Genomic DNA, 55,401 nt, shown 5'->3' with positions numbered 1-55,401 from the left:
GTGGCCGAGGGTCGCAAGAGTCGCGCCCTCGCCGTACCCCCAGACGCCGACGGCGATGAGGAAGTTATCCCACGGGATCGTGTACGCCAGCGCCGCGAGCGTCACGACCGCGACGCCCGTCCAGTAGCGCCTTCCATACCCGGATACTCCTCCGGCGTCCGTGCGGACGGCGCCGGCAGCCTCGACGTGCGAGCGGCTCACGAACCCGGTCGCCGTCAGCGCCAGCACAGCAGGCACTAGGAACGCGAGGTGGAACTGAAGGTACGTGAGCGCGGTCGTCATGTCTGATCGAGTGTCATCGATGGGGGCTTCGGTTAGTGAGCGGTCGTCACCGGGTAGATGCGAGCCATGCGGCGTGGTCGTCGCCGACGGGGGCTCCGTCGGCGGGCGGTGCGATCAGCGGCAGTGGGCGTCGCCGCGATCCGGACCGATCAGTCGGCCGTCGCGGCGTCGGCCGTGCTCGATCCGGCGGCGTCGAGCACCTCGCGGCTCGACAGCAGGATGATCCCGAAGCCGACCTTCGCGACCAGGTCCAGCACCATGAAGCCGGCCGTCTCGATGTTCAGCGAGACGACGCCGAGCCCTTCGGTGCCGACGAGCCACCAGGCCGGGTACACCAGCCAGATGAACACGATCAGGTTCCGCAGCGTGCTGAACGTCGAGGCGGCGTCGCCCGAGAGCTTGCTGGCTTTCTCGGCGAGCGAGCCGTACAGCATGTACAGGAGGACGAGCAGGAAGCCCGTCGAGACGCCCCACCAGACGAGGCGTCGAGCGCCGACCGAGAGCACCCCCGCGCCCGTGCTCAGCGTCGCGACGGCGCCCGTGCCGATCATCAGCATGTCGAGGCCGACCAGCGACGCGATCTCGTTGCGGTTCGCCCCCGCAAGGAGAGCGAGATCGAGCAGCAACAGCGGCGTTGTGAAGAACCAGTCCGTGTACCGCGCCCAGTAGATGGGTACCTCTTCACCACCGAGTTCGACGATCGTGAGGCCAAATCCGAGCGCCATCGCCAGATAGTTCACGAACGCGATGGCGGTGATGAATATCGTGACGATGTAAAACTCCTGTCGCCGTCGGTTCGTCTCGCCCCAGCCCTTGACGATGAAGTACAGCATCCCCAAGAGCATTCCGAGCGTGCCGATCCACAGCCAGATTCCTTCGCTGCCGGGTTGTGGCATGATGCGACCGTTCCTAGGAGGGGGAGACGGGTAAGCAAGTTATGCAACTAGTTGGGTATCTCGGGGTCCGCCAGCGGATCGGACTCCTCCGACCCGACGAAGGCGGCGACGAGCTTCCGCTCGGCCGCGCGGAGGTGCTGGTGAAACGTCGACCGACACACGCCCATCGATCCCGCGAGCTCGTCGCCGTCGACGGCGCGGGGCCACTCGAAGTACCCTGCGGCGACCGCGCGCACGAGCGCTGCGTGCTGTCGATCGGTCAGGTCATCGGTCACCGCGGCGACGAATTCAGCTCTGGTTCGACCACGGTCGGTGTGCCGGCGGTAGCCGAGCAGCTCCGTCCGATCGAACGCCTCGGTGACTGCCTCGACCAGCGACTGCGCGAGCGCCTCCCGCCCTGCTGCGACGGCGATCCGGGCGCGGTCGCTCTCGACCGTCATCGCCTCGAGCTCGGCGCCGTGTTCCTCGAACAGCCGCCGGAGTCGATCGTCGTCCACCGACAGCTCCAGTATCGTCGCGTCGGCAGTCTCGGCGAGCACGGAGTGGACCGTGGCCAACTCGCCCCCGGCCGCCCGGAGCGCGTCGGGGTCGACGCCCGACCCGTCGGCCGACGCCTCGAACAGCATCGAAGGGCGGTCGCGGTCGCCGACAGTGCCACGGTAGTGTAGCGGACAGCCGGCCGCCGCGGCGACGGCCGTGAGCGGGTGGTCACCGATCCCGAACCGGAGCTCCACCCCTTCGCGGTCGTGAAACGTCCGGCGCGTCTCGATGGCGTTGACGCCGGTGGCGAAGGCCCGCCCGACCGCCGTCAACACCGCGCGCTCGTTGGTCGCGAACCCTCCGTCGGTGTGGGTGTACACGCCGACGGCTCCGTACGTCGCGTCCCCGTAGTGGATCGGGATCGCAGCCACCTCGGTCACGCCGCTCCCGCTCGAGTCGTCGATCGACTCCGTCCGAACGAATCGGTCCGTCATCGCCCCCGACACGGCCGCCGCGACCCGACCGTCGGCCTCCTGGTCGTCGCTCCCGCCCGCGTTTCGATTCTCGTTCCCGACCCCACTGCGATCCCCGTTTCCGTCCGCCTCCTCGGTCGGTCCGCAGGCGAGCGGAACTCGACGCCCCGCGTCCTCGCCGCCCGTCGACCCCTCGGCCGCCTCGATCACGATCTCCTCGGCGCGGGGGTCGTAGCGCCCGATCCACGCGCCGGCGTACGTTCGGTCGATGCGGTCGACGACCTCGCGTTCCAGGTCCGTCCGCGATGTCGATCGGGTCACCGCCTCGGTCACGTCGGTCACGACCCCGTGGAGCCGCTGAAGCAGGCGCCGTTGCGCGGCCCGCTCGCGTTCGATGCGGGCGGCCCGCTGTTCTGCGGCGCGCTCGGCCCGCTTGCGACGCGTCACGTCCTGCTGGAAGCCGACGTAGTTGACCACCGCTCCCGACTCGTCGTACAGGGGGGCGATCGTCACCTCGTTCCAGAACAGCTCCCCGTCGCGCCGGTAGTTGCGGATCTCGACGGTCGTCGCGCCGCCCCGTTCGATCGCCGTCCGCATCTGCTCGACCGGCCGCTCGCGCGTCGCCTCCCCCTGCAGGAACCGGCAGTTGCGACCGACCGCGTACGACGGAGGGTAGCCCGTGATCCGCTCGAACGCCGCGTTGGCGTACACGAGCGGCATGTCGGGCTCGGTCGCGTCCGCGATGGTGATGCCGACCGGCGCCTCGTCCATCGTCCGCGTCTTCAACGCCTCGTCGACCGCGTCGGTACTCGCTGCGGTCGGCCCGTCGGACGCCTCCGCTCGCCGAGCGGCGGCGTCGGCGGCCCCGACGGTTCTATCAGTTCCGTGTCGCGCCATGGGGACATAACGGCTCCCAACGACTAAAACGAGCGGGGGCGATTCAGCGGGGCCCGTCTCGTGTGCTGTGCGCTCCGCGTCCGGGGCCGGGGCCGCTCAAGGCCAGTTGCCGCCGTCGGTGAACGCGTCGACGACCCGCTGGATCGCGACGACGTACGCCGCCGTACGGAAGCTCGGTAGGTCCAGCGACTCGTAGCACTCGGTGAGGTCGTCGAACGCCGAGACGATGTGGCGCTCCAACTCCTCGTTGACGCGCTCTTCGGTCCAGTAGAAGCGCTGGCGGTTCTGCACCCACTCGAAGTAGCTGACGGTGACGCCGCCGGCGTTCGCGAGGATGTCCGGGAACACGTGTACGTCGGCCTCGGTGAGCACGTCGTCCGCCTCCGGCGTGAGGGGTCCGTTGGCGGCCTCGACGATCACGTCCGCGTGCACGTCGCGGGCGAGGTCGCCGTCGATGGCGTTCTCCAGCGCCGCGGGGACCAGCAGATCCACGTCCATCGTGAGCAGGTTCTCGTTCGAGAACTCCTCGTCGGCGTCTGCGTATCCCGACACGGAGCCGGTCTCGTTTTTGTGCCGTTTCACGTCGCGGGCGTCGAGGCCGTCCTCTGCGTAGACCGCACCCGAGGAGTCGGAGACGGCGACCACGTTCGCGCCCAGGTCCTCGATGAGGTACGCGGCGATGTGCCCGGCGTTGCCGTACCCCTGGACGGCGACGCTGGCGCCCTCGATCTCTTTGTCGAGGTAGTCGAACGCCTCGCGGGCGGTGAGCATGGTCGACCGACCGGTCGCCTCGACGCGGCCCTCAGAGCCACCCGACTCCAGCGACTTCCCCGTGACGACGCCGGGCTCGGTCGTGTTCTCCAGCGTCTCGTAGGTGTCCTTGATCCAGTTCATTTCCCGCTGGCCCGTGTTCACGTCGGGCGCGGGGATGTCCGTGTCCTCGCCGATGAACGGGCGCAGTTCCTCGGCGAACGACCGCGTGAGTCGCTCGATCTCCGCGGCGGAGTAGTCGGCGGGATCGACGACGATGCCTCCCTTGCCGCCGCCGTAGGGGATGTCCACGACGGCGCACTTGTACACCATCCACCCGGACAGCGCCTTCACCTCGTCGCGCGTGACGCCTGGGTGATACCGGATCCCGCCCTTGTACGGGCCGCGGTCGCCGTTGAACTCCGAGCGAAACGCCCGGAACCGGTCCAGCGATCCGTCGTCCAGCTCGACGGAGAGGTTCAGCCCCAGCACCCGTTCGGGGTGTTTCAGCCGTTCCAGCACGTCGTCGGCGACATCGAGGTGTGCCGCCGCGTCGTCGATCTGCTCCTGGAGGCTCTCGAACGGATTCGCCTGGTCCGTCATTGGACTCTGATTTCATCCATCCCCTGTTAGGTCTATCGACCGAATCGGCGCCTGAGGGCTGCACAGTCTGCCGATCTCGATCCATCGAATATTAGTGACGATCAGCGCCACACTGTATCGTATTATTGTGTATATGTACCTTCCACAAGTGAATATTATCAATACTTTATCGATCTCCAGCAGAGCGGGCTGTAGCGGCGTCGCCGCACCCCCCGGCGACCCACACCACATCATGTCAACCGGAACCGCAGGCACCGGCGAGAAGCGCGTCGCCACCGACGAACAGCAGGAGCCCGAATCGGCGCTGGAGACTGCCCGTCGGCAGTTGGAGCACGCCGCCGCGCACCTCGATGTCGATCCGGGCGTCATCGAGCGGCTCAAGCACCCGACGACGGTCCACCACGTCGCGGTGCCGCTGGAGCGCGACGACGGCTCTGTCGAGGTGTTCACCGGCTACCGCGCACAGCACGACGACGTGCGCGGCCCGTACAAGGGCGGCCTGCGCTTCCACCCCGACGTGAGCGAGGAGGAGTGCGTCGGCCTCTCGATGTGGATGACGTGGAAGTGCGCCGTGATGGACCTCCCGTTCGGCGGCGGGAAGGGCGTCGTCGTCGTCAATCCGAAGGAGCTGTCGACCAACGAGAAGGAACGGCTCACCCGTCGGTTCGCAGAGGAACTGCGGAAGTTCGTCGGGCCGAAGAAGGACATCCCGGCCCCCGACATGGGCACCGACGCGCAGACGATGGCGTGGTTCATGGACGCCTACTCGATGCAGGAGGGCGAGACCATCCCCGGCGTCGTCACGGGGAAGCCGCCCGTCGTCGGCGGGTCGGAGGGCCGCGAGGAGGCGCCCGGTCGCTCGGTCGCGATCATCACGCGGGAGGCCGCGGAGTACTACGACTACGACCCCCACGGGCTCACCGTGGTCGTCCAGGGGTACGGCTCGGTGGGCGCCAACGCCGCCCGGCTGCTCGACGACTGGGGCGCGGACGTGGTGGCCGTCTCCGACTCCGGCGGCGCCGTCCACGACCAGACGGCGCTCGACACCCACGCGATCTCGAGCTTCGCCGAGCAGCCGAACGCCGTCACCGACTACGGCGCCGATACCGACGGCGCCAACGTGCTCGACGAGGGACGCGATATCATCGAACTCGACGTCGACGTGCCGATCCCCGCGGCCGTCGGCAACGTGATCACCGTCGACAACGCGACCGACATCCGCGCCGACATCGTCGTCGAGGGCGCCAACGGCCCGACGACGTTCGCGGCCGACGAGACCCTCGCCGAGCGCGGCGTCCACGTCATCCCGGACATCCTCGCGAACGCCGGCGGCGTCACCGTCAGCTACTTCGAGTGGCTCCAAGACATCAACCGCCGCACGTGGACGCTCGAACAGATCCACAGCGAACTGGAGTCAGAGATGCTCTCGGCGTGGGACGCCGTGCGAACCGAGGTCGAGGCGAAGGAGATCACGTGGCGCGACGCCGCCTACGTCGTCGCGCTCGACCGCATCGCGGAGGCCAAGAGCGTCCGCGGCCTGTGGCCTTGACTCGGTAGCGACTCGCCGGGCGTCTCAGGTCTCGCTCGGCTACTTTTCGGTCGGTTCCCACGCGTCCGCCAGCCGCGCGTACTCGCGGACTCGTTCGGCCTGCGCGACGAGCGGCGCGTCGATCATCTCGCCGTCGACCTCGAACACGCCGCGGTCCTCGGCGGCCGCCTCCTCGCGGGCGGCGAGCACGCGCCGGGCCCAGGCGATCTCCTCGTCGTCGGGGGTGAACGCCTCGTTGATCACCGACACCTGCGAGGGGTGGATCGCCATCTTCCCGTCGTAGCCGAGCGTCGCCGCGAAGCGTGTCTCCTCGGCGAGTCCCGCGTCGTCGCCGAAGTCGGTGTAGACGGTGTCGATGGCGTCGACGCCGGCGGCCGCGGCCGCCGCGACCGTCTTCTCGCGGGCGTACAGCACCTCCGTCCCCTCGTCCGTCCGCGCCGCGCCCAGGTCCGCCGAGAGGTCTTCGGCGCCGAAGGCGAGGGCGTCGGTCGGGCCTGCGTCGGCGATCGCCTCGGCGCGGAGCACGCCCCGAGCGGTCTCGACCAGTGCGATCACGGGCACTCGGCGGCCGTGCTCGCGGAGTTGGTCGCCGAGGTGCTCGACCGCGTCGGCCGACTCCGCCTTCGGGAGCATCACCGCGTCGAAGGCGGCGGCGCCGTCGTCGGCGATGGCCTCCAGATCACGATAGGTCTCGGTGCCGGTGACGCGGACGCACATCTCCGCGTCCGGATCGAAGTCGGGGTCACAGAGCACGTCGCGGACGGCGGCCCGCGCCTCCGCCTTGCGCCCGGGCGCCACCGCGTCCTCCAGGTCGAAGACGATCGTGTCCGCGCCGGTCGCGGGCGCCTTCCGCATCAGCTCCGGGCGGTCGCCCGGCGAGAACATGACGCTGCGTCGTGGCATGGATCGGCGTTCGGCGGACCCGCGTATCAATCCCGTCGACCGGTCGGCGGTCGAGCCAGTGGCTGCCGTCACCAAGGCGCCGACGGTTCCCGCACGGTTTTCACCTGGCCGGCCGTCGCCGCTCCCATGGCCGGCAAGTATTACGAGGAGTTCGAGGTCGGCGAGACCATCACCCACGAGAAGCGCCGCACCGTCTCCGAGCGGGACAACCAGGTCTTCTGCGACGTGACGATGAACCAGCAGCCGCTGCACCTCGATGCGGCGTTCGCCGCCGAGACGCAGTTCGGCGAGCGGCTGGTGAACGGCATCTATACGATGGCGCTGGCGACCGGGCTCTCCATTCCGGACACGACCGACGGCACAATCGTCGCGAACCTCTCGTACGACGACGTGGAGCACCCGAACCCGGTGTTCCACGGCGACACCGTCCACGCGGAGTCGACCGTGCTCGACAAACGCGAGACCAGCGACGGCGAGCGCGGCGTCGTGACGATGCGCGTCGACGCGTACAAGCTCGATGGGGACGCCGACGGTGGCGAGACGCTCGTGTGCACGTTCGAGCGGACGGTGCTGTCGCTGAAGCGCGAACACGCCGAGTAGGTCGTCGAACGACCGGGTCGGCGGTACTCCGAACCGATATTCCCTCGATCGGCCAGTGTAGGATGTTGGTGTTGATTGATCGAAAATTGGTAGTGTCGACGGACGGAGACTTCCGCCGCCGACATGACGAGGGACGAATCCAACCGACGAGGACGCACCGAGACGGACGTGAATCTGAAAACCCAGGACCGGGCCGACGACGGCGCGGAGACGGTTGCGCGCGTCGCCCGTCACATGGCACGCGAACTGTGCGCGGGCTTCCGGTACCACGACCGGGGCGAACGGGAGGCGGCCGTCGAGTCGTTCGCGGCGGTCGACCGCCGGCAGTTCGCACACGTCGATGACGACGCGGCCCGGACCGCGGCCCGCGCGTACGTCGACGCGCTGTGGGCGAAAGACGACCTGGAGACCGAACACATGGACGGCACCCGGATCGATCCGGATTCGATCCGCGACGGCGACTGGACCGGGGTCTACGACGCCCTGGTCGAGCGCGCCGCCGCCGCCGAACTCGACCGCGAGTACGCGACGGCGACCACGCGGGCGTGGCGTAACCACAAGGCGAACCGCGACTACTGGACGCCGACGCTGCGTGCGCAGTTGCTCGAGTACCGTGCCGCCATCGGCGACGACGGCTATCCGACCAAGCCGAGCGACGGTCGAGAGGGCTTCGGCGCGGCGCCGGTCCGGTACCTCCTCGGGATCGAACTCCACGACCGGCACACCAGCGAGCACTGGGAGGAGGCGATCCGCGTGATGGAGCCGTACTACCGGCGGATCCTCAGGGTGCACCGAGCGGACTGACCGGCGGCCCGCCGTCGCGGGTATTTATTCTTCCTGACGCGAGAGTACCGAACATGGCATCTCCCTCCACCGAAGGCACGCTTCCGGACGGCTTCGACTGGCTCTCGCTCGACCCCAAGGAGGCGGTCGTCTGGACGGACAAGCCGCACTCGATGAGTCTCGTCCCCGCACTCGTCGTCGGTGTCCCGCTGTCACTGGTGCTCGTCGGGATTCCGATCATCGCGGCGGCGTACCTCTCGCGCGAGAACACGGAGTACGTCATCACCACCGAGGCGCTGTACGTCAAGCGGGGCGTCGTCTCCCGCGACGTGAAGCGCGTCGGCTTCGAGAAAGTGCAAGACACCTCCTACGCGCAGGACTTCTTCGGCACCCAGTTCGGCTACGGCTCGGTCGACATCTCCACCGCGGGCGGCTCCGGCGTTGAGCTCAGCTTCGACAGCGTCGGCGACCCCAAGCGCATCCAAGAGATCGTGAACGAGCGGATCCGCGCCCGCGACCGCCGGGGCGACGCCGGCGACGGGGAGACGAAAGCTGACGTGCTCGACGACATCCTCGCGGAGCTGCGCGCGATCCGCGGGGCCGTCGAGGGCGACAGCGCCGCCGCTGGCGACGCCACAGATCGGGCCGACGCCGGCGAACTCGACGGAAATGACGGGAACGACGGTGCCGCCGACAGCGCGGGTGAGGAGTTGGATACCGAGACGGCGTCGACACCCAGCGACGACCGATGAGCACCGGAATCGAATCCGACGGCTCCGTTCCGACCTCGATCACCGTCGACGAGGACGAGGCCGTGCTCTGGACCGGTCGCTCGCGGCTCTCGGCGGCGGCTCCGGCCGGCCTCGTCGGGCTGCTCGTCGCCGCCGCCGGGATGGCCGTCGCCGTCGGCCCGGCGGCGACGAGTCGCTTCGGGCTCGTGATCGCAGCGCTCTCGGCCCTCGTCGGCATCGCGATCCCGGGAGTGGCGCTCCTGTCGCTCGTGAACACACGGTACGTCCTCACCAACCGCGCGGCGTCGGTGAGGACCGGAATCGTCGGTCGGCGCGTCGTCCGTGCGCGGCTCTCGATGGTCGAGAACTCCGCGTACGAGCAGTCCGTCACCGGCTCGCTGTTCGGCTACGGCACCGTAACGCTGGAGACGGCGGGGGGAGACCTCGCCTTCCGCCGCGTCGACGACCCGCAGGCTGTTCGTTCGCTCGTCGACGAGCACACTCGCGGCGCCGGCGGCGACGCGGACGGATCGATCCCGGGCTCGATCGACTCCTGGCAGGCCGTCCGCGAGGAGGTCCAGCTGCTCCGCGCGGCCCTCGACCGATGATCCGTGACACTGAGGAGACGGCCCGCGGCGCCACAGTGTGATGAAGTGCCGGGAGAGCGTGGGGCGAACAGGCGGCGCGGCCGCCTCGGACGACGGGGCACCGCGCACCCGCTGACCGTCGTCCGGTCGGTGATCAGGTCACGGGCGGGCTGGTCCCGCCATCGCATATAAACTCGATCAGAGGACCGTGCCGTGCTTCTTGTCCGGCACGGACTTCTCGATGTCCTCGTAGAAGTCGAACCGCTGGACGAGCTCCTCGCGCAGGTCGGAGGGGGGGACGATCTCGTCGATGACGACCTCGCTGGCCATCCGGTGGATGTCGATGTCGCGGCGGTACTCCCCCCGCAGTTCGTCCTCGCGCTCCGCCCGCTCCTCGGGGTCGTCGATCTCGGCGAGCTTGTTCGCGTAGACGGCGTTGATCGCCGCCTCGGGGCCCATGATCCCGATCTCTCCCGACGGGAGCCCGATCACGGACTCGGGCTCGTAGGCGGGGCCGCCCATCGCGTAGATGCCCGCGCCGTACGCCTTGCGGACGACCACGGTCTGTTTGGGCACGGTCGCCGAGGAGGTCGCGTAGATGAACTTCTTCCCCTTCTCGAGGATGGCGTCCTTCTCGACCTGGCTCCCAGCCATGAACCCCGGCGTGTCACAGAAGTAGAGGAGGGGGATCTCGTAGGCGTCGCACGTCCAGATGAACTCCGCGGCCTTCTCGGCAGCGTCCGGGAAGATGGCGCCCGAGCGCTCGGTCGGCTGATTCGCGACAACACCTACCGGTTTGCCGTCGATGCGGGCGAACGCGGTGACGATCTCTTTGCCGTACTCCGATTTCAGCTCGAAGACGGACTCTGCGTCGCACACGCGGTCGAGGAGGTCGTGGACATCGTACGGGCGGTTCGGCGCCTCCGGAATTAGTTCGTCGATGCCGTCGGGCGAGTACGTCGGCGGCTTCGGGTCGCTTCGGGGCGGCTTCTCGCCCGCCTTATCCGGGAGGTAGCTCACGAGATCCGCAACGAGTTGTCGGGCGTGCTGTTCGTCCTCGGCAACGAGGTCGGCGCTGCCGGAGTACTTCGCGTGCACGTCCGGGCCGCCCAACTCGTCCATCTCGATCTCCTCGCCGGTGACCATCTTCACCATCCGCGGCGACGCGATCGCCATCGCGGACATCCCCTCCACCATCACGGTGAAATCGGCGAACACCGGCGTGTACGCCGCGCCGGCGATGCAGGGTCCATAGAGGACGCAGATCTGCGGGACGCGCCCCGAGAGCATCGAGTGGTTGTAGTAGTACTTCCCGATCCCCTCGCGGTTGGCGAAAAAGCCGGTTTGCTGGTCGATCCGGCCGCCAGAGGAGTCCATCAGGTACAGGACCGGCTTCCCGTTCTTGAGGGCGCGCTGTTGCATCCGGAGGAACTTCTCGACGCCGCGGCCGGCCATCGACCCCGCCTTCACGGTGAAGTCGTTGGCCATGAAGTGGAGGTCGCGCCCCTCGAACTCGGCGGCGCCGGTGATGAGGCCGTCGGCGGGGACGCGGTCGCCCTCGTCGTACTCGTCCACGTCGGGGGAGTTCTCGTGGTAGCCGTCGAAGTGTGCGAACTTCCCGTCCTCGAACTTCACGCCGTCGGCGGCGTCCTCGGTACCCGCGTCGCCGACCCCGCCCTCGCCGCCGTCGCCGAACCACAGGTCGAGGCGGTCGCGGACGAACAGCTTCCCCTGATCGGGGAGGCGCCGTTTGTACTTCTCGGGACCGCCCTCGAGGATGTCGTCGATCTCCGCGCGGAGTTCGGCCTCCCGGGCCGTCGGGCCCAGGTCGTCGTCCAGCGGGTACTCGATCTCGGGCGGCTCGGCCGTCGCGATCGGCTCGTCGGCGTCGTCGCCCGCGTACACCTCGATGTCGACGCCGAAGTGCTCGGCCAGCGCCGAGGCGATTGCGCCGGCCTCCTCCTCGGTCGCCGCCGCGCCCACGTGGACTTTCATACGTGGTGGTGCGCAAGAATTGCGGAAAGGGTTTTCCATGGCCGCCGGCCGGGTCCGGTCGCGAACGTGTCAGCCATCGTCACGAACTGCGCTTCTGGAAGCACTGAAGTCCCCTCGGGAGAACTGTCGGCCACGATGGACGAACCTGACGACGTCCTCCGGTCTCTTGCGGAACTGCCGACGATGGCCAACCCCTCCCCGACCCCCGACGGCGACGAGGTGGCCCTCTACTACGACATCGACGGCCGCAACGAACTGTACCTGCTCGACCCGGAGACGGGCGAGTTGGAGCAGTGGTCCGACGGGCAGGTCCCCAAGGACGCCCGCCACGGCTTCTCGTGGAGCGCCGGCGGCGAACGCCTCTTCTTCGACCTGGACGAGGCCGGCAACGAGCAGAACGACATCCACGCGATCGACCGCGACGGCGACGCCGAGGCGGTCGTCGAGCAGGACGGACAGGTGATGCTCCAATCGGTCGGCGACGACGGCGAGACGCTGTTGTACGGATCGAACCACGAAGGCCAGATGAACGTCTACCGTCACGACCTCCCGACTGGGGAGTCGGCGAAGGTGACCGACTTCGACCGCGCGGTCTGGACGGCGGAGCTGTCGCCCGACTGCGGGCGGTTCGCGTTCATGACGAACGAGTCCGACGACTACGACAACGCGGACGTGTTCGTCGCCGACGCCGACGGCTCGGACGCACGGAACCTCGGGATCGGCGAGACCGGGGCCGAGGCCGCCCCGGCCGACTGGCACCCCGACGGCGACGCACTCCTGATCTTCGACAACACCCCCGACAAAGGCCGCTGCGGCGTCTACGACCTAGTGGCCGACGAGGTGACGTGGTACGGTGACGGCGAGTTCCACGAGGAGCCCGCGTTCTTCATGCCCGACGGCGAGCGCTTCTTGATGACCCGGTCGCGGGACGCCGAGGTCGTCCCGGTCGTCTACGACGTCGCGTCAGGCGAGAGTCGGGAACTCGCTCTCCCCGGCGGCGTCGCGTCGCTGGCGGACGACACGCCACTCGACGACGGCCGCGTCCTGATCCAGCACACGACGCCGACGCGGCGTCCGGAACTGTTCGCGTACGACCTCGACGCCGACGAGCACGAGACGGTCCTCGAGGCGGAGTACGGCCCGTTCTCCCCCGACGACTTCGCCGACGCCGAGTACTTCACCGTCGAGTCCGACGGCGTGCCCGAGACGCCACAGCGCGCCGTCGAGCACGACCCGTACGACGAACTGGAGATCGGCGCGATCCTCTACGATTCGGGCGAGCGACCCTCGCCGCTGGTCGTCAACCCACACGGCGGTCCGCGCCACCGCGACACGCTCTCGTTCGGCTACCGGACACAGTTCCTCCTCTCGCGCGGCTTCTCGGTCCTACAGGTGAACTACCGGGGCTCCACCGGCCGCGGCCGCGAGTTCGTCGAGGAACTGCACGACGACTGGGGCGGCGCCGAGCAGGGCGACATCGCGACCGCCGCAGAACGCGTCCTCGCCGAGTACGACTGGCTGGACGACGACCGCGTCGTCGTGTACGGCGGCTCCTACGGCGGCTACTCGGTGAACTGGCAACTGGTGCAGTTCCCGGACCTCTACGCCGCCGGCGTCACCTGGGTCGGCCTCTCGGACCTGCACGACATGGCCGAGAACACCATGCCCCACTACCGCTCGGAGCTCATGGTGAAGTACCTCGGCGAACCCGACGAGAACTCGGAGCTGTACCAGGAACGCTCCCCGGTCACCCACGTCGAGAACGTCGACGCCCCCCTGCTGATCGTCCACGGCGTCAACGACCGCCGGGTTCCGGTGTCGCAGGCGCGTATCCTCCGGGACGCCCTCGACGACGCCGGCTACCAGGAGGGTGACGACTACGAGTACGAAGAGCTCGGCGAGGAGGGCCACGGCTCCTCGGACATCGACGACAAAATCAGGAGCTTAGAACTGCTCGACGACTTCCTCGACCGCCGGATCGGCACCGCCGAGGCCGGGGTCGCCGCCGGCGACGACTGAGAACCGGTTCGCCTCGGCTTACTTCCCGGTCTTTTCGATCACGCGGAACTCCTCGGGCGGGGCGATCCACCGCGCGTCCCTAGTCGAACATCTTGTCGTCGAACTCGGGCACGTCGAAGCCGCCCTCGCCGCCCCAGCCGTCCATCACCCGGCTCTGGTACAACATCATCGCGACCTGCGGCACCGCCTGCGGCGGCACGGGCGAGGAGTCGTCGAACGCCTCGGCCGCCCAGCCGTTGTACTCGTCGACGATGTCCATGGCGTCCTTGAAACTGCGCAACATGAGCGCCTTGTACCGATCTCTCATTACCCGGGTTCGACGCGCCCGACGTGTGGGTCTATCGGTTCGGGACGCGCTATCGGGGGCGAACGTCGTCGAGCGCCGTTTCGAGCCGCTCGATCAGCGGCGCGTTCCCGACGTGGACCGGTACGCGCTGGTGGATCCCGGTCGCCTCGATGTCCAGCAGCGACCGCGCGCCGTCTGAGGAGCGCCCCCCGGCGCCCTCGACGAGGTACGCGACGGGGTTGCCCTCGAACTGGAGGCGGAGCTTTCCGTCCGGCGCCGACTCCAGCGCCGGGTAGGCGAACACGCCGCCGTAGGAGAGCACCTGGCTCACGTCGGCGATCATCGCGCCGCCGTAGCGCAGCTTCAGTTCGTCCTCGATCTCGTCGACGTAGGCGGCGAAGTCGGCGGGCCAGTCGGGGACGCGTCCGCCGAACCCGTAGACGGTCGGGTCGTCCGGAAGCCGGACCCGCTCCAGTTGCTCCCGATCGCCCTCCTCGGTGACGAGGTACTCGTGGACCGTCGCGTCCGCGGGCGCACCGACGCCCGCGACCATGGTGGTGACGGGGCCGTACAGGACGAAGCCGGCGGCGACGAGGTCGCGACCCGAGGCGGGGAGCGGTCCGTCGTACACCGCGACGATGGAGCCCATCGGGTTGTTCGACGCCAGGTTCGAGGAGCCGTCCAGCGGGTCGACCGCGACCGACACCGACCCCTCGCCCGCGTCGACCGCTGACTCCCGCTCCTCGCTGGCGTAGGTGCCGACGCCGTCGAGGTCGCCGAGCGCCGTCTCCAGCAGTTCGTCGGCGTACACGTCGGCGGCGAGCACGTCCTCGCCGGAGGGGTTCTCGTCATCGAGGTAGCGGCGGCGACCCGGCAGGCCCGCGCGTATCTCCGGGGCCGCCGCGGCGACGGCGTCCAGCGCCGCCTCCGCGACGGCGACCGGATCGCGGGCGGCGGGATCTGTCGCGTCGTCATCGCGGGCGGCTTCGTCCCCGGCGTCGGATCCCTCCATCAGTCGTTGGCGACGGCGGAGGCGGAGGTCAGTTTCAGCGCCTCGTCGACGGACGCTTCCTCGAAGATGACCGCCTCCAGCGCGTCGAGGATCTCCTTCGGGTTCTCTCGCTGGAAGACGTTCCGGCCGACGGCCAGTCCCTTCGCGCCGCCGTCGATCGCGCCGGCGACCGTCTCGAGGAACGCGCGGTCGTCGGTCTTCGACCCGCCGGACATCACCACCTTCGTCGGACCGGCCATCCGCGCGGCCTCGCCTATCGCCTCGGGCGAGCCGGGGTACTTCACCTTCGCGATGTCGGCGCCGAGTTCGAGCCCGAGACGCGCCGCGTACGCGATCGTTCCGGGGTCGGTATCGTTCTTCAGCCCCTGTCCGCGCGGGTACGACCACATGACGACGCCCATGTCGTGGTCGCGGGCCGCCTCCTGGGCGTCGCGGAACTCCTCGGCCATCTCCACCTCGTTGTTCGACCCGCCGTACAGGGTGAACCCGATCGCGTCGGCGCCCAGTTCGGCGGCGTACTCGACCGACCAGTTCACGGCCGAGTCGGGCTCGCCCATCCAGAGGTTGGAGGTGCCGTTGAGCTTCGCCAGCAGCGACACGTCGTCAGCGTAGCTCGGGTAGTACGCCTCCGCGACGCCCTTGCCGACCGCCAGCGCTGTGACCGCGTCGTGGGTCGCGAGGTCGAACACCCGCTCGGGGTCGGCCGTCTCCGGGTTCGGCTCGAAGTCCACGGGCCCGTGCTCGATGCCGTGGTCGTACGCGAGAATGAGCGCCTTACCGTCCCGGGTGATGGCCGCGTCCGCGTCGGGGAGCATATCTAAATCCGCCACGGCATCGATGATAAATCAAATGGTGTGCGAGAATTGATATTTACTCGGTCGCGAGTATCGAATTCCGTCGATCAGTCGACGTGTTCGGCGGCCGCGTCCCGGAGTTCGGCCACGTGCGCCGCGTCGCGGTCGAGGGCATCGGCGATCTCTTCGGGGTCGGCGACGGCGAGCGCTCGTGCCGAGGTGATCCCCGCCTCGGCGAGGTCGGCCGCGTCCCCGTCGCTCACCCCCTCGATGTCCGCGACGGGCGTCGGACGTGAGCGTTCACGCCAGGCGGATTCCGCCGCGGCCGGGTCGCCCGACCCGTCGGTTTTCGTCCCGTGCGCGTCGCCGCGGGCGGACGCGGCGACCCAGGCTCGCTCGCCGGCCGCGCCGTCGGACTCGGCTGGTTCTTCGTGTTCTTCTGTTTCCGGGCTTCCGCCGATATCTCCGTCCGCGGGACCGCTCCGGTCGCCGCCGCCGGCGTCGGATTCCCCATCCGCGGTCGGCCGGTCGGCGTCGTCAGCCTGCCAGTCGCCGGACGAAGCGGCGACCCACGCCCGCTCGGCGTCCCCGAGCCCGCGGACCTGGGTCGACCGACGAGCGAGGTCTTCGCCCTCGGATTCGAACGACCAGGCAAGCGAGTGCTCCCGGCGGATGCGCGCGGCGACGCCCGGGTTGACCCCGGCGTCGATCAGCATCCGGTAGGAGACGGCCTTGTCGCGAACGTCGGCCGCGTCGAACGGCGCGTCCGCGAGGACGGCGGCCGTCGCCGGCCCCACGAACTTCAACTCCGTTACATCCTCATCCCCCACACCTGGTCACCTGTCGGATGGGTCGGACCCGGACGGTTTAATCTTTCTGCGCACATTCTCATCCGCGGATAATTCCTGGCGGCGGCCGGCTTCCGATCGGCTCCCGCTTCGGGTCGCTGCCGGGCCCTCCACCACCGTCCTCCAGCCGTTGCCTGCGGTCGTCCGGCCGTTGCCTGCCGTCGCTGCCGGACCGTTCGCCGCTGGCGCTCCGCTACGCTTACGGTGGCCGACGGGGCATCGCTCCCCATGTGCGGACTCTCCGAGATCCAGACGGTAGGGGTCGTCGGCGCGGGCACGATGGGCAACGGCATCGCCCAGGTGGCCGCGACCGCCGGCTACGACGTGGTGATGCGCGACATCGAACAGCGGTTCGTCGACAACGGGCTAGACTCGATCGAATCGTCGCTGTCGCGCCTCGACGCGAAAGACGAACTCGACGAGTCGCCCGAAACGATCCGAGAACGGATCGCGGGGACGACCGCCCTCGGCGACTTCGCGGACGCCGACCTCGTCGTCGAGGCGGCGCTAGAGGACATGGAGGTGAAACAGGACATCTTCGCGGACCTCGAGGACGTGACCGACAGCGACGTGGTGCTCGCGACGAACACCTCTACCCTCTCCATCACGACCATCGCCTCGGCGACCGACCGCGAGGAGCTCGTCGTCGGCCTCCACTTCATGAACCCCGTTCCGATCATGGCGGGCGTCGAGGTCGTCACCGGGGAGAAGACCGACGCCGCGGTGACGAATCTCGCGCACGCATTCGCCGAGGACCTGGGCAAGGAGACGTGGGAGAGCGACGACAAGCCCGGGTTCGTCACCAACCGCGTGCTCATGCCGTGGATCAACGAGGGAATCCGGGCGTACGACGAGGGCGTCGCCTCCAAGGAGGACATGGACAAGGGGATGAAACTCGGCACGAACGTCCCGATGGGACCGCTCGAACTGGCCGACCACATCGGCCTCGATATCTGTCTCGACGCCAGTGAGACGCTCCACGAGGAACTGGGCGATCGGTACAAGCCGGCGTATCTCCTCAAGCGGAAGGTCGCTGCCGGCGATCTGGGCAAGAAGACCGGGAAGGGGTTCTACGAGTACGAGTGACCCTGTCGACCGCCCTCGACGCCGACGCCCCGGATGCGACCATTCGGAACGACTAACCGCCCGCCTGTCCCTTCGGCGGGTATGAAAGCCACCGCGACGGCCCACCCGATCCAGGGCCTCGTGAAGTACCACGGGATGCGCGACGCCGAGCGACGCCTCCCGTACCACGACTCGATCAGTCTCTGTACGGCGCCCTCGCGAACGACGACGACCGTCGAGTGGGAGCCGGACGCGACGCCGGCCGACGACGAGTACCGCATCGACGACGAGGTCGTCGGCGGTCGCGGCGCCGAGCGCATCGAGATGGTCGTCGACCACGTCCGCGACCTCGCGGACCTCGACGCCGCGGTCCGCGTCGAGTCGGAGAACTCCTTCCCGTCGAACGTCGGCTTCGGCTCCTCGTCGTCGGGGTTCGCGGCGCTGGCGATGGCGCTGGTGAAGGCCACCGGCCTCGACATGACGCGCCCGGAGATATCGACGGTCGCGCGCCGCGGCTCCTCGTCGGCCGCCCGCGCGGTCACCGGCGCCTACTCGGTGCTGTACGCTGGGATGAACGACGAGGACTGCCGCGCCGAGCGCCTCGACGTGGGCGTCGGTCCGGACGGCTTCGACCCCGAGGAGGACCTCCGCGTGGTGACCGCGCTGGTCCCAGCGTACAAGGAGACCGAGGAGGCTCACCGCGAGGCCGAGGCGAGCCACATGTTCGACGCACGGATGGCCCACGTCCACGAACAGCTCCAGCGGATGCGCGACCGCCTTCGCACGGGGGAGTTCTCCGGGATCTTCGAGATCGCCGAGCACGACTCGCTGTCGCTGACGGCGACGACGATGACCGGGCCCGCGGGCTGGGTGTACTGGCAGCCGGAGACCATCGCCGTGTTCAACGCCGTCCGCGAACTCCGGGAGGAGGCGGACGTGCCCGTCTACTTCTCGACGGACACCGGTGCGAGCGTCTACGTCAACACCCCCGCCGAACACGCCGAGCGCGTCGAGGAGCGCATCGCCGAGGTCGGCGTCGAGACCGACATCTGGGAGGTCGGTGGTCCGGCGCGCGTGCTGGGCGACTCGAAGGCGCTGTTCTGACCCGGAGGCGCCGCCCGGAGCCTGGAATGCGGGGCGCAGATCGCGGCGACGCGGAGCCGTTGCTGCGCCCTGGGCTGACAGGCGGCGCGGCTGCGTCAGGGGGCCGCGCAGCGGGGCGGTCACGCCGACCCCGTCTGCGTCCCTCCCTGCCCGCGAGCGGTGCGCCGCACACCCGCTCGTCGCCCGCGGGCCGTCGTCACGTCACGGGGACGCTGGCTTCGCTTCGGGATATGAACATTCGGCCGCGTCCGGGTCGAACGCCCGTCACGTCCTTACCCGCGTGTCCCGTACGTCGATCCGCATGCACGTCGTCGTCCTCGGCGCCGGCTACGCCGGCGTCGCCCTGACCCGAAGGCTCGAGTCCCGACTCCCGCCTGAGGCGGACATCACGCTCGTCAACGAGGGCGAGGAACACGTCCTCGTCCACGAGACCCACCGCGCGATCCGTCGCCCTGCGGTCGCCGACGCGATCTCGGTACCGCTCGATGATCTCCTCGACCGCGCGGAGTTGGTCGTCGACCGCGTCGTCGACGTGGACGCGGAGGCGGGCCGCGCAGAGTTGGCCGACGGCGACGCGATCGAGTGGGACTACGGGGCGCTGTGTCTCGGATCGGAGACCGCGTACTACGGGATCGAGGGGCTCCGCGAGCACGCGACGCCGCTGAAGTCGCTCGACGACGCCGCCGCGATCCGGGAGCGGTTCCTGGAGGTCGTCGCCGAGGGTGGGCGCGTCGTCGTCGGCGGCGCGGGCCTGTCGGGGGTACAGGTCGCCGGCGAACTGGCGGCGCTGGCGCGCGAGGAGGGCGTGGAGGTACCCGACGACGTGGAGATCGCGCTGGTCGAACAGCTGGATGGGGTCGCCCCGAACTTCCCTCCGAACTTCAGCGAGGCCGTCCGCGAGGGGCTGGAGGCCCGCGGGGTCGATATCGAGACCGACACCGCCGTCGAGGCGGTGTTCGACGACCGGATCGTCACCGACGCGGGCGACCTCGGCTACGATCAGTTCGTCTGGACCGGCGGCATCGCCGGCGACGACGCTGTCGGCGGCGACCGCCCGGTCGTCCGCGCCGACCTCCGATTGACCGACCGGACGTTCGCGCTGGGCGACGCCGGCCGCGTCGTCGACGCCGACGGCGAGGCGGTTCCCGCCTCCGCGTCCGCGGCCGTTCGCGAGGCGAAGACGGCTGCGGAGAACGTCGGTCGACTCGTCGACCACGATCTGTCCGCCTCCCCGGACGACTTCGCGCCGCGCCTCGCCAGCTATCGCTTCGACGTGCCCGGCTGGCTCGTCTCCGTCGGCGACGGCGCCGTGGCGCAGTTGGGACCGACGGTGCTCACCGGCGTGGCCGCGAAGGCGTCGAAGGCGGGCGTCGGCGCCGGGTACCTCACCTCGGTGGGCGCCGTCCGCAACGCCGTCGAGTTGGCAGAAGAAGAGCTGTTGTAGCGGCGGGAATTCGACGATCGTCCACCGTTTGACCTTTTAAACCTAGAACTATTCTTATCTATCCGTAGGAAACGATTATAATAACTTCCATAGTATGGATTGACATGACGATCAACGATATCGATCCGTACAGCCCGTCGGAGGGCCTGTTCGAGTGCCTCGGCTGCGGCGCGCGAACCCGAACGAACAGCCACCCGGGGACGTGCCCGGAGTGCGACGGAGCCGTCCGGAACATCGCCGTCAGCCGGGAGTGACGCGCGGGGGCGCATCCGGCGGCGCGGTGGGCGACAGCGCGGATGGGGGCGGGACGATCGAGGGCGACGCGAGCGGGGGTCGTCGGAACGGCCGGGAGCGCGACCCTTAACCGGATCGCGACGAAATCCGCGTCGATGAGCGACACGCCGCGAGCGACGGGGATGGACGCCTTCGCGGCGCTGGGCGAGGCGGTGCGGTCGGCGCTGTCCGAGCGCGGCTTCACGACGCCGACGGCGCCCCAACGGCGGGCGATCCCGCCGCTGGCGGACGGAAACGACGCCCTCGTCATCGCGCCGACGGGGACCGGGAAGACGGAGACGGCGATGCTCCCGGTGTTCTCGGCGCTCGCGGAGACTCGTCCGGAGGGACTGGGCGCGCTGTACGTGACGCCGCTGCGGGCGCTCAACCGCGACATGCGCGAGCGCCTGGAGTGGTGGGGCGAGTACCTCGACCTCGACGTGCAGGTCCGCCACGGCGACACCACGGACTACCAGCGGAGCAAGCAGGCGGACGACCCGCCGGACGTGCTGGTGACGACCCCGGAGACGCTGCAGGCGATGCTGACGGGCGAGAAACTCCGGGCGGCCCTCTCGGACGTGGACCACGTCGTCGTCGACGAGGTCCACGAACTCGCCGCCTCCAAGCGCGGCGCGCAGTTGACCGTCGGCCTGGAGCGCGTCCGCCGACTCGCCGGCGACTTTCAGCGGATCGGCCTCTCTGCGACTGTCGGCGACCCCAAGGAGGTCGGGAAGTTCCTCACCGGCGATCGGGGCTGTGAGATCGTCGAGGTCAACGTGGGGAGCAAGGTGGAGTTCGACGTGGTCTCCCCCGAGGTGACCCCCGAAGACGAGCGCCTCGCTGGGAAGCTGGCGACCGATCCCGACATCGCGAGTCACGTCCGGCTGATCCGCGACATCGTCGGCGACAACGAGTCGGTCCTGATCTTCGTCAACACCCGCCAGACGGCGGAGGCGCTGGGATCGCGGTTCAAGACGCTCGGCGAACCGATCGGCGTCCATCACGGCTCGCTCTCCAAGGACGCCCGCATCGAGGTCGAAGACGCGTTCAAGGCCGGCGAGATCGACGGGCTCGTCTGTACCTCCTCGATGGAGTTGGGGATCGACGTGGGCCGCGTCGACCACGTGGTGCAGTACAACTCCCCCCGCGAGGTCGCCCGCCTGCTCCAGCGGGTCGGCCGCGCGGGCCACCGCCGCGACGAGGTGAGCCGCGGCACCATCGTCACCGACTCGGCCGACGACACGATGGAAGCGCTGGCCATCGCCCGGCGAGCGGTCGGCGGCGAAGTCGAGGACTCGGGCATCCACCACGGCAGCCTCGACACGCTCGCGAACCAGATCGTCGGCCTGCTGATGGACATGGGCGAGGTCAACGCACGCGAGGCGTACGAACTGATCACGCGGGCGTACCCCTTCCGCGATCTCCCCGAGGAGACGTTCCGGGAGGTCGCCCGCGAGCTGTCGGGGAACCGCCTGCTGTGGATCGACGAGGAGCGCGACGTGCTGGAGACATCGGGCGGCACCTGGCAGTACTACTACCGGAACCTCTCGATGATCCCCGACGAGGAGACGTACGACGTGTACGACATCTCCTCGCGCCGGCAGATCGGCACCCTCGACGAGCGGTTCGTCGTCAACTTCGCCCAGCCGGGCGAGACGTTCATCCAGCGCGGAGAGCTGTGGCGCATCAACGACATCGACGACGAGGAGTCGGAGGTGAACGTCACGCCCATTGAGGACCCCGCCGGTGAGGTGCCGTCGTGGACCGGCCAGGAGATCCCCGTCCCGCGCGCGGTCGCCGGCGAGGTGGGCGAGATGCGCGGCGTCGCCGAGCCGCAGTTCGCGGGCGGCGCCGACGCCGAGGCGGTCGCCCGCGAGTTCGCCGGTCGGTACCCCGCCGACGCCGAGACGATCCGGGTGGGACTCGACACCGTCGAGAGACACGTCGACGCCGGCCACCCGATACCGACGGACGACCGGATCGTCGTGGAGGGCCGGGGACGATCGATCGCCGTCAACGCGGCCTTCGGACACGAGGTGAACCGCACGCTCGGGCGCCTGCTCTCGGCGCTGATCGGCCAGCGAACCGGCTCGTCGGTCGGGATGGAGGCCGACCCCTACCGCGTGGAGTTGGAGGTGCCGAACGGCGTCACCCCCGGCACCGTCATCGAGGTGCTAGAGGAGACGGACCCCGCCCACGTCGAGGCGCTGCTGGAGCTGGCGCTGAAGAACTCGGACACGCTCAAGTTCACGCTCGCGCACGTCGCCGCGAAGTTCGGCGCGCTCAAGCGCTACCAAGGGAACAAACGCTTCGGCGGCGACCGCCTCCTGGCGGCGCTCGAGGACACGCCCGTCTTCGACGAGGCCGTGCGGGAGGTGTTCCACACGGAACTGGCCGTCGAGGAGACCGCGGAGCTGCTCGCCGCCATCGATGACGGCGAGATCGAGGTCGTTGCCGCCCGCGATCGGACGCCGCTGGGCACCGACGGCCGCTCGTCGGGTCGGGAGTTCCTCGTCCCCGAGAACGCCGACGCCTCGGTGATCGAGACCATTCGCGACCGCATCATGGACGACCACGTGATCCAGCTGTGCGTCCACTGCGGCGAGTGGAACCAGCGGACGAAGGTGCGCCGCGTCCGCGACACGCCGGAGTGCCCCGAGTGCGGGTCGACCCGCATCGCGGCGCTCAATCCGTGGGACGGGGAGACGGTGAAGGCGGTCCGCGCGAGCGAGAAGGACGAGGAGCAGGAGAAACTCACGCGCAAGGCGAACCGCTCGGCGAACCTCGTGCAGGCGCACGGCAAGCAGGCGGTGATCGCGCTAGCCGCCCGCGGCGTGGGACCGCACAACGCCGCGCGGATCATCGGGAAACTGCGGGAGAACAAGGGCGACTTCTACCGGGACATCCTGAAGCAGGAGCGCCAGTACGCGCGGACGAAGAGCTTCTGGGAGTGAGCCGCCGCCGAGCGCGACTCAGATCTCGCCTTCCCACTCCTCCAGCGTCGCGGAGACGGCGCTGGCGAGGTGGTTGAAGTCGCGAAGCTCCATCCCGTCGCTGGTGACGAGCACGCCCTTGTCGCGCCCGTCGATCCGGACGGCATAGCCGTTCTCGAACACGCGCAGCGTGTAGCGGTACTCGCCCAGCTCGGTTCCCGAGTAGCCGTCGCTGGCCATCGCGAAGTCCTGGCGCTCGGTGCCGATGAACGCCATCAGGTCGGCGTCCTGTTCGAGGTCGTCGCGGAGGTACAGCTGCTCGTGGTCGGTGCGCGAGAAGAACGTCACCGAGCGCGCGTTGTCGCCGACGGTGGTCCGGCACGTGGAGACGAGTCGCTCGGCCGCCTCCTCGGGTAGGAGTTCGGTCATACCTGCCACGTGCCCCCCGACTGATTCAACCGAGGGGGTCGGAGTCAATATTGCCGGTAGTTCCTCGCAGACCTCGCGTTCGTGACCACCGACGACGCCGTCGCGGTGCTGGACAACTACGACCCGGAGGCGGGCGCGCGGGAGCTGCTCGGGTGGCGGCCCGACCCAACGCCGGGGGCGGGCTACCGCGTGCTGCACGTCGAGTACGAGGGCGAGGTGGGCGAGACGCTGCTGGTCCGCCCGTTCGCGCCCGACGTGCTCCGGAAAGAGTAGCTCCGGTACCCGGTTCAGTCGGCCGACTCCGGCGGGGCGACGACCGTCATCGCCGCCTCAAAGTCGGCCATCGTCACCGACAGCGCGTCGGCGTGGTCGTTCGCCGCCTCGCCGTACTCGTCGGCGACGCGCTCGACCGCCCGCATCGTCGCCTCGCGGACGACCGCGGTCAGTTCCGCGCCGGAGTAGCCCCCGGCGTGCTCGGCCACGTCGTCGAGGTCCACGTCGTCCGAAAGCGGCGTGCGCCCGGTGTGGACCGCGAGGATCTTCCGGCGGCCCTCCACGTCGGGCAGCGGGACCTCCACGTGGCTCTCAAGGCGGCCGGGCCGGACGAGCGCGTCGTCGAGCGCCTCCCGGCGGTTCGTGGCGGCGATCACCGCGAGGTTGGGGTTGCTGCTCGCCCGGTCCAGTTCCGTGAGGAGTTGGGAGACGACGCGCTCGCCGACGCCCGAGGAGTCGCCCATGCCGTCACGGTCGGCCGCGATGGCGTCGATCTCGTCGAAGAAGACGATGCTGGGGGCCGCCTGGCGGGCGCGCTCGAACACCTCGCGGACGGCCTTCTCGGACTCGCCGACGTAGCGGTCGAGCAGTTCCGGGCCGGCGACCTCGATGAAGTTCACCTCCGACTCGCCCGCGATGGCGCGCGCGAGCAGCGTCTTCCCGGTGCCGGGCGGGCCGTACAGGAGCACGCCGGTCGGGGGGTCGGCGCCGGCGGCCTCGAACAGCGGCGCGTACGTGAGCGGCCACGTCACCGCGCGTTCGAGCGTCGCCTTCGCCTCGTCGAGGCCGCCCACGTCGTCGAAGGTGGTGTCCGACTGTTCGGCGACGTACTCGCGCATGGCGGAGGGTTCGACCGCCGCCAGCGCCGACTCGAAGTCCGCCCGGGTCACCTCCACCGTCGCGAGGTCGACCTCGCTGTCGTCGCGCCGGGCGCGGCGCAGCGCCGTCAGCGCCGCCTCCGTCGTCAACGAGTCGATGTCAGCGCCGACGAAGCCGTACGTCCGCGCGGCGAGGCGGCCGATATCCACGTCGTCGGCGAGGGGCATCCGACGGGTGTGCACCTCCAGTATCTCGCGGCGACCCGCCTCGCCGGGGACGCCGATCTCGATCTCGCGGTCGAAGCGCCCGCCGCGCCGGAGGGCGGGATCGATCGAGTCGACGCGGTTGGTCGCGCCGATGACGATCACGTCCTCGCGGGCGTCGAGCCCGTCCATCAGCGAGAGGAGTTGGCCCACGATCCGATTCTCCATGTCGCCGCCGTCGTCGCGCTGCCCGGCGATGGAGTCGATCTCATCGAAGAAGACGATGCTGGGCGCCGACTCGTTCGCCTCCGCGAAGATCTCTCGGAGTTTCTCCTCGCTCTCGCCTTTGTACTTCGAGGTTATCTCGGGGCCGGACACCGAGATGAACGTCGCGTCCACCTCGTTGGCGACGGCCTTCGCGATCAGCGTCTTCCCGGTCCCCGGCGGGCCGTGCAACAGCACCCCCTTCGGCGGGTCGATGCCGAGGCGGGCGAACACCTCCGGCTCCGACAAGGGGAGTTCGATCGTCTCGCGCACCAGATCGAGCTCCTCGTCGAGGCCGCCGATGTCCTCGTAGGTGACGCCGCCGGCGGGCGGGGGCGACGCCGCGGCGCCGGTGGTCTCGGCGGTATCAGCGGTCGAATCGCCGTCCCCGCCGCCATCGCCGCCGGCCCGTCGGTCCCGAGTGGGCAGGTCGACCGACGCCCCGGTTCCGGACGAGGTGGTGCTCACGCCGCTTCGGCCGTCGCCGCTCGCATCGGCGGGGTCGTCAGTTGCCCGTCGTTCGACCGCGACGCGGGTGCCGTCGTGGATCTTCACCGGCCCCTCGGGTCGGGTCGCCTCGACGACGAACACGTTGCCGCCGAGGTGGGGGATCCGGACCTGCTCGCCGGCGCTGACGGGGCGGCCGTCGAGATCGCGCTTCGCGGCGCGCGCGAGCGTGTCGCCGTCGATGGCGACGCCGTCGAGCGCGGCGGGCGCCGTCAGCGTCACGGCGTCGGCCTCGCCGACCCGCTCCGTGTGGACGCGCACGCGCTCGCCGATCTTGGCGCCGGCGTTGGCACGGGTCTCGCCGTCAACGAGCACCTCGCCGTCCTCGGCGTCGGTCCCCGCGGGCCACACCTTCGCCGCAGTCTCGCGGTCGCCCGCGATGACGACCGTCTCGCCCGACAGCACGCCGAGCCTACTCATCGTCGCGTCGGAGAGCCGCGCGATGCCCCGGCCGGCGTCGCGCTTGGCCGCGCCGCGGGCCGTCAGCGCGAGCCCTTCGTCGTCGCTCATGGCACGGGGTTCGGATGGCGGAGGCTTACCCCTTTCCACGGGCGGCGGCTACTCCAGTTCCAGATCCGACGCCGCCAGCAACTCCCGGATCGTCTCTTCCGCCGGCGTCCCCGGATTCACGCGCCGCGCGTACCACCGCAGCGCCGTCGCCAGCGTGTCCGTCGGATCCCCCGAGGCGACCCGGAGCGTATCGGTCTCGCCGCCGGCGGCGACCGCGAGCGCGAAGCCGTGCGACGCGGAGAGCGCGCCGAGTTCGGCGGCGACCGCCTCCAGCGGATCGCCGTCGCCGGCGGCGTGTTCACTCCCGTCCCGCTCTGGCGCCGTTGCCGAGGGCGACGCCGACGATGCCGCCGGCGTCGTCGCGGGGGCGTCCCCGTCGGAGTCGGCTCCGTCCCGGGCGCCGTCGGCAACGCCGTCCCGGGCGCCGTCGCGCTGCCCGCCGCCGGTCGAGATGACGTAGCGCCCGTCGTCGGTCTCGTCGACGCCGTCGCGGTCGCGGATGTCGAGGTCGTCCGGGTCCATCACGCCGTCGCGACCGACCGGAGACCCCTCGTCGTCGTCGGCCCCGTCCTCGTCGGCCGACTCCGGTCCATCGACGCGGACGACATCGCGGACTGGATCGTCCTCGTCTGGTCCGTCCGAGCCGTCGGCATCGCTCATTGCGCTGCGGTTCCCGTGGTGTCGGTATGAACGCTCCGTCGCGGTTCTCAGGGGTGAAATCGGCGCGTCGACAGACACGGTCACCGGTGTCCGTGGCCGTGTGAACTGGCGCCGGTGGACCACCGACTTGATGTACTCCCACCGGTTCACACCGAGCATGGACGACAGCGACATCTCGGACCAGTACACGCCGGAGGCGGTGGAGTCCGCCGTCTCCGAGCGTTGGGACGAGACGGACGCCTACGAGGTGACGAAGGAGGCGCACGCCGACGACCCCTCGTTCTTTTTTGTCGACGGCCCGCCGTACACGACCGGCCAGATGCACCTGGGGACGGCCTGGAACAAGACGCTCAAGGACACCGTCATCCGCCACACGCGGATGAACGGCCACGACGTGACCGACCGCCCCGGGTACGACATGCACGGGCTCCCCATCGAGACGAAAGTCGAGCAGGAGCTCGGCTTCGACACCAAACGCGACATCGAGGAGTTCGGCATGGAGAACTTCATCGAGGAGTGTCGGGAGTTCGCCGTCCGCAACCGCGAGAACATGGACGAGGACTTCCAGTCCATCGGCGCCTGGATGGACTGGGACGACCCGTACCAGACTATCGAGCCGGAGTACATGGAGTCCGCGTGGTGGGCGCTCTCGCAGGTCCATGACCGCGGGCTCGTCGAGCAGGGGAAGCGCTCCATCTCCCAGTGCCCCCGCTGTGAGACCGCCATCGCCAACAACGAGGTCGAGTACGACGAGATCGAGTCGCCCTCCATCTACGTGAAGTTCCCCCTCTCCGACCGCGAGGGGAGCCTCGTCATCTGGACGACGACGCCGTGGACGATCCCCGCGAACACGTTCATCGCGGTCGGCGCCGACCTCACCTATCAGGAAGTCGAGGCCACGAGGGACGGAGAGACCGAGACGCTGTTCCTCGCGGAGTCCACCGTGGAGGACGCTCTCCGCCGCGGCCGCTACGACGACTACGAGGTCGTCGCCGAGTACGACGGCGAGGAGCTCGTCGGCTGGGCGTACGACCACCCGCTCGCCGAGGAGGTCCCCGAGCACCCGAGCTTCGAGGGCGCCGGGCAGGTGTACACCGCCGGCTACGTCGAGGCCGACCGCACGGGGCTCGTCCACTCCGCGCCCGGCCACGGGCAGGAGGACTTCGAGCGCGGCGAGGCGCTCGGGCTCGACGCCTTCTGCCCCGTCGGCGGCGACGGCGTCTACACCGACACCGCCGGCGACTACGCAGGCGAGTTCGTCCGCGACGCCAACGACGACATCATCGCGGACCTCGACGAGAAGGGGCTGCTGCTGGCCAGCGAGACCCACGAGCACAGCTACGGCCACTGCTGGCGCTGTGACACGCCCATCGTCTTCCTCGCGACCGACCAGTGGTTCATCCGGATCACCGAGATCAAAGACGAGCTCCTCGACAACATCGGGGACGCCGAGTGGCACCCGCAGTCCGCCCGCGAGGGCCGCTTCCGCAACTTCGTCGAGGAGGCGCCCGACTGGAACATCTCCCGGCAGCGCTACTGGGGCATCCCCCTCCCCATCTGGGTCCCCGAGGACGTCGAGACGTACGACGCCGACGACCTGATCGTCGTCGGTACGCGCGAGGAACTCGCCGAACGCGTCGACCAGGAGATCGACCCCGACGCCATCGACCTCCACCGCCCCTCCATCGACGACCTGACGATCACCGCGGACGGAACCACCTACGAACGCGTGCCGGACGTGTTCGACGTGTGGTTCGACTCCTCGGTCGCCAGCCTCGGCACCATCGGCTATCCGAGCGACGAGGAGGACTTCGAGGAGCTGTGGCCCGCCGACCTCATCATCGAGGCGCACGACCAGACACGCGGATGGTTCTGGTCGCAACTGGGCATGGGCACCGCCGCGCTCGGCGAGTCACCCTACAACGAAGTGTTAATGCACGGATTCACGACGATGGGCGACGGCTCGAAGATGTCCAAGTCGAAGGGGAACATCGTCGAACCGGAGGAAGCCATCGACGCCGCCGGGCGCGACCCCCTCCGCTGTTACCTCCTCAGCCACGAGCAGCAGGAGAAGAACCTCGCGTTCGAGTGGGACGGCCTCCACGAGATGCAGTCGACGCTCAACATCCTGTGGAACGTGTTCCGCTTCCCGCTGCCGTACATGGAGCTGGATGGCTACGATCCGGCCGACCCAGAGGTGCACGGCGCCGATCTGGAGGTCGTCGACGAGTGGGTGCTCTCGCGGCTCCAGACCGTCAAAGCCGAGATGGATGCCGCGTGGGACGACTACGAGGTCGACGACGCGCTCAACGCCCTGCTCGAGTTCGTGACGCAGGACGTGTCGCGCTTCTACGTGAAGGCGATCCGCGAGCGCATGTGGGAAGACGAGGACTCCGCGAGCAAGCGCGCCGCCTACGACACGATGGCGACGGTCCTCGGGGAGGTAACCCGTCTGCTCGCCCCGTACGCGCCGTACCTCACCGAGCGGATGTACCAGCACCTCGACGGCGAGGCGACGACGGTCCACCAGCTCGACTACCCCGAGGTCGACGACGCCCTCCGCGACGAGGAGCTGGAGCGCGACATGGCCGTCCTCCGCGACGTGGAGGAGGCGGCCGCGAACGCCCGCCAGCGGGCCGAGCGCAAGCTCCGCTGGCCCGTCACCCGGGTCGTCGTCGAGAGCGACGACCCGAACACCCGCGAGTCAGTGTCGGCCCTCCGCGACCTGCTGGCCGAACGGGTGAACAGCCGGTCGGTCGAGGTGGTCGACTCCTACGGCGAGCTCGTCGAGGTCGCCGAGCCGGAGATGTCGAGGCTCGGCCCCGCCTTCGGCGGCGACGCCCAGGACGTGATGGCCGAGATCAGCGGCTCGACGCGGGCGGAGCTGGAGGCCGGCGGCCGCCTCGCCGTCGAGGTCGACGGCGAGGTGTACGATCTGGACGAGGAGATGGTCACCTTTCACTCACAGGCACCGGAGGGCGTCGTGAGTGCGGAGTTCGAGAGCGGAACCGTCTACGTCGACACCGAGCTCACCGAGGACGTGGAGTCCGAGGGGTACGCCCGCGACGTAGTGCGGCGCATCCAGGAGATGCGCAAGGAGCTGGATCTGGAGGTCGACGAGCGCATTCGCGTCTCGCTGGACGTGGCCGACGACCGCGTCGCCGGCTTCGTCGACGAGCACCGCGAGTACGTCGCCGAGGAAACCCGAACCGACGCGTTCGTCGACGAGGAGGCGGCGGAGGCCGACTTCGACCTCGTCGAGGAGTGGACCGTCGAGGGCGTCGCCGTCACCATCGGCGTCGCGCGCGTCGAGGCGGAGCCGCCCGCGGACGACTGAGACGCCGCGCTCGGGGCGGTGCCGGCGTCGGGAAGCGGCCGGACGCGGTCGCCGACTCACTGTGGGTCGGCGCCCGTCGGGCCGCACGTCGAGAGCGACTGGAACGGAACCCGTCTCTCGTGCCGCACGCGCAGCGATCCGGCGCGGCGGCACGCGTACTTCTGCGCACCGACACCTCAACCCCGGCCACGCTTCCAGACCGTCCGGAACGATCGGGCACCTGTCACCGTCGACGCGCACTCCGACAGGTTCATTTGAACAGTTCTGCAATCGTTAGTATGGCAACCACAGCGCGGCTCGAACGCCTCATCGCGGACGAGGTAAGCGAGTGCTGCGCGGCAAACGTGGACGACAGACTAGCTTCACTCCGCGGGTTGGCGGCGGACGCGCGCGTCGACGAGGCGGCGGAAACCGACGACATCGACGCGCTCTCGGCGCTCGGGAGCGACACCCGCTACCGGCTCGTGCGTCTGCTTTCGGTCGCTGACGGGGAGCTGTGCGTCTGCGAACTGGCGCCGCTCGTCGACGTGAGCGAATCGGCGGTCAGTCACGCGCTGTCGGCGCTGACCGACGTGGGCCTGCTCGCGCGCCGCAAGGACGGCAAGTGGCGCTACTACGACACCACCGAGCGGGCGGACGCGCTGTTGAACACCCTCGAGTCGACCCGCGGGGCGGACGAATGAGCGACGGCGGCGCGAACGATGCGAACGGTGCGAACACCGACGACCCCGTCCGCCTCGCGTTCGTCTGTGTCCAGAATGCCGGACGCTCGCAGATGTCGTACGCCTTCGCCGAGCGCGAGGTCGACCGCCGCGGCCTCGGCGACCGCGTCGAGCTCCGCACCGGCGGCACCCGCCCCGCCGACCGCGTTCACGACGAGGTCGTCGACGCGATGGCGGAGGTCGGGATCGACGTGTCCGGCCGGACGCCGCGCGAGGTGACTGACGGTGAGCTGAACGAGTGCGACTACGTTGCGACGATGGGGTGTTCGACGCTGTCGCTTTCGGACGCTGTCGAGGCGCGCGACTGGGCGCTTTCGGATCCCGACGGGAAGTCCCCCGAGGAGGTGGCCGCGATCCGCGACGAGATCGAGGCGAACGTCGTCGCGCTGTTCGACGAGGCGTTCGGGGAGTGCGGAGCTGAAGGGACTGGCGCCGCGGAGTGAACGGCGAACCGGAGGGGTCACGAGCAGGGGACGGCGGGCGGCGTCGACGCGTCCGCGGACGCGATGGGCTCGAGCGACGGGAAACGTGTCGGGCGCTGTCGGGAGCGATCTCTCGCCGACGATCCTCGACATCGCGGCGTCAAGGGCCGAGGTCCTCCTACTCCAGAGCGACGACGCCGTCGACGGTCACCGCGGCGCCGCCGAGCAGGTCGCAGACATCGACGGTCGTGCGTGCGGGGACCTCGCCGTCGACGTACCGCTCGTAGGCGTCGTTCACGAACGTGTACGCGTCCATCTCAGCGAGGTACAGCGTGATCTTCAGTACGTCGTCGAGCGACTTCCCTCGCCGACCCAGCTCCGATTCGAGCGCCTCCAGACATCATTCGAGCTGTCGGGCGGGGGGCTCGTCGGCCGCGATCCGGTCGCCGTCCTCGGGGAGCTGCCCCTCGAGAAACAGGAGATCGGAGTCCCCCGTTTTCGTCCCGAACCCGCCGAGGAACTCCGTTCCGATCCGCTGTTTGCGGCCCGATGCGCTGGCGCGGTCCGGTCGTGCTTCGGTCGCGGTACCTGATTCCACATATGAGTTTAGTATTCATTCAAGTAAATGGGTTCCGCTTCCGCCCGTTTTCCGGGCATCTATCAAACCTTGTTGCCATATATCGCCGGTAGACGGCCAAGCCTATCGGAGATATTAATTGAATTACTTCACAACCAATGTTCGATGGCACAAGCAACGGGGCGCCTCCGACGCTACCTGGACGACGAACTCGGGGAGTGTCGCAGCGAGGATGTCGAGCGCCGGCTCGACGAACTCGGGACGCTCGAAGCGACGCTCGAGAACGCGACACTGGAGACCGAACTCGACGTGCTCTCCGCGCTGGCAAACGAGACGCGTTACACGCTCGTGCGCGTGCTCGTCGCCGCGCGCGAGGAACTCTGCGTCTGCGAACTGAACGCGGTCGTCGACGTGAGCGAGAGCGCCCTCAGTCACGCGCTCTCGGCGCTCGTCGACGCCGGGCTCGTCGAGGGGCGCAAGGACGGCCGATGGAAGAAGTACCGGGCCACCAACCGCGCGGTCGCGCTGGTGACGGTGCTGAACGGAAGCGTGCGCGATGAGTGACACAGACGCCCACGACCACGGCCCGAACTGCGGCTGCGACGCCTGCGGCGACCCGCGGTCGATGGACTTCCTCGACAAGTACCTCACCGTCTGGATCTTCGCTGCGATGGCGGTCGGCGTCGGCCTCGGATTCGTCGCGCCGACGGTGACGCAACCGATCCGGAGCTACCACCTCGTGGAGATCGGATTGATCGCGATGATGTACCCGCCGCTCGCGAAGGCCGATTACTCGCGGCTGCGGACCGTCTTCAGTAACTGGCGCGTCCTCAGCCTGAGCCTCATCCAGAACTGGCTCATCGGCCCGACGCTGATGTTCGGGCTCGCGGTCGTCTTCTTCGGCGGGGTCGTCCCCGGGCTGCCGGCCCGCCCCGAGTACTTCCTCGGCCTCGTGTTCATCGGGATGGCCCGATGTATCGCGATGGTGCTCGTGTGGAACGAGCTCGCGGAGGGCTCGACCGAGTACGTCACCGGGCTGGTCGCGTTCAACAGCCTGTTCCAGATCGTCACCTACGGCGTGTACGTCTGGTTCTTCGCGCTGTTCCTCCCGCCGCTGCTCGGGATGGAGTCGCTCGTCGCCGGCATCACGACGTTCGACGTGACGCCCGTACAGGTGTTCGAGGCGATCGCGGTGTTCTTGGGGGTCCCGTTCGCCGCGGGCGTTCTGAGCCGTTACCTCGGCACCCGTCTCAAAGGCGAAGCGTGGTACGAGGAGGAGTTCGTGCCGCGGATCGACCCGCTGACGCTCGTCGCGCTGCTGTTCACGGTGATCGTGATGTTCGCCACGCAGGGCGGCGCGATCGTCGCCTCGCCGGGCGACGTGCTCCTGATCGCGGTGCCGCTGACGGTCTACTTCGTCGTGATGTTCCTCGTCAGCTTCGGGATGGGTCGCGGCGTCGGCGCCGACTACTCGACGACGACCGCCATCGGCTTCACCGCCGCCTCGAACAACTTCGAACTGGCCATCGCCGTCGCCGTCGCGGTGTTCGGCGTCGGCTCCGGCGTCGCGTTCGCGACCGTCGTCGGCCCGCTCATCGAGGTCCCTGTGTTGCTCGCGCTCGTCAACGTCGCGCTGTACTTCCAGCGCCGCTTCGACTGGACGGGCCGCGACGATGGCCGCGGGGCGGGGATCGCCGAGTCGCCGAGCGACGACTGAGTCCGTCGGACGGGCGTCGATCCGCCGGACGGACGCCGCGACGACCGCTCACTCGGTCTCGCCGTCGAGCGCCTCGTCGCGCAACGTGCGACAGCGGTCGGACCCGACGGCGAGCTCCGGCACCTCGGTTGGGCGCATGTCGTCGTCGACGGCGACGAACACGAAGTACGACTCCGTCGTCTGCTCGCGCTCGCCCGTTCGGGGCGCCTCGCGATAGGCGCGCAGTCGCACCCGGATCGAGGTGCGACCGGTCGCATACGCGTACGACTCGATGACGCAGATGTCCCCGCGGGGGATCGGCCGCTCGAAGTCCAGTCGGTTGATCCGGGCGGTGACGCACGTCTCGCCGGCGTGGCGCATCGCCGACATCGCGCCGACCTCGTCCATCCACTTGGCGACGTTCCCTCCGTGGGCACTGCCGTAGTTGTTGGCGTCGTCCGGCTGGACGCGCTCGCGGTTCTCGATGTACGTGTCGCTGATCGTCGCCATACGGATGGGACTCGGGCGGGGGACGTAGGGTTGTCCCCGAGATCGACTCGGGATTCGATACTCGGGACTTTGGACTCCGGACTCAGATCGTCACGTCGGTGTCGACGAGCGCCGCCTCCAGCACCTGAAGGGGGTGGTCGATCTCGTAGCCGGTGCCGTGCTCCATTTGCATCGAGCAGGTCGGGCACTCGGTCATCCCGGTCTCGCCGTTGGCGTGCTCCATGTGCTCGAACATCTCCTCGCCGATCTCCATGGAGTACTCGTACTTCTCCTCCTTCCAGCCGTAGGTCCCCGAGATCCCCGAGCAGGAGTCGCCAACGTCCGCCACGTCGACGCCGTCGAGGTAGCGGAACAGCTCGACCGCCTGCCGGTCGAGCCCCTGATTTCGGGAGTGACACGGCGCGTGGTACGCGAAGTCGGGGATATCGTGGTCGGCGGCGTCGACCTCGCTCAGCGGGTCGATCACGTTCTCGTTGATCAGGAGGTACTCCAGCGCGTCGTAGGTGTTCGCGGCGACCGTCTCGGTGCCCTCGAAGTCGAACAGCTCGGGGTACTCCTGGCGAAGGGCCATCGAGCAGGAGGTACAGGAGGCGACCACGTCGTACCCCTGCTCGATCATCTCGCCGAGGCTCTCGACGTTGACCGCCGCGGAGCGCCGCGCGTCGTCGAGCATCCCGTTTGCGAACATCGGCGTGCCCGAGCAGCGCTGGTCCGGCACCGCGATCTCGTAACCGAAGGCCTCGTACACCCGGACGAGCGCCTTCGCCACCTCGACGGTGTTGTAGTTGGCGTAGTCGCCGTGGAAGTAGGCGACCCGCTTCTCCTCGCTTTCGACCTTCGGGCCGCCGCGCTCCTTCCACCATCCGCGGAACGTCTGGTCTGCGAACTCCGGGAAGTCGCGCTCGGCGGTGATCCCGAGCACCGTCTCGTTCACCTTCTGCACGAGGGAGTTGCCCATGATGGCGTTCGTGAGCCGAGGGACTTTCGACCCGAGCGCCGCGAGCGTGCCGTAGTTCGCGAGGATGCGGTTGCGGAGGTACTCCCGGGAGAGCGTGGGCTGCTGGTTCTCGACGTACTCCGCGCGTGCGGTGTTGTGCATCTGCGACAGCGGCACGTCCGAAGGGCAGGCGCCGTCACAGCGCATGCAGTTGGAGCAGCCGGTGATCGAGTCGTCGATCTCGGTGTCTTCCTTGCGCTTGAGGCGCCACTGTTCGGGGCCCTGGAACTTCGGCCCGGGGAAGGAGTCGTCCACCTCCGCGACCGGACAGGAGGTGTCACAGGAGGTGCACTTGTAGCAGGAGTCGGCGCCGGGCCGGAGGTCCATCTCCGAGCCCTCGAACACGTCGACCGGCTCGAATTCGTCCTCGCTCCCGGCGGTCGACCCGGCGACGGCGCCGCCGTCGGTCGCCGCCGATCGGTTCGCCTCCCCGTCGCAGCCGCAGTCCTCGTGAGTGTCGTGTGTGTCGTGTGTGTCGCTCATGCCTCCTCCGCCGCGGTCCGGCCCGCGACAAGCCCCGTGGCCAGCGAGACGCCGCTGGCCGACTTCTCTCTCGCCACGTCCGCCCCGCCGACGACGCCGCCGGCAGCCGCCAGGTTCGCGTACTCTGGTGTTCCCTCCACGTCGAGCGGCCGCATCCGGTCGTCGGGCCGCACGCCGAAGCGCGCGAACGCGTGGTCGGCGAACGCGCCCCCCGCAGACCAGGCCATCCGGTCGTCTGGTTGCGGGACGTGACAGCCGAACAGCGCCTCGTGCGCGCGCTCGCGGTCGGAGTCGAGTCCTTTCCCGACCAGCCCGCCCGTCGCGAGGACGAACGCTCCCGCCTCGTACGGGATGCGTGCGCCGTTGCGGTCGATGGTCACCGATGCGACCCGACCGTCCGCGCCCGTCTCGAAGTCGACGACGGGCGTGCCGGTCGTCATCGAGACGCCCGCGGAGTCGAGCGCGTCGAACAGCCGATCCTCCAGGCGGATCCCCGGGAGGCTCGGCGGCCCGGTTGGGACCTCGAACACCTCGGCGTCGAGGCGCTCGGAGAGGTCCGCGCGCACCTCCTCGACGTGACTGTCGCCCAGCATCGCCGGGATCCCCACGCGCTCGGCGTCGCCGAGGTGCGGACGGATCCGGTCGGCGAGTCGCTGCCGGGTGGTCCGCCCCTCCCCCGCGGTCGTTCCGCGGCCGGAGGCCGCGCTCTCGTCGCGTTCGAGCGCGTGCGCCAGCCGGGTGACAGCCGCGTCCGCACGGTACTCCCCGGCGAATTCGACCGTCGCGCCCGACACGTCGAACGGGACGCCCGCGGCCGAGAGCCGCTCGGCCGCCAGCGGCGCGTCGAACTCGGTGTCGGCCTCGAACCCCACGAGAAGCATCGGACGGCCGTCGCTGGCGAGTCCCGGGGCCACGCTCTGCGGGTAGCGGGCCGTCGGCTTCGCGCGCCCCGAGGTCGTCGGGACGAGCGCGTTGCGGTCGGTGTGGCCGCCCCGGTACAGGTCGCCGACGGCGTCGTCGAACAGTGCCAGCCCCTCGCGGAGGGCGTCCGCGCCGGCGACGCGGTACGGGTGGTCCGCGGGGAGGTCCTCGATCACCGCGAACGGGTCCGCCAGCGGGCCGGGCACCGCGTCGGCGTCGCCCGAGCCCGCTCCCGCGTCCTCTCCGTCGTTCTCCGCCGCGTGTCCGACGGCGTAGCCGAGCGCGTCGATCAGGCCGCTCGCCTGCCGGAGGGTGCTCTCGTTCGCAGAGACCAAATGGACGTGGACGCCCTCGCGGGCGGCCGACAGCGCCGCCGTCGCACCGGCGAGGCCGCCGCCGATCACGACCACGTCGGACTCAATCGCCACCCCGATCACCCCCGCAGTCGCGGGCGGAGACACCGCCGTCGGCGGCCGTCCGCTCGGAGGTGTCGCCGGCGTCGTCCGCGTCGCCGCTCGCGTCGGCGGCGTCGCGATCGGCCGACCCCGCGCCGCACTCCCCGGCGTCGAACGCCGCGAAGTCCTCCGGGGCGGCGCCGTCGCGGTTGAACGTCGTCGCGTGCAGGAGGTGGTTGAGCATCGCCTGCGAGAGCTGTTCGCCCCACAGCGCGTGGCGCTGGCCCTTCCAGCGCTCCTGCCACAGCTCGTCGAGCGCGGCGTCGACGGTCGGTCGGTCGAAGTCGCCGCCCGCGTGGAGCTCGTTGGCCATCCGGTGGGCGCAAAACCCCCCCTGACAGTTGCCCATCGACGCGCGGGTGCGCAGGCGGACCGCGTTCAGGTCCGAGCCCGACCCCCCGATGGCGTCCCGCAGTTCCGCGCGGGTGACCGCCTCGCACTGGCAGACGACGGGGTTCGGCTCGTCGGTGTCGAGCACCTCGTCGGCGCGGGAGCCCAGCCGCTGGACGCTCCGGCGGCCGACCGGCGAGCGCAGGCCGAACTCGTCCATGTAGTCGCGCAGCACCGAGAAGTCCTCGCTGCCGGGGAGCGGGCGGTCGGCGGTCGTGCACGCGGCCTCGACGCCGAGGAGGTCACAGACGTGGTCGGAGATCTGCTCAGCCATCAGCCGGTAGGTGGTGAACTTCCCGCCGACGATGGAGGTCATCCCCGGTAGGTCGTCGCGCTCGGCGTGATCCAGCAGGAAGAAGTCCCGCGTGATGTCGGTTGGGTCCTCGGTCCCCGTGCCCGGCGGCTCGTACAGCGGGCGCACGCCCCAGTACGAGCGGATCGTGCGGGCGCCGTCGAGCATCGGGACGAGCTTCGACAGCTCTTCGATCATGAGGTCGACCTCCCACGCCTCCTCGGGGTAGTCCTCCGGGTCCTCGACCTCCTCGTCGGTCGTGCCGAGGATACAGGTGGTCTCGTGGGGGACGACGATGTCGGCGTCGCCCTTCGGCTTGCACCGGTTGACCACCGTGTCGACCTCGCGGACGTTCATCACGGTCATCACGCCCTTGCTCGGTCGCACCTCCACGTCGACGCCGGCCATGTCGCCGATGCGCCCGGCCCACGCGCCCGTCGCGTTGACGACGTGGTCGGCGTAGATCTCCTCGGTGCCGCCCTCGACGCCGTGGACGCGCTTTCCGGCTCCAGATTCGTGTGTCACCTCGACGCCAACGACCGCGCCGTCTTCGACGAGCACGTCTGTGACCGGCGAGTGCGTCTCGATGCGCGCGCCGTGGGCCTCTGCGTCGGCCGCGTTGGCGACGCACAGCCGGAACGGGTCGACCGCGCCGTCGGGCACCCGGATCGCCTTGTCGATGTCGCCTGCGAGGAACGGCTCGACCTCCCGCGCCTCCTCGGCTGAGAGCACCTCCGCGGGGATGCCGCACTCGCGACAGCCCGCCAGCTTCTCCTGGAAGTACTCCTCGGTGTCCTCGGGGCGCTTGACGAACAGCCCCCCGGTCAGCTCGACGCAGTGGCTCGCGATGTCGCGCAGCACCCGGTTCTCCTCGATACACTCCCGAGCGCTGGCCTGGTCCGAGACCGCGTATCGCCCGCCGCTGTGGAGGAGGCCGTGCATCCGCCCCGTCGTCCCGTGTGTGAGGTTGCCCTGTTCGACGAGCGTCACGTCGACCCCGCGGGTGGCCAGATCCCGGGCCACGCCGCAGCCGGTCGACCCGCCGCCGACGACGAGCACCTCCGTCCGATCGCTCATAGTATGACTCCGTGTATCACACCTCACGGACGCGTCGGGTATTACGTTATCGATTACCCCCTAGTGAACGTAGATAATGTCGGGTCGAAAGGTCCGGCCGCCGTCAGACGGCGACCTCGTCCACGCGGCGCCGGACGAGCCGCCGGAACGCCAGCGTCGGGAACCGCGGGTCCACGCGGCTCGGCGGCCGTCCGGGCCCGTCGACGCCGTCGAGGCGGACGCGCTCGACGATTCCGGCCTCCGCGAGTTCGTAGAGGAACCGCTCCACCGTCGAGGTCGTCAGGTCGACGCGGTCGGCGATCCGGGCGGCACAGTCGCTCACGGGCGCGCGGTCGGCCGGGTTGAGCTCGACCAGGCACGCCAGCGCCCGCACCCGGTTCGTCGGGAGTGCGAGCACGCGCCCGAGGGGGACGCACGGCCACGGCACGGCCGCCATCCCGGCCTCGACGGTCTCCTCGTCGAGGGTGGTGCCGGCGTCGCCGTCGGTGGACGCCGCCTCCACCGCCCCCAGGAGCGCCGACAGCGCGACGCCGGCGTCGCCCTCGGCCCACTCTGCGAGCCCCCGGACGGACCGGTGCGCCAGCGCGCCCTGTCCGAGGCCGGCGTCCGCGCGGGCCGCGACGAGGTCGGTGAGCGTCGCGCGCGAGTAGGGCTCCACCTCGATGGTCGCCGCGTCGTCGGGCACGCCCACCTCGTCCGGGTCGGCGCGGCCGACGGCGAGCCAGGCGAAGGTCCCCTCGACGGCCCCCAGCCGCCTCGCCACCGTCGGCACGTCCACGGTCTCGGGCTCACCCATGTGGTCGGCGACGACCACGACCGGGCCGGCCCCGCGCACGTGCCGCTCCAGGCGCTCGTGGAGTTCGTCGGCGCCGACGCCGCGACGCGGGACGGACTCGGCCGTCAGCGCGTCCAGCACCGCGTGGGAGAACTCGAACGCCGAGTCGGCTGTCCGGAGATCCACGCGGACGAACGAGACGCCGGGAGCGCTGGCCCCGCGGGTGGTCGTGTACAGCGCGTCCCCCGTCGAGGAGAGCACCTCCGCGAGCCGGTCGACGAGCGACACGGTCACGGCCGACTTGCCCGTTCCGCCCGGCCCGTACAGGTAGCCGTTCGGCGGCGCGCGCCCGTCGAACACCGGGTCGAAGTAGTCGAGCAGGCGCTCGATCAGCGGCCCACGACCGATCGGCTCCTCCGGGTGCCACACCGGGCTCAACGCGTCCTCATCGAGAACGAGGCGGTGGCGCTCACCGGTGCGCTGACGACGTGCGATTCGGTCCTCGATGTCCATGGCTCGTGTGTGTCGGGCCACGCGGTTGCCGGCCCGACGCGGTCGGTACGCCGCCTACGGGGGCGGGGGTTTTACTCGGCCCGGTTTCCGAACGGCCGGCTCGGGGGTGTTCTCGCCCCACGGACGCCGGGCGGACGGCGGTGATCGGATGCGGTCGATCCATTGTTTACTGTAGGTACCCCATGCGTTAGTAACGTTTATAATAGTTCACTATGTTGGATGTACCCAGGGGATCTCGCTGGCGCGAGACCCGGCACGGAGGACATACGAATGGAAGACACGTACGTCGGCGCGATCGACCAAGGAACGACCGGAACGCGGTTCATGGTGTTCGACCACGGCGGGCAGGTGGTCGCCAACGCGTACCAGAAACACGAGCAGATCTACCCCGAGCCAGGGTGGGTCGAACACGACCCCATGGAGATCTGGCAGAACACCCAGGAGGTGGTCACGGCGGGACTCGCGGAGGCGGACCTCGAGGCGACCCAGTTGGAGGCGCTCGGAATCACGAACCAGCGCGAGACGACAGTGGTGTGGGACGCCGAGACCGGCAAGCCCGTCCACAACGCGCTCGTCTGGCAGGATCGCCGGACGACCGACCGGGTCGAGGAACTGCAGGCGGCGGACAAGGTCGAGTGGATCCGCGGGAAGACCGGCCTGGAGTGCGACGCGTACTTCTCGGCCACGAAGACCGAGTGGATCCTCGACAACGCGGAGCCGCTGAAGCTGCAGGCGTCCCGCGGCGAGGACGTCCGCGACCGCGCGGAGAACGGCGAGCTCCTGATGGGGACGATCGACAGTTGGTTGATCTACAACCTCACGGGCAACCACATCACGGACGTCTCGAACGCCTCGCGGACGATGCTGTACAACATCCGCGAGATGGAGTGGGACGACGAGCTACTCGAGGAGTTCGACGTGCCCGAAGAGATGGTACCGGAGGTGCGGCCCTCGTCGGACGAGGCGTTCTACGGGCACACTGATCCGGACGGCTTCCTCGGCGAAGCGGTGCCCGTAGCGGGGGCGCTCGGGGACCAGCAGGCGGCGATGTTCGGCCAGACCTGCTTCGACAAAGGCGACGCGAAGAACACGTACGGCACGGGGTCGTTTTATCTGATGAACACGGGCAACGAGGCCGTCGAGTCCGACCACGGCCTCCTCACGACGATCGGCTTCCAGCTGTCGGGCGAGCCCGTCCAGTACGCGCTGGAGGGGTCGATCTTCGTCACCGGCGCCGCGATCGAGTGGCTGGAGGACGTCGATCTGATCAACAACGCCGCACAGACGGCCGAGTTGGCGCGGTCGGTCGACTCCACTGACGGCGTCTACATGGTGCCGGCGTTCACCGGCCTCGGCGCCCCGCACTGGGACGGTCGCGCCCGCGGGACGATCGTCGGCATGACTCGGGGGACGCGAAAGGGGCACATCGTCAGGGCGACGCTGGAGGCGATCGCCTACCAGACGCGCGACGTGGCCGAGGCGATGGAGGCCGACTCCGGCGTGGAGACGACCTCGCTGCGCGTCGACGGCGGCGCGGTCAAGAACAACTTCCTGTGTCAGCTCCAGTCCGACATCATCCAGACGGAGATCGCCCGCCCGGAGGTCGACGAGACGACCGCGCTCGGCTCCGCGTACGCGGCCGGCCTCGCGGTCGGCTACTGGGACTCCGTCGACGACCTGCGCGAGAACTGGCAGGTCGACCGGGAGTTCGCCCCCGAAATGGACGCGTCGGGCGCGGATGCGATGTACGACCGGTGGGACGACGCCGTCGAACGCTCGCTGAACTGGGCCACGGAGGAGTAATCCATGTACGATCTACTGCTTCAGGTTCCCCTGATCGGGATGGAGTGGGAGCCGTTCCTGCTGCTGCTCATTACGGCGCTGGCGGGCGGCGCGTTCGGCGCCGCGATCGGCGCGCTGCCGGCGTTCATCTTCACGGGGTTCGTCGTCTTCCTCGGTGAGGGACTGGCGATCCTCCAGCGCGAGATCGGGACGCTTCCGGGCGTCAACGCCGGTGAACTCGCCGCCGGCGTGACCGGCGTGATCGGCTTCGGCGCGGTCACCGGACCGCACATCGCCTTCGCGGGCGGCGTCGCCGCCTCCGCGTACGCGGGCCAGAAGTACCCGGAGTTCGCCGAGGACGGCGCCGAGTACCACTTCGGGAAGGACATCACGTACGCGTTCGGCACGCAGCCGGACATCCTCGCGGTCGGCGCCGTCTTCGGCGTCCTCGGGATGTTGATCAACCAGGTCGGCGCCGCGATCGGCACGCCGACCGACACGATCGCGCTGTCGGTCGTGCTCACGGCGCTGATCGCGCGCCTCGCGTTCGGCTACCCGCTCTTCGGGAAGGCGGCCGGGAGCAGCCTGCTCGACATGTCGCCGTTCGAGGACGGGAAACAGCGGACGGAGACCGACGGCGGCTACCCCGGCGGGCTGTACCCCGACCGGCTCGCGACCGAGCCGTGGCTCCCCCACCAGTACGAGTGGGCTGGCGTCGCGACGATCGGCCTCGTCGGCGGGATCCTCGGGGGATACATCTGGCTTCAGACCGGGAGCATCTTCCTCGGGTACGCCATCTCGGCGATCAGCCTGCTGTTTCTCCAGCTCGGCGTCGAGAAGATCCCCGTCACGCACCACATCACCCTCATCGGGGCCGTCGGCGCAGTCGTCGTCGACCCGATGGCCGGGGGCGTCGTCGCACTGCTTGCTGCGGGCGTCTTCGGCGTCGTCAGCGGCCTGCTGGGCGAGGTGACCCAGCGGCTCCTGTACGCCCACTCGGGGACCCACGTCGACCCGCCCGCGATGGCCATCGCCATCGCCATGCTGGTCCTCGTGATCCTCTCGGCGCTGGGGATCCTCCCCAACGCGGGCTACCTCTGAGCACGGGACCGCAACGGCCGTGAGGCCGTGAACGCGGCGACGTGGGCGCCACCCGGGCGCGCCGGTCGCCGCCCGCGAGCGGTGATTCTTTCGAACGCCGCCGACGAGCGGTCGCGCCGGGGCGCGACCGACGCCGATAGCCTCAACCGAGGCGAGTCGTAACTGCGGTGTGAACCGATCCGACGGCGGAGGCAAACCGGAGGTACTGGTGATCGGCGGCGGCGCGACCGGCGCCGGCGTCGTACGCGACCTGGCGATGCGCGGCGTCGCGGTGACGCTCGCCGAGCGTGGGGGGCTGTCGGCGGGGGCGACGGGCCGCTCGCACGGCGTGCTCCACTCGGGCGCGCGCTACGCCGAGTCGGACCCGACGGGGGCCGCCGAGTGCATCGAGGAGAACGAGCTGCTGCGCGACATCGCGGGCGCGTGCGTCGCCGACACCGGCGGTCTGTTTGTCTCGCTGGAGGGCGACGACGACGACTACTTCGAGCGCAAGCGCGATGCCTGCCGCGAAGTCGGTATCGACGCCGAGGAGGTGCCGGTCGCGGCCGCCCGCCAGGCGGTTTCCGGCCTCTCGGCGGACGTCTCGCGGGCGATGCGCGTTCCCGACGGCGTCATCTACCCTTCGCGGCTGGTGGCGGCGCTCGCCGCCGACGCTCGCGGACACGGAGCGACGATCCGGACACACTCCCCGGTGACCGACATCCGCGTCTCGGACGGCGCGGTGACGGGCGCGACCGTCGACGGCGAGCACGTCGACGCCGATGTCGTCGTCAATGCCGCGGGCGCGTGGGCCGAAGGCTGTGCGGCGCTCGCGGGCGTCAACGTGCCGATGCAGCCGACGAAGGGGGTGATGGTCGGCGTCGACTACGACGGCGTCGGACCGGTGCTCAACCGCGCCCGGTCCCCCTCGGACGGCGACATCGCGGTACCGCACGCGGGCCGGACCGTGCTCGGGACGACAAGCGTCGTCGTAGACGACCCCGACGAGTACGAGCGCGGCGACGAGGAGGTGCAGCGAGTCATCGAGGAGTGCGCGGCGATGGTGCCCGCCTTCCGGGACGCGGTCGTCCTCGACGACTACTGGGGCGTGCGCCCGCTGTACGCCCCCGGCGAGCGGCGGCGGGCGGCGGCGACGGCCGACGAACCGGGCACGGGCGAGGCGCGGGGCATCTCCCGGGAGTTCACCCTGCTGGACCACGGGGCCGACGGCGTCGCCGGCTTCTACTCCATCGTCGGCGGAAAGCTGACGACCCACCGCGTGATGGCCGAGACGGTGGCCGACCGCGTCTGCGACCGCCTCGGCGTCGACGGCGACGGACGGACGGGGGAGACGCCGCTGGAGGCCGCGGACGACCCCGAGCGCTTGGACCGGCTCGTCACGGCGTTCGACGCCCGGTCGCCCGCCGACGCGGACATCGTCGGAGGCGTGGCCCTCGAGGAGTGAGCGGTCGCGGCCGCCGACCGCGTGGGCGGCGCCGCGTTCGGTCGGCGAGCGAGTTCCATCGGACCCCACGGGAGTTAAGCCGGCGACCCTCCTTGCTTCCCCCCATGCAGACCGCACTCGTCACCGTCGGCGACGAACTCCTCGCCGGCGACACGGTAAACACCAACGCCTCGTGGCTCGCCGAGCAGCTGACGGGCCGCGGCGTCGCCGTCGAGCGCGTGACGACCGTTCCCGACTGCGTCGACGACATCGCGGCCGTGGTCGGGGAGTACCGCGACGCCTACGACGCCGTGATCGTCACCGGCGGCGTTGGGCCGACCCACGACGACGTGACGATGGACGGCGTCGCCGCGGCTGTCGGCGTCGAGGTGACGCCCCACGACGAGGCGCTCGCGTCCCTCACCGAGCACGGCGGCTACGCGGCCGACGACCTCACCGAGGGGACCACACACCTCCCGGCCGGAGCACGCGCGATCCACAACGAGGTGGGTGTCGCTCCGGGCTGCGTGATCGACTCCGTGTACGTGTTCCCGGGCGTTCCGGCCGAGATGCGGGCGATGTTCGCGTCGGTGGCCGACGAGTTCGTCGGCGAGGAGCCGCACACCGCGGTCGTCGAGACGCCCGAGCCCGAGTCGCGCCTGCTCGACCGCCTCGCGGCGGTCCGCGAGCGCTACGACGTGGCCGTCGGTTCGTACCCCGGCGACGGGGTTCGCGTGAAGTTCACGGGCACCGACGAGGCCGCCGTCGAGGACGCCGCCGACTGGTTCCGCGACCGCGTCGAGCCGGCGGAGTCGGGAGCGTCGGCGGAGGACTGACCGCGAGCCGACGACCCAGAGACTCGCCGGGGCCGGGACCGGGGCCGCCGCACCGCCGCGCGGCCGCGCCCCTCAGCGGTAGAGGTAGACGAGCCAGGCGACGACGAGGGCGATGCTGACGACGAGGACGACCGACGCGGTGAGCGTCGTCGGGAGCGCGACTGCTGAGCCGGACTCGGCGGCGAGCGACAGCGGATTCATGCGCGGGAGTGGGACCGAACGCCGTATAAACGTGTATATCCCGGGCAACGAAGCCGGCTCGGATCGGGCGAAGACGCGCGGTGGACCGCGCGCCGGCCAAGCGAGTGGTCAGTCGTCACTCGCGCGGGCGACGGCCTCGGGGTCGTAGTCGTCCGCGAGTCCGTCGAGCGCCTCGTGGTGGCGCGTCGTGTGCGGCGCCGTCAGCGGTGACACCGAGATCCGACCCTCGACGACCGCGCGGCGGTCGGTGCCAACCGGGTCGGGGATTTCGCCCGTCTCCATCCGGTCCCAGGTGCGGTCGATCAGCTCCACGTGGTCGCCGTCGCGCTCGGCGGTCATGTCGTACAGCGTCGACGGCCGCGTGACCTCCATCCGCGTCGCGCGCCCCCCGGGGGTCCACGGCGCGTTCACGTTCAGGTAGTCGGCCTCGGCGAAGACGCCGGCGTCGGTCGCGCGCTCGGCGAGGTAGCGGGTGGCGGCCGCGGCACCGCGGTAGTCGTCGACGCTCGACGCCTTCCGGCGCCAGTCGTCGCCGCTGCCGCCGGGGACGTACAGCGAGACGGCCATCGCGGGCACGCCGAAGAACGCCGCCTCGACGGCCGCCGAGACGGTCCCTGAGCGTCCGAGCACGTACGCGCCGATGTTGGCCCCCTTGTTGCAGCCGGCGACGACCATGTCCGCGTCCGGACACAGCGATTCCAGCCCGGCGACGGCGCAGTCGGCCGGCGTGCCCGCGATGGCGTACCCCAGATCGTGCTCGCGGACCTCGACGCGCCTTGAGAGCTTGCGACCGACGGCCGACTGGTCGTCGGCGGGCGCGACCGCGACGACCTCGCCGATCTCCGAGAGTGCGTCGTACAGCGCGCGAAATCCGGGACTCTCGATGCCGTCGTCGTTCGTCAGGAGGAACTGCGGGGCGTCGCTGGCGCTCATTGTCGACGGGTCGGTCGGCGCCGACAAAAGAACGCCGCCTCAGACGATCGGGTCGTCGCCCGTCGACGCGCTCCCGCCGGCGGTCGGTGCGTCCCCGTCGGCCGACGTGGACCCGTCGGCACCGCCGGTCCCGGAGCCGCCGCGACCGCCGGGCAGCGGGAGCGCGGCCTCGTGGGCGGCGCTGCGGAGGACGATCACGTCGCCGACGCCGCGCACGAGTCGAAACGGGACTCGCACGCCCGCGGCGCCGTTCGGCAGGCCGCCGACGGTTCCCTCGTCGACGTCCGACAGCGCGAGCGCGACGGGGACGTCCGCCTCCAGGTCGACGAGCACGTCGATCACGCGGCCGACGCGCGCGCCGTCCGCCGTGAACACCTCCTTGCTCGCGAGGTCGGTCACGGGCGTGGTGTCGGATGGCATGACGGTCCGTCCTTCGCAGCCTGTCACTTAACATCTTCTCAGAGACGGCGGGCTCGTCGCCCGCTCCGCACCAGGTAGCGCGCGAAGTCGCGTCGCCACGGCGGGTGACGCCGGCGCTGCCGGACCGCAACGCACAGGGGCGCCGCGCCACAGTCGCCGGTATGGGACTTGGAAGCACTGCCAAGAAGCTCCAGACGGTCGCCGACATGGCCGAGAAGCTGTACGGGAAGGTGAACGAGATCCGCAAAGAGGTCGAGTCGGTGCAGGAGTCCGTCGCGGAGACGGAGTCGCGAGTCGGAGCCCTCGAACGCGATCTCGCCGCGCAGCGCGCCCTCGTCGAGGCGCTCGCGGAGAAGGAAGGCGTCGACGTTGACGCGGTGCTCGACGGGGTCGACGCCGCAGACGAGGCCGCGGACGACGGCGACGCCGATTCAACGGACGGCGACGCCGGCGGCGCGTCCGCGTCCGGCGACGCCTGACCGCCGGTCGCGATCCGCCCGCAGCCGACCCATCCGACCGGGCGATCGGAGCCATCCAACCCGGTGACCGGCGCGCACGGATAGAAAGATACGTGACCGTCGGCAAGAATTGCGCCGACATGACCACTCACCGCGAACCCCTCGACTCCGTGCTGGAGACGGTCGGGGAGACGCCGCTCGTTCGGGTCCACGCCGCGCCCGACGAGGTCCCGGTGTACGCCAAGCTGGAGTCGTTCAATCCCGGCGCGTCGATCAAGGACCGCATCGGGACGTACATGCTCGAACGCATGCTCGAAGCGGGGACCATCTCCCCCGGTGGCACCGTGATCGAGCCGACCGCCGGCAACACGGGCATCGGATTCGCGGTCGCGGCGGGGCAACTCGACGTGAACGCGGTGTTCGTCGTCCCCGAGCGCTTCAGCGTCGAGAAGCAGCAGCTCATGCGCGCGCTCGGCGCGGAGGTCGTCAACACCCCGTCCGAGGACGGCATGGGCCGGGCCATCGAGCGCGCCCACGAGCTCGCCGCAGAACTCGACGACGCGGTCGTCCCCCAGCAGTTCTCGAACCCCCTGAACGCCGAGGCCCACTACGCGACGACCGGTCCGGAGGTGTTCGACGCGCTCGACGGGGAGGTGGGCGCCGTCGTCGCCGGCATGGGCACCGGCGGGACGCTGATGGGGATGGCCGACTACGCACGCGACCGGGGCTCGGCGGCGCGGATCGTCGGCGTCCAGCCGGAGGGATCGACGTACGGCGACCTGTTCGGCGAGGACGCCGAGGAGGGCGAGTACAAGACCGAGGGGATCGGCACCCACGACGTGAGTACCAACGAGTTAGTCGATCCAGCGAAACTCGACGATCTGAAGACGATCCCCGACCGCGCGGTCCACGAGGAGATGGCGCGGCTCGCCCGCGAGGAGGGGCAGTTGGTCGCCTCCAGCGCGGCCGCGAACTCGCTGGCGGCGATCGAGGTCGCCGAGGAGATCCGCCAGGGCGCCGTCGACGCGCCGTACGATTCGGTGGTGACGGTGTTTGCCGACTCCAGCGAGCGCTACCTCTCGAAGGGCGTGTATCGGAGCTTCGAAGAGTGGACCGGCTGAGCGGAGCCGACGCGGATCAGCCGCGCCGCGCCAAGTCCCGTTCGAGCAGGCGGACGTTGCGGCGGTTGAGCTTCACCACCGCGTCGAGCGCGTCGCCGACGATCGGGACCGAGCCGACGAGCAGATCGATACCGACGTACACGAGCATCCGCGCGAGGAGTCGCTTCCGGGCGCCGAGCCGGAAGGCGTCCCACACGATCGAAAGCGCCAGAAGCGTCGCCAGGAGGTCGCCGACGACGGGGATCACGCCCGCGAGCGCGTCGACGCCGACGCGGTAGCGGACCACGGGCAGTCGGATCGCGTCGTCGAGGAGGTGCGCCACGCGTCTGGCTCGTCGGAGGCGGCGTGCGTCGGCGGGAGTCGACGCCAGCGACTCCGCGGGGCGATCCGCGAGCGCGGCGCCGCCGTCGCTGGTGAGCCCACCGCCGGTGCCGCCCGCGTCTCCGCCGACTGCGGGCGACATCAGAGCTTGGACTCGGCGTCGTCGGCGAGCTCTTCCATGCGCTTGCCGACCCGGCCGGCATTGGAGAACTCGTCCTCGGTCATCGCCGTGGCGAGCGCGTTTCCGAGGACGAAGACGGCGTGTTTGTGCTCGCTCTTGGACTTGTGGACGTGCGAGGGGTCGACGCTCAGCTCGTGGTACGGCTCGAACAGCGACTCGTCGACCTCCTCGCGCTCGGAGAAGTGCTCCATGATGGTGACCATCTGCTCGTGGAGTTCGAGGAGTTCGTCCTTGTGCATGCGCGTCGATTGGCTACTGTACGAGTTAAGCGTTGTTCGTGGAGTAGTCGCACGCGAGCCGGGGAGTCCCTCGTTCGGAGTCCGAGAGCGATGAACTGCGCGAAGGCCGGTCGCCGTGCCGGGAGGGCACGGTCCCGAAGACGGTCCCGGGGGAGCGGAGGGCCGGCGCTGACGCCGTTTGCGGGCGGGGGTCACGGGCCAGGGTCGCCCGCGGGCTCAGAACACGTACTCGTCTTCGTGTCCCATCATTCCGTCGTCTTCGAACCCCGGCTCCGCCTCGTTGTCCTGCGGACCGCTCGTCTTGTACGCCTTCATCCCGGTTGAGATCAGCTCCTCGATGGCTTCCTCCCGATTGACGAACTCCCCCTGTTCGACCATCTGGGCGATCTGCATTTCGAGGTGCTCCGGGACCGTGATCTCGACTTTCGGCATCTACGCGGGGCTTAACGGACATAGTATTTAAAACCAACGGGGAATGGTTGCTCCTGTGGAAAGCGATATTTCCACACGGTGGCTGTTTTGTTCTCGTTGCGTCAAATTATATTCCAAAGATGCGTAATCCCCGCCGCCGTTTCGGCGGGTCGTCCGGAGCCGACAGTGTCACGTGAGCGCGGCGACTCGTTGGCGTATGAGCAGCGAGGTCACCGACCACACGGACCTCTACGAGGAGTTCTCCGACGAGCGGCTCCCGCCGGGCCAGCGCAAGACCGATCGGTTCCCTGTGCTCTCGAAGTCGGGGACGCCAGACTGGCACCGCGACGACTGGCGCTTCGAGGTCTGGGGCGCCGTAGATGAGGACCTGACGGTCACGTACGACGAGTTCCGGGATCTCCCCGCCGAGACGCAGCGGCAGGACTTCCACTGCGTCACCGGCTGGTCGAAGTTCGACTGCGAGTTCACCGGCGTCACCTTCCCGCAGTTGGCCGAACTGGTGGGGGTCCGCGACGACGCGGAGTGGGTCATGTTTCACGCGCTCGACGGCTACATGACGGACCTCCCGCTGGCGGAGTGCGACCGCGAGGAGGTGCTGTTCGCCTACGACTACGACGGCGAGCGGCTGCCAGACGACCACGGCGGTCCGCTGCGGGTGGTCACGCCCCACAAGTACGCCTACAAGGGCGCCAAGTGGGTGACGGGCGTCGAGTTCCTCACCGAACCGGAGCGCGGGTACTGGGAGAAGCGGGGGTACTCCGACACCGCGAACCCGTGGGAGGAAGAGCGGTACAGCTAGGGCGAGGCCGAGCGAAGTGAGGCCTCGACGGGCGGCGGAGCGGTCTCTGTGCCGCTCCGCCCACGGGAAGGGCGAGGCTGAGCGAAGTGAGGCCTCGACGGGCGGTGACGGCGACGACGGCGACGACGGCGACGACGGCGACGACGGCGGTGGAAACGGCGAACGACGGTGCCGGCGGGAGCCTCCAGAACCAACGGCGTAAAGAGCGGTCCGTCCCAATCACGGGTAATGAACCCGCCGGACGGCGAGGTCGGGACCGCGCTCGCGCCCGACGCGGACGCGGCGCTCGTGAGCCGGAGTTGCGAGGTGTCGGACGTCTCGTTCGGGTCGTTCCTCGCGGACGGGGACCGTCACCGGGTCCACTGGGCGGCCCCGGACGGGCTGGAGGTGGTCGGCGGCGGCGCGGCCGCGCGGCTCACCGCCGACGGGACGGATCGGTTCGAGGCGCTGCGGCGCGACGCCGAGACGCTGTTCTCCGCGGTCGACCACGAGGGCCCCGCAGCGACACGCCCGCGCGTGTTCGGCGGCCTCGCGTTCGGCGGGGACCACGACGCCGATGGCGTCTGGGAGGGGTTTCCCGCGGCCGCGTTCACCCTCCCGGCGGTCCAGCTCACTCGCGTCGACGACGGCACGTACCTCACCGTGACGCGCTACGGCCCCGACGCCGACGGCGCCGGCGTCGCGGACGCGCTGGCGGCGGCCCGGGACCGCCTCGACGACCTGCCGATGATGCGCGCCCGCGGCGAGAAGCCGGGCGTCGTCGGCACGGAGTGGCTGGTCGACCGCGCGGAGTGGACAGCGCAGGTCGCGAGCGTGATCGACCGCATCCGCGAGGGCGACCTCCGGAAAGCGGTGCTGGCGACGGCGCTGCGCGTCGACCTCGCCGAGGGGATCGACATCCCTGGCACGCTCGGCCGCCTGCGGCGCACTTACCCCGAGTGCTACCGCTTCCTCGTCCAGCCGACCGACGGGAAGGGCTTCTTCGGCCCGCCGCCCGAGCGGCTCGTCCGCCGCGAGGGCGAGGTCGTCGAGACCGAGGCGCTGGCGGGATCGATGCCCCGCGGCGACACGCCCGAGGCCGACGCCGAGCACGCCCGCTCGCTGCTGGAGTCGGAGAAGCTCCAGCACGAACAGCGCCTCGTCGTCGACACGATCTGCGAGCAGTTGGACGCCTTCGGCACCGTGGGCGAGGGCGAGCAGGGCGTCCGGAAGCTCACCAACATCCAGCACCTCCAGACGCCGATCACCGCGGTCCTCGACGGCGACGCCCACGTGCTCGAACTCGTCGAGGCGCTGCACCCGACGCCCGCCGTCGGCGGCCTCCCGCTCGATCTGGCGCTGGCGACCATCCGGGAGACCGAGACGTTTGAACGCGGCTGGTACGCCTCACCGGTCGGCTGGTTCGACGCCGCCGGCGACGGCGAGTTCGCGGTCGGCATCCGATCGGGCGTCACTGGCGGCCGGGAGGCGACGCTGTTCGCCGGTAACGGGATCGTCGGCGACTCCGACCCCGCCGACGAGTGGGAGGAACTCCAGCCGAAGGTCCGGCCGATCATGGATGAACTAGAGCGGGAAGACTGACCCGTCGGCCGATCGCGGCGGTCCCCCGGAGCGGCACGGTGAAGTGCGGGGGAGACGGAGGGCCTGTGTGCCTTCCGACCTCGCGCTCGTCTCCCGCGCGGCGGTTGTCGCCGCCGCGGTGCTCGCGACGGTCGCGGTCGCCGCGCTGGATCGCCTCGCGAACGCGGACCGCGGTCCGGCGCTTCGCCACCGCCTGATCCTCGGTGTCCCGTGGGGGACGCTCACCGTGGCGGCGGTCGTGCTCGCGGTGTATCTGTTCGTCCAAGGCGGCCTAAACCACTGGTACAGCCCCGTCGTCATCCCGTTTCGGGCGTGGTCGTACTTCGCGCCGCTCGGGGTCGCCGTCTCGGGGTTCGCCCACGCCGGTCCCGGGCACCTGTTGGGCAACCTCTTCGGGGCGCTCGCGGTCGCGCCCCTGGTGGAGTACGCGGTCGGCCACTTCCCACGCCGGCGTGGCAGTTCCTCGTTCGGGTCGTCCCGCGACGATCCCTACGTCCGGGCGTTCCTCCTGTTCCCGGCGGCGACGGTCGCCGTCGGCCTCGTTTCCGGCGCGTTCGCGCTCGGTCCCGTGATCGGCTTCTCGGGCGTCGTGTTCGCGTTCGTCGGCGCCGCGCTGGTCTACCACCCGCTGGGGACTGTCGTCGCGCTGTCGGCGTCTGGGCTGCTCTGGACGACCTACCGCGCGCTCGCCTCGCCCGTCGTCGAGGCCGGGGGGCGCCCGGCGTACATCACGCCCTGGTGGGCCGACATCGCCATCCAGGGCCACGCGCTGGGGCTGCTCGTCGGCGTCCTCGCGGCGGCGTGGCTCGCGGCCGCCCGCGGCGACGACCTCCCACGGCCGCGGCGGCTCGCGGTCGGCGCACTGCTGGTCGCCGTCGAACAGTCGCTGTGGGCGGTGTACTGGTACCGCGGCGGCGAGACGTACGTCCTGTTCCGCGGGATTGGGCTCGTGCTCGTCGCGCTCGCGGCGGTGCTCGTGGCGGCGCTTGCCGTCGATCGGAACGCCCCCGTGGCCGACACCGTCCGCGGGGCGCTGCGGAACCTGACGCCGCGCCGGGGTTCAGTGGCGGTGCTGCTCGTCGCCCTCGCGGCGCTGTCGGGGCCGGCGGTCGCGGTGAACCTCGTCGCCGTCGGCGACGAGCCGCTGCCCGGCGACCCGGTCGAGGTCCGTGGCTACAGCGTCACCTACGCCGAGGGTGTCGAAAACGGGATGGTGTCGGTGATCGACGTGAAGGCGTTCGGCGAAACGACCAGCGTCACGGCCTCCGGCGTCGTCGTCCGCAACCCCGACCGGAGCGTCTGGACCACCGCGGTCTCGAAGGGTCGCCTCGCGTTCGCCGGTCGCCAGCGGGTCGTCGTCGGCGGGGTCGGTTGGCGGGAGGTGGTCACCGTCACTCGCCGCGGATGGACGACCGTCGGCGGCGACGCCCCGGCCTATCGGGTGACGCTCTCTCACGGCGGCGAGACGACGCTCGCGTTCCTGTCGAACGCGTCGAAAGCGGAGCCGAAGATCGCAGGCAGGAACGTCTCGGTCGTCCCGACCGAGTCCGGGTTCGGCCTGCTCGTCGAGGGCGGTAACAGAAGCGTGCGCGCGCCGCTGCCCGGTGAGAACGAGACGGTGACGGCGAACGGGCTGTCGTTCGTGCGCGACGGCCGTGCCGTGTTCGCGCTTGCCGGCGAGGTGACGGGGAACGCCTCCGCGGGCAACGCGACGACGCCGACCCGGGTCCGCGTGGCGACGAAAGAGCGGTACGGCGGGCAGAACGGCTGATCCGCGCGCGGCAGGGGAGCCGGTCAGTCGCCGTCCGAGCGGTCGCGTCCCCACTCGATCCGGAACACCTCCGCGTTCACGTCGGCCGACTCGCTCGTCTGGTGGTCGAACGTCCGGTCGAGCGTGAGCGTCGCGGCGAAGGCGTCTGTCACCTCCCCGCCGGCGCCGGCCACGAACGACTTGACGAACTCCCGGCTGCCGGCGTTGTGTACGGAGTAGGACACGTCCGCGAGGTCGGCCACCGTCTCCAGAAACGCCCGGTCGGCGTGCTCGTTGCCCGTCTGCGCGCCGAACGGGGGATTCATGATCACCGTGACGGGGCCGTCCACAGAGAGTCGGTCGCGCGCCAGCGGCGGCCGCGTCGCGTCTGCGCGCACCCAGTGGACCTCGGTTCGGGCGGCGACCCGCCGCTCGTTCTCGCGCGCGACGGCGAGCGCGCCGCCGTCGAGTTCGACGCCGACGACGCGGGCGGCCCCCCGGAGGGCGGCGCCGAGCGCGAACATCCCCGTTCCCGCCCCCATGTCGACGACAGTTCCACCCGCGACATCGCCGCGGAGATCCGCGAGGTGGACAACGTGCGCCGCAACGTCCGCCGGCGTCGGATACTGTTCGAGGCTGGCGGTCGGGTCGGCGAAGCCGGCGACGACGGCCAGTTCGCCCTCCAGCGCGCTGCGGCTCGACACGCCTCAGGCGCCAGCGCCGTCGGTTCGGTCGAGGGCGACGGCGTCCCCCTCGATGGTCAGCGAGACGCCCTCACGCTCGGCCCGCTCGGCCAGCGCGTCCAGCGCCGGGCGGACCTTCTCGGGGTCGGCGACGGCCCCCGGGTCGACGGCGAGTTCGCCCGCACCGAGGTGACTCGCCGCTCGAACCAGCGATCGGAGCCGGTCGGCCTCCTGCTGCGTCTGGATGGAACAGTCGGCGGCGAACTCCGCCTCAACGCGGATGCCGGCGGGGACGTACCCCTCGTCGGCCAGCGCCGCACGGAGGTCGCGCAGGTCGCCGGGCGCGGTCGAGGACAGCGCCGCGGCGTCGATAGTGACCGGTTCGGCTTCGACCGGTTCGGCGGTCGCGACGGCCCGCCGAACGTGGGACGACGACTGGGTGCTCATGCCCAACCGCTAGCGTCGGTAATACAAAAGAGTTTGTGAATGCATTGTGGTTATCGCGCGAGGAGAAGGCCGAATCCGGGGATCGAACTCGTCGAGAGAGGCGACCGCTCGGTCGTCGACGTGGCGCGGTGGAGTCCGTCCGCGCCACCGCAGAATCAGGGGTAACATACCTATCGGTTCGTCAGACACCGCTGAAACGGCCGAAACAGCCAGACTCGACGCGGCTGTGTCACGAATCCAGCCATCGATATTCCCCAAAGGTTTAAATATGAGCCGCGTCAGAAAACTTATTAATGGAAGGTCCGAGCCGACAGCGACAGCGAGAGGCGGGCGAGTCGGAGAAGCAGTCGGACGAGGAGCTCACGTGCCCGGAGTGCTCCAGCGACAACGTCGTCATGGACGCCGACCAGGGGGAGTTGGTCTGTGACGACTGCGGTCTGGTATTGGACGAGCGCCAGATCGACCGTGGGCCGGAGTGGCGGGCGTTCAACCACTCCGAGCGGCAGTCAAAGTCGCGGGTCGGCGCGCCCGTGACCGAGACGATGCACGACAAG

At 70.0% G+C, this 55,401-nt stretch carries 55 protein-coding genes (1 of these 55 only partly in view); 27 read left to right on the top strand and 28 right to left on the bottom strand.

What is annotated here, in order from left to right; all coding sequences use genetic code 11:
- From BUE16_RS14585 to BUE16_RS14570, 4 genes are all read right to left on the bottom strand, one after another.
- A protein-coding gene (locus BUE16_RS14585; RefSeq protein ID WP_073311052.1) for a lycopene cyclase domain-containing protein crosses the window boundary here: on the bottom strand, nucleotides 1-282 show its 5' end (the start). Its footprint begins 555 nt before the window's first position; 282 of the gene's 837 nt are visible here — the first part of the coding sequence; its start codon is at nucleotides 280-282; the stop codon falls past the left edge of the window.
- 149 nt (nucleotides 283-431) lie between these two features.
- Nucleotides 432-1,178: a bacteriorhodopsin gene (locus tag BUE16_RS14580; protein ID WP_073311051.1), complete on the bottom strand. Its 747-nt coding sequence runs from the start codon at nucleotides 1,176-1,178 to the stop codon at nucleotides 432-434.
- A gap of 47 nt (nucleotides 1,179-1,225) precedes the next feature.
- Nucleotides 1,226-3,028: a PAS domain-containing protein gene (locus BUE16_RS14575; protein WP_073311049.1), complete on the bottom strand. Its 1,803-nt coding sequence runs from the start codon at nucleotides 3,026-3,028 to the stop codon at nucleotides 1,226-1,228.
- A gap of 96 nt (nucleotides 3,029-3,124) precedes the next feature.
- On the bottom strand, nucleotides 3,125-4,381 hold the full coding sequence (locus tag BUE16_RS14570) for a Glu/Leu/Phe/Val family dehydrogenase (protein ID WP_073311047.1): 1,257 nt from the start codon (nucleotides 4,379-4,381) through the stop codon (nucleotides 3,125-3,127).
- A gap of 232 nt (nucleotides 4,382-4,613) precedes the next feature.
- Here BUE16_RS14570 and gdhB point away from each other — a divergent pair, with 232 nt between their 5' ends.
- Nucleotides 4,614-5,930 carry a glutamate dehydrogenase GdhB gene (gdhB, locus tag BUE16_RS14565; protein ID WP_073311045.1) on the top strand — a complete coding sequence of 439 codons (1,317 nt, stop codon included), beginning with the start codon at nucleotides 4,614-4,616 and terminating at the stop codon, nucleotides 5,928-5,930.
- Between the two features lie 39 nt (nucleotides 5,931-5,969).
- On the opposite strand, the gene BUE16_RS14560 is transcribed toward gdhB, so the two are convergent.
- The gene (locus BUE16_RS14560; RefSeq protein WP_073311043.1) at nucleotides 5,970-6,833 is read right to left on the bottom strand and encodes an HpcH/HpaI aldolase/citrate lyase family protein; all 864 of its coding nucleotides are present in this window, start codon (nucleotides 6,831-6,833) and stop codon (nucleotides 5,970-5,972) included.
- A gap of 126 nt (nucleotides 6,834-6,959) precedes the next feature.
- On the opposite strand from BUE16_RS14560, the gene BUE16_RS14555 reads away from it, so the two are divergent.
- From BUE16_RS14555 to BUE16_RS14540, 4 genes are all read left to right on the top strand, one after another.
- Entirely contained in the window at nucleotides 6,960-7,433 is a 474-nt protein-coding gene (locus BUE16_RS14555) for a MaoC family dehydratase (RefSeq protein ID WP_073311041.1), read from the top strand.
- A 123-nt stretch (nucleotides 7,434-7,556) separates the two neighbouring features.
- Nucleotides 7,557-8,237 (top strand): hypothetical protein, encoded by a 681-nt coding sequence (locus BUE16_RS14550; protein ID WP_079991678.1) that lies wholly within the window; start codon nucleotides 7,557-7,559, stop codon nucleotides 8,235-8,237.
- Nucleotides 8,238-8,290: 53 nt separating this feature from the next.
- A complete protein-coding gene (locus BUE16_RS14545; RefSeq protein ID WP_073311039.1) occupies nucleotides 8,291-8,968 on the top strand; it encodes a PH domain-containing protein in 678 nt (225 codons plus the stop codon).
- On the top strand, nucleotides 8,965-9,555 hold the full coding sequence (locus BUE16_RS14540) for a PH domain-containing protein (RefSeq protein WP_073311037.1): 591 nt from the start codon (nucleotides 8,965-8,967) through the stop codon (nucleotides 9,553-9,555). The genes BUE16_RS14545 and BUE16_RS14540 overlap by 4 nt, the downstream gene beginning before the upstream one ends.
- A gap of 177 nt (nucleotides 9,556-9,732) precedes the next feature.
- On the opposite strand, the gene BUE16_RS14535 is transcribed toward BUE16_RS14540, so the two are convergent.
- Entirely contained in the window at nucleotides 9,733-11,529 is a 1,797-nt protein-coding gene (locus tag BUE16_RS14535; RefSeq protein WP_073311035.1) for an acyl-CoA carboxylase subunit beta, read from the bottom strand.
- Between the two features lie 135 nt (nucleotides 11,530-11,664).
- Between BUE16_RS14535 and BUE16_RS14530 the strand changes: the two genes are divergently transcribed.
- Nucleotides 11,665-13,548 carry a S9 family peptidase gene (locus BUE16_RS14530; RefSeq protein ID WP_073311033.1) on the top strand — a complete coding sequence of 628 codons (1,884 nt, stop codon included), beginning with the start codon at nucleotides 11,665-11,667 and terminating at the stop codon, nucleotides 13,546-13,548.
- Between the two features lie 79 nt (nucleotides 13,549-13,627).
- Here BUE16_RS14530 and BUE16_RS14525 read toward each other — a convergent pair whose 3' ends face one another.
- From BUE16_RS14525 to BUE16_RS14510, 4 genes are all read right to left on the bottom strand, one after another.
- Nucleotides 13,628-13,855 carry a hypothetical protein gene (locus BUE16_RS14525; RefSeq protein WP_073311031.1) on the bottom strand — a complete coding sequence of 76 codons (228 nt, stop codon included), beginning with the start codon at nucleotides 13,853-13,855 and terminating at the stop codon, nucleotides 13,628-13,630.
- A 49-nt stretch (nucleotides 13,856-13,904) separates the two neighbouring features.
- Nucleotides 13,905-14,846, bottom strand: coding sequence for a class 1 fructose-bisphosphatase (locus BUE16_RS14520; RefSeq protein ID WP_073311029.1), 942 nt, complete (start codon nucleotides 14,844-14,846; stop codon nucleotides 13,905-13,907).
- The gene (locus BUE16_RS14515; RefSeq protein WP_073311027.1) at nucleotides 14,846-15,661 is read right to left on the bottom strand and encodes a class I fructose-bisphosphate aldolase; all 816 of its coding nucleotides are present in this window, start codon (nucleotides 15,659-15,661) and stop codon (nucleotides 14,846-14,848) included. Before BUE16_RS14515 ends, BUE16_RS14520 begins: the two co-directional genes overlap by 1 nt.
- An 86-nt stretch (nucleotides 15,662-15,747) precedes the next feature.
- The gene (locus BUE16_RS14510; protein ID WP_143165453.1) at nucleotides 15,748-16,470 is read right to left on the bottom strand and encodes a DUF7409 domain-containing protein; all 723 of its coding nucleotides are present in this window, start codon (nucleotides 16,468-16,470) and stop codon (nucleotides 15,748-15,750) included.
- Between the two features lie 246 nt (nucleotides 16,471-16,716).
- On the opposite strand from BUE16_RS14510, the gene BUE16_RS14505 reads away from it, so the two are divergent.
- The 5 genes from BUE16_RS14505 to BUE16_RS14490 all read left to right on the top strand — a co-directional run bounded on the left by BUE16_RS14505 (nucleotide 16,717) and on the right by BUE16_RS14490 (nucleotide 23,328).
- A complete protein-coding gene (locus tag BUE16_RS14505; RefSeq protein ID WP_073311023.1) occupies nucleotides 16,717-17,574 on the top strand; it encodes a 3-hydroxyacyl-CoA dehydrogenase family protein in 858 nt (285 codons plus the stop codon).
- 81 nt (nucleotides 17,575-17,655) lie between these two features.
- The gene (gene mvaD / locus BUE16_RS14500) at nucleotides 17,656-18,657 is read left to right on the top strand and encodes a phosphomevalonate decarboxylase MvaD (protein WP_073311021.1); all 1,002 of its coding nucleotides are present in this window, start codon (nucleotides 17,656-17,658) and stop codon (nucleotides 18,655-18,657) included.
- A gap of 301 nt (nucleotides 18,658-18,958) precedes the next feature.
- Nucleotides 18,959-20,101: an NAD(P)/FAD-dependent oxidoreductase gene (locus tag BUE16_RS14495; protein WP_073311019.1), complete on the top strand. Its 1,143-nt coding sequence runs from the start codon at nucleotides 18,959-18,961 to the stop codon at nucleotides 20,099-20,101.
- A gap of 104 nt (nucleotides 20,102-20,205) precedes the next feature.
- Nucleotides 20,206-20,355 (top strand): rubrerythrin-like domain-containing protein, encoded by a 150-nt coding sequence (locus BUE16_RS16455; RefSeq protein ID WP_143165452.1) that lies wholly within the window; start codon nucleotides 20,206-20,208, stop codon nucleotides 20,353-20,355.
- A gap of 135 nt (nucleotides 20,356-20,490) precedes the next feature.
- Entirely contained in the window at nucleotides 20,491-23,328 is a 2,838-nt protein-coding gene (locus BUE16_RS14490) for a DEAD/DEAH box helicase (protein ID WP_073311017.1), read from the top strand.
- 18 nt (nucleotides 23,329-23,346) lie between these two features.
- On the opposite strand, the gene BUE16_RS14485 is transcribed toward BUE16_RS14490, so the two are convergent.
- Nucleotides 23,347-23,736, bottom strand: a complete 390-nt coding sequence (locus tag BUE16_RS14485; RefSeq protein ID WP_073311014.1) for a DUF7522 family protein — start codon at nucleotides 23,734-23,736, stop codon at nucleotides 23,347-23,349.
- Between the two features lie 81 nt (nucleotides 23,737-23,817).
- Between BUE16_RS14485 and BUE16_RS14480 the strand changes: the two genes are divergently transcribed.
- Nucleotides 23,818-24,009, top strand: a complete 192-nt coding sequence (locus tag BUE16_RS14480; RefSeq protein WP_073311012.1) for a hypothetical protein — start codon at nucleotides 23,818-23,820, stop codon at nucleotides 24,007-24,009.
- 14 nt (nucleotides 24,010-24,023) lie between these two features.
- Here BUE16_RS14480 and BUE16_RS14475 read toward each other — a convergent pair whose 3' ends face one another.
- Entirely contained in the window at nucleotides 24,024-26,312 is a 2,289-nt protein-coding gene (locus BUE16_RS14475) for an AAA family ATPase (protein WP_073311009.1), read from the bottom strand.
- Nucleotides 26,313-26,360: 48 nt separating this feature from the next.
- Nucleotides 26,361-26,972: a DUF7500 family protein gene (locus tag BUE16_RS14470; protein WP_073311007.1), complete on the bottom strand. Its 612-nt coding sequence runs from the start codon at nucleotides 26,970-26,972 to the stop codon at nucleotides 26,361-26,363.
- Between the two features lie 157 nt (nucleotides 26,973-27,129).
- On the opposite strand from BUE16_RS14470, the gene ileS reads away from it, so the two are divergent.
- The 3 genes from ileS to BUE16_RS14455 all read left to right on the top strand — a co-directional run bounded on the left by ileS (nucleotide 27,130) and on the right by BUE16_RS14455 (nucleotide 31,474).
- Nucleotides 27,130-30,309, top strand: coding sequence for an isoleucine--tRNA ligase (ileS, locus tag BUE16_RS14465; RefSeq protein WP_073311005.1), 3,180 nt, complete (start codon nucleotides 27,130-27,132; stop codon nucleotides 30,307-30,309).
- 278 nt (nucleotides 30,310-30,587) lie between these two features.
- Nucleotides 30,588-30,992: an ArsR/SmtB family transcription factor gene (locus tag BUE16_RS14460; RefSeq protein ID WP_073311003.1), complete on the top strand. Its 405-nt coding sequence runs from the start codon at nucleotides 30,588-30,590 to the stop codon at nucleotides 30,990-30,992.
- Nucleotides 30,989-31,474: an arsenate-mycothiol transferase ArsC gene (locus tag BUE16_RS14455; RefSeq protein ID WP_073311001.1), complete on the top strand. Its 486-nt coding sequence runs from the start codon at nucleotides 30,989-30,991 to the stop codon at nucleotides 31,472-31,474. The genes BUE16_RS14460 and BUE16_RS14455 overlap by 4 nt, the downstream gene beginning before the upstream one ends.
- 157 nt (nucleotides 31,475-31,631) lie before the next feature.
- Here BUE16_RS14455 and BUE16_RS17055 read toward each other — a convergent pair whose 3' ends face one another.
- Both BUE16_RS17055 and BUE16_RS17050 read right to left on the bottom strand, forming a co-directional pair.
- Nucleotides 31,632-31,850, bottom strand: coding sequence for a RidA family protein (locus BUE16_RS17055; RefSeq protein WP_073310998.1), 219 nt, complete (start codon nucleotides 31,848-31,850; stop codon nucleotides 31,632-31,634).
- A 3-nt stretch (nucleotides 31,851-31,853) separates the two neighbouring features.
- Complete coding sequence (locus tag BUE16_RS17050; RefSeq protein WP_073310996.1) at nucleotides 31,854-32,051, bottom strand: hypothetical protein; 198 nt, start codon at nucleotides 32,049-32,051, stop codon at nucleotides 31,854-31,856.
- A gap of 144 nt (nucleotides 32,052-32,195) precedes the next feature.
- Between BUE16_RS17050 and BUE16_RS14440 the strand changes: the two genes are divergently transcribed.
- Together BUE16_RS14440 and arsB are read left to right on the top strand one after the other, a co-directional pair.
- On the top strand, nucleotides 32,196-32,594 hold the full coding sequence (locus BUE16_RS14440; protein ID WP_073310994.1) for an ArsR/SmtB family transcription factor: 399 nt from the start codon (nucleotides 32,196-32,198) through the stop codon (nucleotides 32,592-32,594).
- Nucleotides 32,587-33,747 carry an ACR3 family arsenite efflux transporter gene (gene arsB / locus BUE16_RS14435; RefSeq protein ID WP_073310992.1) on the top strand — a complete coding sequence of 387 codons (1,161 nt, stop codon included), beginning with the start codon at nucleotides 32,587-32,589 and terminating at the stop codon, nucleotides 33,745-33,747. Before BUE16_RS14440 ends, arsB begins: the two co-directional genes overlap by 8 nt.
- 48 nt (nucleotides 33,748-33,795) lie before the next feature.
- On the opposite strand, the gene BUE16_RS14430 is transcribed toward arsB, so the two are convergent.
- From BUE16_RS14430 to BUE16_RS14410, 5 genes are all read right to left on the bottom strand, one after another.
- A complete protein-coding gene (locus BUE16_RS14430) occupies nucleotides 33,796-34,236 on the bottom strand; it encodes an acyl-CoA thioesterase (RefSeq protein WP_073310990.1) in 441 nt (146 codons plus the stop codon).
- A gap of 82 nt (nucleotides 34,237-34,318) precedes the next feature.
- Nucleotides 34,319-35,560, bottom strand: coding sequence for an anaerobic glycerol-3-phosphate dehydrogenase subunit C (locus BUE16_RS14425; RefSeq protein ID WP_073311087.1), 1,242 nt, complete (start codon nucleotides 35,558-35,560; stop codon nucleotides 34,319-34,321).
- 152 nt (nucleotides 35,561-35,712) lie between these two features.
- A complete protein-coding gene (glpB, locus tag BUE16_RS14420; RefSeq protein WP_073310988.1) occupies nucleotides 35,713-37,065 on the bottom strand; it encodes a glycerol-3-phosphate dehydrogenase subunit GlpB in 1,353 nt (450 codons plus the stop codon).
- Nucleotides 37,055-38,851 carry an anaerobic glycerol-3-phosphate dehydrogenase subunit GlpA gene (glpA, locus tag BUE16_RS14415; protein ID WP_073310986.1) on the bottom strand — a complete coding sequence of 599 codons (1,797 nt, stop codon included), beginning with the start codon at nucleotides 38,849-38,851 and terminating at the stop codon, nucleotides 37,055-37,057. Before glpA ends, glpB begins: the two co-directional genes overlap by 11 nt.
- Nucleotides 38,852-38,954: 103 nt before the next feature.
- Complete coding sequence (locus tag BUE16_RS14410) at nucleotides 38,955-40,139, bottom strand: Cdc6/Cdc18 family protein (RefSeq protein WP_073310984.1); 1,185 nt, start codon at nucleotides 40,137-40,139, stop codon at nucleotides 38,955-38,957.
- 270 nt (nucleotides 40,140-40,409) lie between these two features.
- Here BUE16_RS14410 and glpK point away from each other — a divergent pair, with 270 nt between their 5' ends.
- From glpK to BUE16_RS14390, 4 genes are all read left to right on the top strand, one after another.
- On the top strand, nucleotides 40,410-41,942 hold the full coding sequence (glpK, locus tag BUE16_RS14405) for a glycerol kinase GlpK (protein WP_073310982.1): 1,533 nt from the start codon (nucleotides 40,410-40,412) through the stop codon (nucleotides 41,940-41,942).
- Between the two features lie 3 nt (nucleotides 41,943-41,945).
- Nucleotides 41,946-43,022 (top strand): hypothetical protein, encoded by a 1,077-nt coding sequence (locus BUE16_RS14400; RefSeq protein WP_073310980.1) that lies wholly within the window; start codon nucleotides 41,946-41,948, stop codon nucleotides 43,020-43,022.
- A gap of 169 nt (nucleotides 43,023-43,191) precedes the next feature.
- Nucleotides 43,192-44,466 (top strand): FAD-dependent oxidoreductase, encoded by a 1,275-nt coding sequence (locus BUE16_RS14395; protein ID WP_073310978.1) that lies wholly within the window; start codon nucleotides 43,192-43,194, stop codon nucleotides 44,464-44,466.
- A 104-nt stretch (nucleotides 44,467-44,570) separates the two neighbouring features.
- A complete protein-coding gene (locus BUE16_RS14390; RefSeq protein ID WP_073310976.1) occupies nucleotides 44,571-45,281 on the top strand; it encodes a competence/damage-inducible protein A in 711 nt (236 codons plus the stop codon).
- 72 nt (nucleotides 45,282-45,353) lie between these two features.
- On the opposite strand, the gene BUE16_RS17380 is transcribed toward BUE16_RS14390, so the two are convergent.
- The 3 genes from BUE16_RS17380 to BUE16_RS14380 form a co-directional block, all read right to left on the bottom strand.
- Nucleotides 45,354-45,482, bottom strand: a complete 129-nt coding sequence (locus tag BUE16_RS17380; protein ID WP_268762501.1) for a hypothetical protein — start codon at nucleotides 45,480-45,482, stop codon at nucleotides 45,354-45,356.
- 108 nt (nucleotides 45,483-45,590) lie between these two features.
- Nucleotides 45,591-46,415, bottom strand: a complete 825-nt coding sequence (surE, locus tag BUE16_RS14385) for a 5'/3'-nucleotidase SurE (protein ID WP_073310974.1) — start codon at nucleotides 46,413-46,415, stop codon at nucleotides 45,591-45,593.
- A 39-nt stretch (nucleotides 46,416-46,454) separates the two neighbouring features.
- Nucleotides 46,455-46,835, bottom strand: a complete 381-nt coding sequence (locus BUE16_RS14380; protein ID WP_073310972.1) for a PRC-barrel domain-containing protein — start codon at nucleotides 46,833-46,835, stop codon at nucleotides 46,455-46,457.
- A 161-nt stretch (nucleotides 46,836-46,996) separates the two neighbouring features.
- Between BUE16_RS14380 and BUE16_RS14375 the strand changes: the two genes are divergently transcribed.
- Nucleotides 46,997-47,314: a DUF5798 family protein gene (locus tag BUE16_RS14375; RefSeq protein ID WP_073311085.1), complete on the top strand. Its 318-nt coding sequence runs from the start codon at nucleotides 46,997-46,999 to the stop codon at nucleotides 47,312-47,314.
- Nucleotides 47,315-47,433: 119 nt separating this feature from the next.
- Complete coding sequence (locus BUE16_RS14370; protein ID WP_073310970.1) at nucleotides 47,434-48,414, top strand: PLP-dependent cysteine synthase family protein; 981 nt, start codon at nucleotides 47,434-47,436, stop codon at nucleotides 48,412-48,414.
- Between the two features lie 16 nt (nucleotides 48,415-48,430).
- Here BUE16_RS14370 and BUE16_RS14365 read toward each other — a convergent pair whose 3' ends face one another.
- The 3 genes from BUE16_RS14365 to BUE16_RS14355 all read right to left on the bottom strand — a co-directional run bounded on the left by BUE16_RS14365 (nucleotide 48,431) and on the right by BUE16_RS14355 (nucleotide 49,587).
- Entirely contained in the window at nucleotides 48,431-48,877 is a 447-nt protein-coding gene (locus BUE16_RS14365) for a DUF4112 domain-containing protein (RefSeq protein WP_079991676.1), read from the bottom strand.
- Nucleotides 48,877-49,155, bottom strand: coding sequence for a UPF0058 family protein (locus BUE16_RS14360; RefSeq protein ID WP_073310968.1), 279 nt, complete (start codon nucleotides 49,153-49,155; stop codon nucleotides 48,877-48,879). Before BUE16_RS14360 ends, BUE16_RS14365 begins: the two co-directional genes overlap by 1 nt.
- A gap of 216 nt (nucleotides 49,156-49,371) precedes the next feature.
- Nucleotides 49,372-49,587 (bottom strand): ribbon-helix-helix domain-containing protein, encoded by a 216-nt coding sequence (locus BUE16_RS14355; RefSeq protein WP_073310966.1) that lies wholly within the window; start codon nucleotides 49,585-49,587, stop codon nucleotides 49,372-49,374.
- A 196-nt stretch (nucleotides 49,588-49,783) separates the two neighbouring features.
- On the opposite strand from BUE16_RS14355, the gene BUE16_RS14350 reads away from it, so the two are divergent.
- The 3 genes from BUE16_RS14350 to BUE16_RS14340 all read left to right on the top strand — a co-directional run bounded on the left by BUE16_RS14350 (nucleotide 49,784) and on the right by BUE16_RS14340 (nucleotide 53,738).
- Nucleotides 49,784-50,386, top strand: coding sequence for a sulfite oxidase-like oxidoreductase (locus BUE16_RS14350; RefSeq protein ID WP_073310964.1), 603 nt, complete (start codon nucleotides 49,784-49,786; stop codon nucleotides 50,384-50,386).
- A 228-nt stretch (nucleotides 50,387-50,614) separates the two neighbouring features.
- A complete protein-coding gene (locus tag BUE16_RS14345) occupies nucleotides 50,615-51,967 on the top strand; it encodes an isochorismate synthase (RefSeq protein ID WP_073310962.1) in 1,353 nt (450 codons plus the stop codon).
- Between the two features lie 67 nt (nucleotides 51,968-52,034).
- Entirely contained in the window at nucleotides 52,035-53,738 is a 1,704-nt protein-coding gene (locus BUE16_RS14340) for a rhomboid family intramembrane serine protease (protein ID WP_073310959.1), read from the top strand.
- A gap of 23 nt (nucleotides 53,739-53,761) precedes the next feature.
- On the opposite strand, the gene BUE16_RS14335 is transcribed toward BUE16_RS14340, so the two are convergent.
- Both BUE16_RS14335 and BUE16_RS14330 read right to left on the bottom strand, forming a co-directional pair.
- Nucleotides 53,762-54,421 carry an METTL5 family protein gene (locus BUE16_RS14335; protein WP_073310957.1) on the bottom strand — a complete coding sequence of 220 codons (660 nt, stop codon included), beginning with the start codon at nucleotides 54,419-54,421 and terminating at the stop codon, nucleotides 53,762-53,764.
- Nucleotides 54,422-54,424: 3 nt separating this feature from the next.
- Entirely contained in the window at nucleotides 54,425-54,847 is a 423-nt protein-coding gene (locus tag BUE16_RS14330; protein ID WP_073310955.1) for an apurinic/apyrimidinic endonuclease family protein, read from the bottom strand.
- 293 nt (nucleotides 54,848-55,140) lie between these two features.
- On the opposite strand from BUE16_RS14330, the gene BUE16_RS14325 reads away from it, so the two are divergent.
- The coding region (locus BUE16_RS14325) for a TFIIB-type zinc ribbon-containing protein (RefSeq protein ID WP_303645292.1) at nucleotides 55,141-55,401 on the top strand (261 nt) is incomplete at its 3' end.

The organism is Halobaculum gomorrense (assembly GCF_900129775.1).
GTDB classification, from domain to species: Archaea; Halobacteriota; Halobacteria; order Halobacteriales; family Haloferacaceae; genus Halobaculum; species Halobaculum gomorrense.
The sequence above is the reverse complement of the archived record's forward strand: the minus strand, read 5'-3'. Positions and strand labels throughout refer to the sequence as shown.

Bases quoted from the DNA above. Each gene is read 5' to 3' on its own strand.
- BUE16_RS14355 (WP_073310966.1), bottom strand. From the start codon at position 49,587: ATGCCGAAAGTCGAGATCACGGTCCCGGAGCACCTCGAAATGCAGATC.
- glpA (WP_073310986.1), bottom strand. From the start codon at position 38,851: ATGAGCGATCGGACGGAGGTGCTCGTCGTCGGCGGCGGGTCGACCGGC.
- ileS (WP_073311005.1), top strand. From the start codon at position 27,130: ATGGACGACAGCGACATCTCGGACCAGTACACGCCGGAGGCGGTGGAG.
- BUE16_RS14375 (WP_073311085.1), top strand. From the start codon at position 46,997: ATGGGACTTGGAAGCACTGCCAAGAAGCTCCAGACGGTCGCCGACATG.
- BUE16_RS14540 (WP_073311037.1), top strand. From the start codon at position 8,965: ATGAGCACCGGAATCGAATCCGACGGCTCCGTTCCGACCTCGATCACC.
- BUE16_RS14430 (WP_073310990.1), bottom strand. From the start codon at position 34,236: ATGGCGACGATCAGCGACACGTACATCGAGAACCGCGAGCGCGTCCAG.
- BUE16_RS14460 (WP_073311003.1), top strand. From the start codon at position 30,588: ATGGCAACCACAGCGCGGCTCGAACGCCTCATCGCGGACGAGGTAAGC.
- BUE16_RS14345 (WP_073310962.1), top strand. From the start codon at position 50,615: ATGAACCCGCCGGACGGCGAGGTCGGGACCGCGCTCGCGCCCGACGCG.
- BUE16_RS14350 (WP_073310964.1), top strand. From the start codon at position 49,784: ATGAGCAGCGAGGTCACCGACCACACGGACCTCTACGAGGAGTTCTCC.
- BUE16_RS14410 (WP_073310984.1), bottom strand. From the start codon at position 40,139: ATGGACATCGAGGACCGAATCGCACGTCGTCAGCGCACCGGTGAGCGC.
- BUE16_RS14490 (WP_073311017.1), top strand. From the start codon at position 20,491: ATGAGCGACACGCCGCGAGCGACGGGGATGGACGCCTTCGCGGCGCTG.
- BUE16_RS14570 (WP_073311047.1), bottom strand. From the start codon at position 4,381: ATGACGGACCAGGCGAATCCGTTCGAGAGCCTCCAGGAGCAGATCGAC.
- BUE16_RS14475 (WP_073311009.1), bottom strand. From the start codon at position 26,312: ATGAGCGACGACGAAGGGCTCGCGCTGACGGCCCGCGGCGCGGCCAAG.
- BUE16_RS14455 (WP_073311001.1), top strand. From the start codon at position 30,989: ATGAGCGACGGCGGCGCGAACGATGCGAACGGTGCGAACACCGACGAC.
- BUE16_RS14515 (WP_073311027.1), bottom strand. From the start codon at position 15,661: ATGCTCCCCGACGCGGACGCGGCCATCACCCGGGACGGTAAGGCGCTC.
- mvaD (WP_073311021.1), top strand. From the start codon at position 17,656: ATGAAAGCCACCGCGACGGCCCACCCGATCCAGGGCCTCGTGAAGTAC.
- BUE16_RS14505 (WP_073311023.1), top strand. From the start codon at position 16,717: ATGTGCGGACTCTCCGAGATCCAGACGGTAGGGGTCGTCGGCGCGGGC.
- BUE16_RS16455 (WP_143165452.1), top strand. From the start codon at position 20,206: ATGACGATCAACGATATCGATCCGTACAGCCCGTCGGAGGGCCTGTTC.
- surE (WP_073310974.1), bottom strand. From the start codon at position 46,415: ATGAGCGCCAGCGACGCCCCGCAGTTCCTCCTGACGAACGACGACGGC.
- BUE16_RS14370 (WP_073310970.1), top strand. From the start codon at position 47,434: ATGACCACTCACCGCGAACCCCTCGACTCCGTGCTGGAGACGGTCGGG.
- BUE16_RS14520 (WP_073311029.1), bottom strand. From the start codon at position 14,846: ATGGAGGGATCCGACGCCGGGGACGAAGCCGCCCGCGATGACGACGCG.
- BUE16_RS14360 (WP_073310968.1), bottom strand. From the start codon at position 49,155: ATGCACAAGGACGAACTCCTCGAACTCCACGAGCAGATGGTCACCATC.
- arsB (WP_073310992.1), top strand. From the start codon at position 32,587: ATGAGTGACACAGACGCCCACGACCACGGCCCGAACTGCGGCTGCGAC.
- BUE16_RS14550 (WP_079991678.1), top strand. From the start codon at position 7,557: ATGACGAGGGACGAATCCAACCGACGAGGACGCACCGAGACGGACGTG.
- BUE16_RS14330 (WP_073310955.1), bottom strand. From the start codon at position 54,847: ATGAGCACCCAGTCGTCGTCCCACGTTCGGCGGGCCGTCGCGACCGCC.
- BUE16_RS14535 (WP_073311035.1), bottom strand. From the start codon at position 11,529: ATGAAAGTCCACGTGGGCGCGGCGGCGACCGAGGAGGAGGCCGGCGCA.
- BUE16_RS14365 (WP_079991676.1), bottom strand. From the start codon at position 48,877: ATGTCGCCCGCAGTCGGCGGAGACGCGGGCGGCACCGGCGGTGGGCTC.
- BUE16_RS14575 (WP_073311049.1), bottom strand. From the start codon at position 3,028: ATGGCGCGACACGGAACTGATAGAACCGTCGGGGCCGCCGACGCCGCC.
- gdhB (WP_073311045.1), top strand. From the start codon at position 4,614: ATGTCAACCGGAACCGCAGGCACCGGCGAGAAGCGCGTCGCCACCGAC.
- BUE16_RS14425 (WP_073311087.1), bottom strand. From the start codon at position 35,560: ATGGACCTCCGGCCCGGCGCCGACTCCTGCTACAAGTGCACCTCCTGT.
- BUE16_RS14580 (WP_073311051.1), bottom strand. From the start codon at position 1,178: ATGCCACAACCCGGCAGCGAAGGAATCTGGCTGTGGATCGGCACGCTC.
- BUE16_RS14560 (WP_073311043.1), bottom strand. From the start codon at position 6,833: ATGCCACGACGCAGCGTCATGTTCTCGCCGGGCGACCGCCCGGAGCTG.
- BUE16_RS14495 (WP_073311019.1), top strand. From the start codon at position 18,959: ATGCACGTCGTCGTCCTCGGCGCCGGCTACGCCGGCGTCGCCCTGACC.
- BUE16_RS14545 (WP_073311039.1), top strand. From the start codon at position 8,291: ATGGCATCTCCCTCCACCGAAGGCACGCTTCCGGACGGCTTCGACTGG.
- BUE16_RS17380 (WP_268762501.1), bottom strand. From the start codon at position 45,482: ATGAATCCGCTGTCGCTCGCCGCCGAGTCCGGCTCAGCAGTCGCGCTC.
- BUE16_RS14555 (WP_073311041.1), top strand. From the start codon at position 6,960: ATGGCCGGCAAGTATTACGAGGAGTTCGAGGTCGGCGAGACCATCACC.
- glpK (WP_073310982.1), top strand. From the start codon at position 40,410: ATGGAAGACACGTACGTCGGCGCGATCGACCAAGGAACGACCGGAACG.
- BUE16_RS14400 (WP_073310980.1), top strand. From the start codon at position 41,946: ATGTACGATCTACTGCTTCAGGTTCCCCTGATCGGGATGGAGTGGGAG.
- BUE16_RS14530 (WP_073311033.1), top strand. From the start codon at position 11,665: ATGGACGAACCTGACGACGTCCTCCGGTCTCTTGCGGAACTGCCGACG.
- BUE16_RS14470 (WP_073311007.1), bottom strand. From the start codon at position 26,972: ATGAGCGATGCCGACGGCTCGGACGGACCAGACGAGGACGATCCAGTC.
- BUE16_RS14440 (WP_073310994.1), top strand. From the start codon at position 32,196: ATGGCACAAGCAACGGGGCGCCTCCGACGCTACCTGGACGACGAACTC.
- BUE16_RS14380 (WP_073310972.1), bottom strand. From the start codon at position 46,835: ATGCCATCCGACACCACGCCCGTGACCGACCTCGCGAGCAAGGAGGTG.
- BUE16_RS14485 (WP_073311014.1), bottom strand. From the start codon at position 23,736: ATGACCGAACTCCTACCCGAGGAGGCGGCCGAGCGACTCGTCTCCACG.
- BUE16_RS14390 (WP_073310976.1), top strand. From the start codon at position 44,571: ATGCAGACCGCACTCGTCACCGTCGGCGACGAACTCCTCGCCGGCGAC.
- BUE16_RS14525 (WP_073311031.1), bottom strand. From the start codon at position 13,855: ATGAGAGATCGGTACAAGGCGCTCATGTTGCGCAGTTTCAAGGACGCC.